The organism is Taylorella asinigenitalis MCE3 (assembly GCF_000226625.1).
Classification (GTDB): Bacteria; Pseudomonadota; Gammaproteobacteria; order Burkholderiales; family Burkholderiaceae_B; genus Taylorella; species Taylorella asinigenitalis.
Map to the genome: position 1 here is coordinate 57,672 of NC_016043.1, position 57,671 is coordinate 115,342.

At 38.7% G+C, this 57,671-nt stretch carries 48 protein-coding genes (1 of these 48 only partly in view); 37 read left to right on the forward strand and 11 right to left on the reverse strand.

From position 1 onward, the window contains the following. From TASI_RS00290 to TASI_RS00320, 7 genes are all read left to right on the forward strand, one after another. Positions 1-207, forward strand: the 3' portion of a protein-coding gene (locus TASI_RS00290) for an aminotransferase class IV (RefSeq protein WP_014110748.1). 672 nt of this gene lie to the left of the window's left edge; only the last 207 of its 879 coding nucleotides appear in the window; its start codon lies off the left edge, out of view; the stop codon is at positions 205-207. Continuing rightward, on the forward strand, positions 204-503 hold the full coding sequence (locus TASI_RS00295; protein ID WP_014110749.1) for a YbeD family protein: 300 nt from the start codon (positions 204-206) through the stop codon (positions 501-503). The genes TASI_RS00290 and TASI_RS00295 overlap by 4 nt, the downstream gene beginning before the upstream one ends. Then, a complete protein-coding gene (gene lipB / locus TASI_RS00300; RefSeq protein ID WP_014110750.1) occupies positions 503-1,156 on the forward strand; it encodes a lipoyl(octanoyl) transferase LipB in 654 nt (217 codons plus the stop codon). Before TASI_RS00295 ends, lipB begins: the two co-directional genes overlap by 1 nt. A gap of 67 nt (positions 1,157-1,223) precedes the next feature. After that, positions 1,224-1,607 carry an outer membrane protein assembly factor BamE gene (locus TASI_RS00305; protein WP_014110751.1) on the forward strand — a complete coding sequence of 128 codons (384 nt, stop codon included), beginning with the start codon at positions 1,224-1,226 and terminating at the stop codon, positions 1,605-1,607. A 47-nt stretch (positions 1,608-1,654) separates the two neighbouring features. Then, on the forward strand, positions 1,655-2,176 hold the full coding sequence (locus TASI_RS00310; RefSeq protein ID WP_044977858.1) for a hypothetical protein: 522 nt from the start codon (positions 1,655-1,657) through the stop codon (positions 2,174-2,176). Between the two features lie 212 nt (positions 2,177-2,388). Continuing rightward, positions 2,389-3,375, forward strand: a complete 987-nt coding sequence (gene lipA / locus TASI_RS00315) for a lipoyl synthase (RefSeq protein WP_014110753.1) — start codon at positions 2,389-2,391, stop codon at positions 3,373-3,375. Further along, positions 3,376-4,890, forward strand: a complete 1,515-nt coding sequence (locus TASI_RS00320; RefSeq protein WP_014110754.1) for a GDP-mannose 4,6-dehydratase — start codon at positions 3,376-3,378, stop codon at positions 4,888-4,890. Here the strand turns inward: TASI_RS00320 and TASI_RS00325 are convergent. The 4 genes from TASI_RS00325 to rpoH are packed head-to-tail and all read right to left on the reverse strand — an operon-like array spanning position 4,883 to position 9,382. Continuing rightward, positions 4,883-6,244, reverse strand: coding sequence for an MFS transporter (locus TASI_RS00325; protein ID WP_014110755.1), 1,362 nt, complete (start codon positions 6,242-6,244; stop codon positions 4,883-4,885). The two genes, TASI_RS00320 and TASI_RS00325, sit on opposite strands and share 8 nt — an antisense overlap. A 1-nt stretch (position 6,245) precedes the next feature. Further along, positions 6,246-7,628, reverse strand: coding sequence for a bifunctional UDP-N-acetylglucosamine diphosphorylase/glucosamine-1-phosphate N-acetyltransferase GlmU (gene glmU, locus TASI_RS00330; protein ID WP_014110756.1), 1,383 nt, complete (start codon positions 7,626-7,628; stop codon positions 6,246-6,248). A gap of 11 nt (positions 7,629-7,639) precedes the next feature. Continuing rightward, on the reverse strand, positions 7,640-8,470 hold the full coding sequence (locus TASI_RS00335; RefSeq protein ID WP_014110757.1) for an NUDIX hydrolase: 831 nt from the start codon (positions 8,468-8,470) through the stop codon (positions 7,640-7,642). Between the two features lie 33 nt (positions 8,471-8,503). Then, positions 8,504-9,382, reverse strand: a complete 879-nt coding sequence (gene rpoH, locus TASI_RS00340) for an RNA polymerase sigma factor RpoH (RefSeq protein ID WP_014110758.1) — start codon at positions 9,380-9,382, stop codon at positions 8,504-8,506. 151 nt (positions 9,383-9,533) lie between these two features. Here rpoH and TASI_RS00345 point away from each other — a divergent pair, with 151 nt between their 5' ends. After that, on the forward strand, positions 9,534-10,403 hold the full coding sequence (locus tag TASI_RS00345) for an LpxL/LpxP family acyltransferase (RefSeq protein ID WP_014110759.1): 870 nt from the start codon (positions 9,534-9,536) through the stop codon (positions 10,401-10,403). Here TASI_RS00345 and dbpA read toward each other — a convergent pair. After that, positions 10,366-11,739 carry an ATP-dependent RNA helicase DbpA gene (dbpA, locus tag TASI_RS00350; RefSeq protein WP_044977860.1) on the reverse strand — a complete coding sequence of 458 codons (1,374 nt, stop codon included), beginning with the start codon at positions 11,737-11,739 and terminating at the stop codon, positions 10,366-10,368. The two genes, TASI_RS00345 and dbpA, sit on opposite strands and share 38 nt — an antisense overlap. 48 nt (positions 11,740-11,787) lie before the next feature. On the opposite strand from dbpA, the gene fmt reads away from it, so the two are divergent. The 7 genes from fmt (at position 11,788) to TASI_RS00385 (ending at position 20,692) form a co-directional block, all read left to right on the forward strand. Continuing rightward, complete coding sequence (gene fmt, locus TASI_RS00355) at positions 11,788-12,750, forward strand: methionyl-tRNA formyltransferase (protein ID WP_014110761.1); 963 nt, start codon at positions 11,788-11,790, stop codon at positions 12,748-12,750. After that, positions 12,743-14,035: a 16S rRNA (cytosine(967)-C(5))-methyltransferase RsmB gene (gene rsmB / locus TASI_RS00360; RefSeq protein WP_014110762.1), complete on the forward strand. Its 1,293-nt coding sequence runs from the start codon at positions 12,743-12,745 to the stop codon at positions 14,033-14,035. The genes fmt and rsmB overlap by 8 nt, the downstream gene beginning before the upstream one ends. Further along, entirely contained in the window at positions 14,013-14,714 is a 702-nt protein-coding gene (locus tag TASI_RS00365; RefSeq protein WP_014110763.1) for a DUF4390 domain-containing protein, read from the forward strand. The genes rsmB and TASI_RS00365 overlap by 23 nt, the downstream gene beginning before the upstream one ends. Further along, positions 14,687-17,008 (forward strand): ATP-binding protein, encoded by a 2,322-nt coding sequence (locus tag TASI_RS00370; RefSeq protein WP_014110764.1) that lies wholly within the window; start codon positions 14,687-14,689, stop codon positions 17,006-17,008. Before TASI_RS00365 ends, TASI_RS00370 begins: the two co-directional genes overlap by 28 nt. A 77-nt stretch (positions 17,009-17,085) precedes the next feature. After that, on the forward strand, positions 17,086-17,826 hold the full coding sequence (locus TASI_RS00375; RefSeq protein ID WP_014110765.1) for a response regulator: 741 nt from the start codon (positions 17,086-17,088) through the stop codon (positions 17,824-17,826). Between the two features lie 8 nt (positions 17,827-17,834). Further along, positions 17,835-19,211: a Trk system potassium transporter TrkA gene (gene trkA / locus TASI_RS00380; protein ID WP_014110766.1), complete on the forward strand. Its 1,377-nt coding sequence runs from the start codon at positions 17,835-17,837 to the stop codon at positions 19,209-19,211. A gap of 8 nt (positions 19,212-19,219) precedes the next feature. Next, positions 19,220-20,692 (forward strand): TrkH family potassium uptake protein, encoded by a 1,473-nt coding sequence (locus TASI_RS00385; protein ID WP_014110767.1) that lies wholly within the window; start codon positions 19,220-19,222, stop codon positions 20,690-20,692. Positions 20,693-20,695: 3 nt separating this feature from the next. Here the strand turns inward: TASI_RS00385 and TASI_RS00390 are convergent, their stop codons facing one another. Together TASI_RS00390 and TASI_RS00395 are read right to left on the reverse strand one after the other, a co-directional pair. After that, positions 20,696-21,166 (reverse strand): tRNA (cytidine(34)-2'-O)-methyltransferase, encoded by a 471-nt coding sequence (locus TASI_RS00390; protein ID WP_014110768.1) that lies wholly within the window; start codon positions 21,164-21,166, stop codon positions 20,696-20,698. A 2-nt stretch (positions 21,167-21,168) separates the two neighbouring features. Then, complete coding sequence (locus TASI_RS00395; RefSeq protein ID WP_044977864.1) at positions 21,169-21,870, reverse strand: ComF family protein; 702 nt, start codon at positions 21,868-21,870, stop codon at positions 21,169-21,171. Positions 21,871-21,917: 47 nt separating this feature from the next. On the opposite strand from TASI_RS00395, the gene TASI_RS00400 reads away from it, so the two are divergent. Beyond that, positions 21,918-22,835 (forward strand): methyltransferase domain-containing protein, encoded by a 918-nt coding sequence (locus tag TASI_RS00400; RefSeq protein ID WP_014110770.1) that lies wholly within the window; start codon positions 21,918-21,920, stop codon positions 22,833-22,835. On the opposite strand, the gene tssG is transcribed toward TASI_RS00400, so the two are convergent. Beyond that, the gene (gene tssG, locus TASI_RS00405) at positions 22,825-24,054 is read right to left on the reverse strand and encodes a type VI secretion system baseplate subunit TssG (RefSeq protein WP_014110771.1); all 1,230 of its coding nucleotides are present in this window, start codon (positions 24,052-24,054) and stop codon (positions 22,825-22,827) included. The genes TASI_RS00400 and tssG overlap by 11 nt on opposite strands. Before the next feature lie 149 nt (positions 24,055-24,203). On the opposite strand from tssG, the gene TASI_RS00410 reads away from it, so the two are divergent. Further along, positions 24,204-27,050 carry a type VI secretion system ATPase TssH gene (locus tag TASI_RS00410; protein ID WP_014110772.1) on the forward strand — a complete coding sequence of 949 codons (2,847 nt, stop codon included), beginning with the start codon at positions 24,204-24,206 and terminating at the stop codon, positions 27,048-27,050. 48 nt (positions 27,051-27,098) lie between these two features. On the opposite strand, the gene TASI_RS00415 is transcribed toward TASI_RS00410, so the two are convergent. Both TASI_RS00415 and TASI_RS00420 read right to left on the reverse strand, forming a co-directional pair. Continuing rightward, positions 27,099-29,663 (reverse strand): hypothetical protein, encoded by a 2,565-nt coding sequence (locus tag TASI_RS00415; RefSeq protein ID WP_014110773.1) that lies wholly within the window; start codon positions 29,661-29,663, stop codon positions 27,099-27,101. Positions 29,664-29,777: 114 nt separating this feature from the next. Then, complete coding sequence (locus TASI_RS00420) at positions 29,778-30,254, reverse strand: TssQ family T6SS-associated lipoprotein (RefSeq protein WP_014110774.1); 477 nt, start codon at positions 30,252-30,254, stop codon at positions 29,778-29,780. 231 nt (positions 30,255-30,485) lie between these two features. On the opposite strand from TASI_RS00420, the gene tssJ reads away from it, so the two are divergent. The 14 genes from tssJ (at position 30,486) to TASI_RS00490 (ending at position 48,881) form a co-directional block, all read left to right on the forward strand. Next, a complete protein-coding gene (gene tssJ, locus TASI_RS00425) occupies positions 30,486-30,995 on the forward strand; it encodes a type VI secretion system lipoprotein TssJ (protein ID WP_014110775.1) in 510 nt (169 codons plus the stop codon). A 12-nt stretch (positions 30,996-31,007) separates the two neighbouring features. After that, a complete protein-coding gene (gene tssK / locus TASI_RS00430; RefSeq protein WP_014110776.1) occupies positions 31,008-32,357 on the forward strand; it encodes a type VI secretion system baseplate subunit TssK in 1,350 nt (449 codons plus the stop codon). Positions 32,358-32,367: 10 nt separating this feature from the next. Next, entirely contained in the window at positions 32,368-33,705 is a 1,338-nt protein-coding gene (locus tag TASI_RS00435; protein WP_014110777.1) for a DotU family type VI secretion system protein, read from the forward strand. 11 nt (positions 33,706-33,716) lie between these two features. Next, positions 33,717-37,343, forward strand: a complete 3,627-nt coding sequence (gene tssM, locus TASI_RS00440) for a type VI secretion system membrane subunit TssM (RefSeq protein ID WP_044977866.1) — start codon at positions 33,717-33,719, stop codon at positions 37,341-37,343. Between the two features lies 1 nt (position 37,344). Continuing rightward, a complete protein-coding gene (tagF, locus tag TASI_RS00445; RefSeq protein WP_014110779.1) occupies positions 37,345-38,067 on the forward strand; it encodes a type VI secretion system-associated protein TagF in 723 nt (240 codons plus the stop codon). A 5-nt stretch (positions 38,068-38,072) separates the two neighbouring features. Further along, positions 38,073-40,916 carry a hypothetical protein gene (locus TASI_RS00450; protein ID WP_014110780.1) on the forward strand — a complete coding sequence of 948 codons (2,844 nt, stop codon included), beginning with the start codon at positions 38,073-38,075 and terminating at the stop codon, positions 40,914-40,916. Positions 40,917-41,005: 89 nt separating this feature from the next. After that, entirely contained in the window at positions 41,006-42,073 is a 1,068-nt protein-coding gene (tssA, locus tag TASI_RS00455) for a type VI secretion system protein TssA (protein ID WP_014110781.1), read from the forward strand. Between the two features lie 37 nt (positions 42,074-42,110). Next, positions 42,111-42,644, forward strand: coding sequence for a type VI secretion system contractile sheath small subunit (gene tssB, locus TASI_RS00460; RefSeq protein ID WP_014110782.1), 534 nt, complete (start codon positions 42,111-42,113; stop codon positions 42,642-42,644). Between the two features lie 8 nt (positions 42,645-42,652). Beyond that, positions 42,653-44,146: a type VI secretion system contractile sheath large subunit gene (gene tssC, locus TASI_RS00465; RefSeq protein WP_014110783.1), complete on the forward strand. Its 1,494-nt coding sequence runs from the start codon at positions 42,653-42,655 to the stop codon at positions 44,144-44,146. A gap of 68 nt (positions 44,147-44,214) precedes the next feature. Further along, positions 44,215-44,700 (forward strand): Hcp family type VI secretion system effector, encoded by a 486-nt coding sequence (locus TASI_RS00470; protein ID WP_014110784.1) that lies wholly within the window; start codon positions 44,215-44,217, stop codon positions 44,698-44,700. 93 nt (positions 44,701-44,793) lie between these two features. Next, entirely contained in the window at positions 44,794-45,627 is an 834-nt protein-coding gene (locus TASI_RS00475) for a type VI secretion system accessory protein TagJ (RefSeq protein ID WP_014110785.1), read from the forward strand. A 9-nt stretch (positions 45,628-45,636) separates the two neighbouring features. Further along, positions 45,637-46,200 (forward strand): type VI secretion system baseplate subunit TssE, encoded by a 564-nt coding sequence (gene tssE, locus TASI_RS00480; protein WP_014110786.1) that lies wholly within the window; start codon positions 45,637-45,639, stop codon positions 46,198-46,200. Further along, positions 46,200-48,095, forward strand: coding sequence for a type VI secretion system baseplate subunit TssF (gene tssF / locus TASI_RS00485; protein ID WP_014110787.1), 1,896 nt, complete (start codon positions 46,200-46,202; stop codon positions 48,093-48,095). The genes tssE and tssF overlap by 1 nt, the downstream gene beginning before the upstream one ends. A 21-nt stretch (positions 48,096-48,116) precedes the next feature. After that, on the forward strand, positions 48,117-48,881 hold the full coding sequence (locus TASI_RS00490; RefSeq protein WP_228359744.1) for a DUF3540 domain-containing protein: 765 nt from the start codon (positions 48,117-48,119) through the stop codon (positions 48,879-48,881). Between the two features lie 58 nt (positions 48,882-48,939). Here the strand turns inward: TASI_RS00490 and TASI_RS00495 are convergent, their stop codons facing one another. Beyond that, positions 48,940-51,411, reverse strand: a complete 2,472-nt coding sequence (locus TASI_RS00495; RefSeq protein ID WP_014110789.1) for a TonB-dependent receptor — start codon at positions 51,409-51,411, stop codon at positions 48,940-48,942. A gap of 394 nt (positions 51,412-51,805) precedes the next feature. On the opposite strand from TASI_RS00495, the gene TASI_RS00500 reads away from it, so the two are divergent. The 6 genes from TASI_RS00500 (at position 51,806) to TASI_RS00530 (ending at position 57,644) form a co-directional block, all read left to right on the forward strand. Further along, complete coding sequence (locus TASI_RS00500) at positions 51,806-52,393, forward strand: hypothetical protein (RefSeq protein ID WP_014110790.1); 588 nt, start codon at positions 51,806-51,808, stop codon at positions 52,391-52,393. Between the two features lie 599 nt (positions 52,394-52,992). Beyond that, positions 52,993-53,646 (forward strand): hypothetical protein, encoded by a 654-nt coding sequence (locus TASI_RS00505; RefSeq protein ID WP_014110791.1) that lies wholly within the window; start codon positions 52,993-52,995, stop codon positions 53,644-53,646. Continuing rightward, entirely contained in the window at positions 53,643-54,263 is a 621-nt protein-coding gene (locus tag TASI_RS00510; protein ID WP_014110792.1) for a hypothetical protein, read from the forward strand. The genes TASI_RS00505 and TASI_RS00510 overlap by 4 nt, the downstream gene beginning before the upstream one ends. A gap of 48 nt (positions 54,264-54,311) precedes the next feature. Further along, complete coding sequence (locus TASI_RS00515; protein WP_014110793.1) at positions 54,312-54,932, forward strand: hypothetical protein; 621 nt, start codon at positions 54,312-54,314, stop codon at positions 54,930-54,932. Positions 54,933-56,373: 1,441 nt separating this feature from the next. Further along, positions 56,374-57,027 carry a hypothetical protein gene (locus tag TASI_RS00525; RefSeq protein WP_014110794.1) on the forward strand — a complete coding sequence of 218 codons (654 nt, stop codon included), beginning with the start codon at positions 56,374-56,376 and terminating at the stop codon, positions 57,025-57,027. Next, positions 57,024-57,644: a hypothetical protein gene (locus TASI_RS00530; protein WP_014110795.1), complete on the forward strand. Its 621-nt coding sequence runs from the start codon at positions 57,024-57,026 to the stop codon at positions 57,642-57,644. Before TASI_RS00525 ends, TASI_RS00530 begins: the two co-directional genes overlap by 4 nt. Positions 57,645-57,671 lie beyond the last annotated feature (27 nt).

Consider the following 57,671-nt stretch of genomic DNA (forward strand, 5'->3'; position numbering starts at 1 on the left):
CTTGCACAGAAAGCTGGTGTACCATTTGAACTTAAGAAAATTACTAAAGAAGAGGTCTACGAAGCTGATGAAATCATGATTTCCTCTGCTTCTAAAGAGGTTACAGCTGTTACTACATTAGATGGCAAACCAGTAGGAGACGGCAAACCTGGTCCAATCTATAAGAAAATGCGTCAAGCACACGATGAAGTTTTAGCAGCTCTATGAGTTTAGAAAATGATTTAGGTCTTCGGGAAATTCCTCCCGAAGAATCTTTGATTGAGTATCCTAGCGATTTTCCCATTAAAGTTATGGCTGAAGCGGGTGAAACTGTACTCGATGAATTATTAGAATTGGTTTTCGGTCACGATAAAACTTTTCAAAGAGAAACCGTTGAGATTAGACCAAGCTCTAAAGGGACGTATGTCGGATATACGTTTACGGTTAGGGCCGTATCAAGGGAACAACTTGATAATATTTATAGAGATTTTCACGCCCATAAAAAAGTCAAAATGGTACTTTGATGCCTAATCTTGTTGAAACAAAGCTTGTTGTTAGAGAATTTGACTCGCCTCAGGATTACCTCAAAATCTTTAATGATATGAAATCATTTACGGAATCTCGTTCTGTGGATTCTGAAGATGAAATATGGTTTGTCGAGCATAACCCAGTCTATACCCTAGGTGTTGCAGGTGAATTAAAACATGTACTAAACCCACATCAAATTCCAGTAATAAGAACTAATAGAGGCGGACAAGTAACATATCATGGACCTGGTCAATTAGTTGTATACCCCCTTATTAATCTGCACAGAAAAAATCTTTTCGTTAAAGAATATGTCTCTCTTTTAGAAGAGAGTGTAATTCAAACGCTTTCTGAAATAGGTATTACAAATGCACAGAGAAATCCTGGAGCACCTGGCGTTTATATACCATCGGAAAATTCAAGCCTCTCTAAGATTGCGTCTTTAGGTATTAAAGTCTCTAGAGGCCATACATATCATGGATTAGCCTTAAATGTTGATATGGATCTATCACCTTTTTTAGGAATAAATCCCTGTGGATTTGAAAAATTAAAGGTAGTTGATGTGAAATCAATCCTAAATGTTGGCAATATTGATAAAATTAAGCAGATTTTATTGACTAAAATGAAGTTATTGCTTAAATTTGATTGCTAAAGCCAATTGTTACAAAAAAAGTGTAATAATCGAATTTTATAATTTCCCAAATTTACTAGGACTATATATGAATAAATTAGCTTTACCTGTAATGCTTTCTCTTGGTCTAACTGCTTGCGGTACTATGACTGAAGTTTCTCAAGATGGCATGGCTAAATCTGAAATTAAATGGCCGGATGTAACTGAGTTTATTGCTGGTTCTACACCACCAAAACATGCTGTACGTGAAATCAAAACAGGTTTAAATAAACAAGATATTTATCAACTTGTAGGTGCTCCACACTTCTCTGAAGGTTTTAATGTTGCTGAATGGGATTACTTGTTCCATACAGAAGATAAAGGCGTTAAAAAGTCATGCCAATTTAAGATTCTATTTGATAGTAATAAGGTTGCTAGAAGCTTCTATTGGAGACAACCTGAGTGTGCTGGATATTTCGCACAAACTAAATAGTTTTTATTTTATACCCCGAAGGAATCGGGGTATTTTTTTGGGAGATTATGATGATTTTGGGTCTGTCTGGATTATTGGCTTTATTTTTTATTTTAGATATCTTTACTGCTTTAGTTTTAATATATGTACTTTTCAAAATTACTATACCTTTTTTAACTGGTAGTATTGGATTTCATACAACTGAAACAGTACTAATTGGGTTAGTTACTCTAATTGCTATAGTAATTGTGGGATGGATTCTTTTCAAAAGAATAACAGCTTTTGTAGCTAAAACTAGAAGCCCTAACACACCAACTATGGTAGTAAAAACTTTATGTAGTGAATGGCTTGTAATCGCTATTACTTCTATTTTCTTTTACTTTTTAATATCCTCGTTTACTCGTGGATTTGGTGTGGGGCCAAGCGGATTTCTAGTTACCCTTCTTGAATTAGCATTTACTGCAATATTAGTTGTTCTTTGGATTTATTACTTTCAAACATCACAAAATGTTTTAAAAGTATTTGGAGCAAATGCAGATCCAAGTCCTAAGAATTTGCTTAAAGTTTCTAAAGAACACATAGCTTTATAATTGCTAATCCTATATAGCCCGTATATTTTGAAAACCACTTTAAGTAATTAAACAACTCAAAGTGGTTTTATCAAAATTAAAATTTCAATCCTCTATTTCGCAGGATATGAGAGTCGACTAATAAAATAGATAAAGGCTCTCGCCAATTTACAACTTAGTTATAATTTAGAATCTATAAAATAACGCAAAGTCCTTAAGATTGGCTATAACTAATGTCTATTCAAAATTCAGCTCCTGCAGATAAAGATCATTCGTACGACGCTACAAAAAAACAAAAGTCTTTCGATAAAACATCGAGAATTCCAATTAAAGTAGTGCCTGCTGAAAAAATAAAAAAACCTGAGTGGATTCGTGTAAAAGTTGCCCCTACTAACTCAAAATTTTCAGAGATTAAGGGCATTCTTCGCGAAAATAAAATGGTTACCGTCTGCGAAGAAGCCTCTTGTCCTAATATAGGTGAATGTTTTGGACGTGGTACTGCTACATTTATGATTATGGGCGATAAGTGTACACGACGTTGCCCGTTTTGTGATGTCGGACATGGTCGTCCAGATCCCTTGGACATTAATGAACCAAAAAACCTTGCTAAATCAGTGGCTCGCATGGGTTTAAGATATGTGGTGATTACTTCTGTAGACCGTGATGATTTACGCGATGGCGGTGCTCAACATTATGTAGATTGCATAAGTGAAATCAGAGAGCAATCTCCTAAAACTCAGATAGAAGTGTTGGTTCCAGATTTCAGAGGTCGTTTAGAGAGAGCATTAGAGATATTTGCAAAAGCATTGCCAGATGTGATGAATCATAATTTAGAAACGGTGCCACGTCTTTATAAACAATCTCGCCCAGGGGCCGACTATATGCACTCTTTGAAGCTTCTAAAAGATTTTAAAGCCATGTATCCAGGCGTCCCTACGAAATCTGGATTGATGGTAGGTTTAGGCGAAACAGATGAAGAAATTCTCCAAGTTATGAGAGATATGCGTGACCACGATATTGAGATGCTTACTATTGGGCAGTATTTGCAACCCTCGGATCACCATCTTCCTGTCCTAAGATATGTGACACCTAAAACTTTTGCTATGTTTGAAGAGGAGGCTAAGGCTATGGGATTCTCACATGCGGCCGTCGGTGCTTTGGTTCGCTCTTCATATCATGCTGATCAACAGGCTCATCAGGCGGGTTTGGAGTCCGTTTAAATGCGTGTTTTAGTTACGGGTGGTTGTGGCTTTATCGGCCATCACTTCGTGAAATTCGCACTCAACCATCCATCTAAGCAATATGAGTTTATTGAAAATATAGATAATCTCTCATATTCTGCGATTAATGATCCATTAGGTGATGAGTTTTTCCAAATGGATATATGCGAGCAAAAAACCATACTCAATCATTTGAGAACAAGAAGGATTGACACGGTGGTTCATTTTGCAGCCCATACGCACGTGGATAGATCCATTCAAGATGCACACCCTTTTTTGCAAAATAATGTGTACGGAACGCATGATTTATTGGACGTATGTAAGCAGCACATAGATGAAACAGGGCATAAACTTAGGTTTGTGTATATATCGACTGATGAAGTGTATGGTTCGCTAAACCCCATGGAAAAGCCGTCTCTTGAAACCGATGCAATCAAGCCTACAAATCCGTATTCCGCTTCTAAAGCTGCTGCTGAGCATTTTGTGCAAGCGTGGACGAAAACGTATTCATTGCCAGCTATTATTACGCGCTCCTGCAATAATTATGGCTCTGGACAGCATTGCGAAAAGCTAATTCCTAAAATAATAAATAATGCTTTGAATTGGAAGCCTATCCCTATATATGGCAATGGTCTCGCATCCCGCGAATGGCTTCATGTTCAAGATCATTGCGAAGCTATCCACGCTTTGCTCACTTCAGATATTGAATTTAGCGGCCAAATCTACAATATAACGAGTTCTGAATCTTTTACAAATATAGAAGTTGCTAACTTAATTTGCGAGCACATGGACCAGCTAGTTCCTCATAAAAATGGCTCTTATAAACAGCTTATTGAATTTGTGGACGATAGGCCTGGGCACGATATGCGGTATGCCATAAATTCGAATAAATTAAAGGCACAAACTGGTTGGACGGCGAAAAAATCGTTTCAAGATTCGATAGATGAATTAATTCAAAGTGAAAGAGAAAGGGCAGAAGCATTGCCACATAAAGCTCTTCCACAAGCCCGTCGCATAGAACACAAGTCGTTTCCAGATCAGCGAGGTAGCGTTAGTCCAAGAATTTTTTCATCTTACGATAAACAAGCGGGTGCTCACTTGGTCCAAGAGAATTTAACGCATTCATTCCAGGGAGTTATCAGAGGCTTACATTTTCAACGCAATAAACCTCAGGCGAAATTGATAGAGGTGCTAGATGGAGAAATTCTAGATGTTGTATTAGACATAAGACCGCATTCTCAATCATTTGGAAAATGCGAGTATTTTAATCTAAAGCAAGGTCAATCGATAATTGTGCCTGCTGGATATGCTCATGGATACTTAACTATAAGCAGTGAGTCTTATGTTATGTATAAGCTTTCTGAATTTTGGGATCCTCTTGATCAATACACAATCTTATATAACGATAAGGATCTTGGTATAAACTGGACAAAATATATGATGCCCAATGAATTTATACTCTCCCAAAATGATATAGAGGGTTTGACTTGGTCGGAATTTCTAAAGACTATATAACTTGCGAATCTTGTTTTGTTATAAATCGGTAGAGATTGATTATTGCAGCAATTATCGCTGCCACGACACTAAGAATAATCCCATAATAAGCACCCTCTTCAGAATTTATGGAGAAGGAGGTTGCAACTAAAGCTCCGCCAACACACTGTCCGAAGATCCTTGATGTAGCTTGCATGCCGCCCGCCGCACTTGCTCGATTTTGAGGTGCCGCTAAAAGCAAAGTCTTACCATTTGGGGTTTGTAAAAAGCCAAATCCAAGCCCTGAAATAAATAGAGCTAAAGCATACATATATTTCGCACTATCAGTTGGCAATAATGCGAACATAATCAAGCCACCAGTTAAAATCAAACTTCCTATACCAGCAAGCAATGCCGCAGGAAATCTTGCGCTTAATTTAGCCGATATTGGTCCCATAATAAATCCTGCCACTGGCCATGAACTAAATATTAGCCCCACAGTCTTAGTGTTGTATCCTAAAACATGTTCAAAATAAAACGGTGTTGCAACCATGCTTGCAGTTGAAGATATAAATGCAAAAGCCGAAACTAATGCAGCATCTCTAAAGGAAACTATCTTAAGCAAATCTACAGGCACCATTGGATGCTCCTGTGCCAATGAATGCTTATAAAGCGTAATCACACTTGCGAGTGAAACTACCAACAAAATTACACCTAATAAAGTATTGCTATATATGATATCAAGACCAGCTACTAGGCTTCCAAAAGTTATGGCATTGAGTAGGGCACTTTTATAATCGATAGCTTTTTTAACCCGAGGGAGACGAGGAAGAAAACGAGACAACAACAATCCTAGAATAATGATTGGAATGGAAAATCCATAAATCCAATGCCAGTCGGATATACCGATAATAAAAGCACCTAAAGACGGAGCAATTAGTGCGCACGCACCGATAACCATGCCATTAAAGGCGATGCCCATAGCAACTCTTTCTTTAGGATATATGTTTCGCAAAAGCCCACCAGTCAAGGACATAAGTATGGCCGCCCCAAATCCTTGAATAATGCGTGTACAAATAAGCATGGTTAGAGATTGTGAAAGCAAACTTCCGAAAGCTCCAATCCCGAAAACAACAAGCCCTACACGCAAAAGTCTCTTAAACCCAAATCTATCGGCAAGCGAACTGAAAGTAAATAAAGCGGAAATTAGGACGATATTGTATGCATTAATTACCCAGATGGATTCTTGCTGAGTTACACCGAAATCGCGTTGAATTGTAGGGAGGGCAATGTTTGTGATAATGCCGTCAATTACGCAGACTGCAATTACAGAGAATAGGCAAAATACGGCCCAATAGAGTTGTGGCTTTGGAAGACCATCATGTTTAGAGTCCATTTTATACCTCTTTTTTCTTCGTCGGTCGAGACCAACCAGATATGTGTTCTTGAGATTTTTTATTTAATACCAGTTGCTCAGCAGGCACATCCTTCATGACAGTTGTACCAGCCGCTACAGTTGCCCCTCTACCAATAGTGACAGGTGCAATAAGCTGCGTATCAGATCCAATAAATGCCTCGTCTTCAATGAAAGTTTGGAATTTATTTGCGCCATCATAATTGCAAGTAATCGTGCCCGCACCTACATTTACACGTTGGCCAATTGTTGCATCACCTAAATAACTTAGATGATTGGCCTTGCTATATGCCCCTAAAGTCGTCTTTTTAAGCTCAACAAAATTGCCTACATGACTGTGCTCTTCCAGAACTGCACCAGGTCTTAATCTAGCGTATGGTCCAATTACCGCATCATTTGCGACAATAGCTCCTTCGATATGTGAGTATGGCTCAATGCGCGTATTCGCTCCAATCTTCGCATTTTTTAGGTGGCAATACGCACCTATACGCACCCCTTTCCCTAATTCCACCTCACCTTCGAATATACATCCAACATCAATAAAAACATCGCTCTCAGCCTTCACCCGCCCACGCACAATAAATCGCTCAGGGTCGGCAATGCTCACGCCTTCCTCAAGCAGTGCTATTGCTTGATTCTTCTGATACTGAGTCTCTAGCTCAGCCAATTGTACGCGGCTATTTACCCCGGCCGTTTCATATTTATGCTCTGCCTGCGTCGCTGTGATGGCAATGCTATCGCGATTCGCAAATTTGATAATATCCGTCAGATAGTACTCGCCCTGTGCATTCTCATTTTTAATCTCAGAGAGCCAATCTTTTAATAGAGCAGTGGGTGCACAAATTATTCCCGTATTCACTTCCTTGATTTTTAATTCATCAGGGGCCGCATCCTTTTGCTCAACAATCGAATCAACCAATCCCGATGAATTCCTAATAATCCGCCCATAGCCTGTCGGGTCATCCAAATATTCAGTTAAAAGGCCAACACCATTTCCCGAAATATCAATTAGCCGTGCCAGTGTATCAGCAGAAATCAAAGGCACATCACCGTACAAAATTAGCGTTTTATTATCCTCATCGCTTGATGCATTCAAAAAAGGTACAGCTTGCAAAACCGCATGACCTGTGCCTTGTGGAGGATCTTGAAGAGCAAAATTTAGCCCTTCCATTTCAGAACACGATTGTTTTACTTTTTCCGCTTCATGACCTATAACTACGGTTGTTGTATCCGCTTGCAAAGCCGATGCAGTATCTAGAACATGCATAAGCATAGGTTTGCCTGCAATGTTATGTAAAACCTTGGGTAAATCAGATTTCATTCGCTTACCCTTACCTGCGGCCAAAATTACAACATTTAGTGTCATACTTCTCTCATCTATATCTGTTTGGCAATGCGCTCGATACTATCCAGCAAAACTATGCTCGCCTCAAGTGTCACTTCTTCATTGCTAATTTTTTCTATTATTTCTTCAATTGAAAAAGCTTCGATTTTCGTAACTTCCCCATCTTGATTCTCTAAATTTGTTCCCTCTGGAATTAAATAGTCGGCATTAAATACTTCCTCTATCTGATATCCCTCATCCAAAGGTCTATACATTGTTTGTATATAACGCAGAGGGATAATTAAAGGTGGTTTCTTTAAATCCAATCCAGCCTCTTCAATAGACTCTCTCTCTAAAGCCGTCTCGAGCGATTCATTTGCTGAAACTAAGCCCCCAACAAGAGTGTCCCATTTATTTGGGTCGGTCGCTTTGTTAGGTGCTCGCAAAGAAAGATAGATTTTTTTCTCCTGAGTCCATGCATTAACATGAACGGCCTTAGTCATAATGCCAAGTTCTCGAACTACAGCCCTCTCTACATGTGCGACTTCAGTCTCCGAGTCCCAAATTGTTAATTGTTCGTTTCTCCAATGCTTAGCATGCCCTTTATTTCTTAAATATTGGGCAAGTTGATTAAAATACTGACATTTATAGGCAAAAAATAATTCTGGATCAGCAAGCCCTAATAATTCTTTTTGCATATCAATATTAAAAGTGCCTGAAGTAAACTTTACATAGGCAAAGCCAATTAGGTCGTCTCTTACATTTGGATGCACAATACCAATTTTTCGACCGTTAAAAAATAAATCGTGCGAGCCATCAACTGGTGGACGACTAGCACGATTATAAAGAGTTTCTTTTAATTCTGATAAATCGGGAAGGTGCACAGTGTGAGGATATAAGGTTACAAAACCTTAAAATTATACATAATCCTCAAGGTGGGCACGCATCTTTTTAATAGCAGCATTTTCGATTTGACGAATTCTCTCAGCTGAAACATTGTATTGAGCGGCAAGGTCATGCAAAGTGGGTTTATCTTCGCTTAACCAACGGCTCTCAATGATATGACGAGACCTATCATCAAGCTTCTCTAATGCAGCTTTAAGCCCATGATCTTCAAGCTTATCTTGTTCTTGAGCAAGAATTACATTTTCAGGTTCGTAAGCCTCATCGTCCGCTAAATATTGAATAGGGCTATAGTCGTCATCATCCTCCATAAGAGTGTCCAAAGCAATGTCATGGCCTGACATGCGCTTCTCCATTTCTACAACATCTTCTGGACGGACATTTAGTTTTTTGGCAATGCCCTCGATATCATCGTTATCCAATGATCGACCCTCAGGACGCAGACTATTCAAGTTAAAGAAAAGTTTCCTTTGAGCTTTAGTAGTTGCAATTTTTACTAGTCGCCAATTGCGGATTACGAACTCGTGGATTTCAGCTTTAATCCAATGCAATGCAAAGGTAACTAAGCGAACTCCTCTAGAAATATCAAATCTTTTTACGGCTTTCATAAGCCCGATATTTCCCTCTTGAATCAAATCTGCATGAGATAAACCATATCCTAGATATTGACGTGCAACAGACACAACTAAACGCAAGTGTGAAAGCACCAAAGCTTGAGCCGCTTTGATATCACCCTTATCTTGTAGACGCTCAGCAAACTCTTTTTCTTGCTCAGCTGTTAACATAGGAATACGGTTAACTTCTTGGATATACTGTTCAATCGTCCCCAATGCACTCGGATGGATAAGGTCCATCGATTTGTGCGGTTGTAAGGCAAATGATTGATTTGTCATATATTTTCCTAAATATTTTTACTTTCGATGGATTAATTTTAGCACTCTTGAGGTGAGAGTGCTAATTTTTAATATCCTTTTTGTGCCCATATTTTCGGAAATTGTTTCATGAGGTTTTAAAATAAGCCCACACTAGGATATTCGTAGACTTATGCACTTAAAAATCATTCAATTTTGGGGATCATTGCCACTTACCTTTTTGCAAAAAATGGGCCGATTTCTAGGCTATCTCATCTATAAGATCTCATATAAGAAATACGGGGCAAGAATAGACGACCATGCGTCTACCGCAGGATATGTAAGTAGAGAGTTTCATAATGAGGCGGCTAGGGAAATTGGTGCCATGTTTGGAGAGATACCCTATATCTGGTTTAATTTCGAGAAAGCATTCAAAAGACTCACTTTAAAAAGTCCAGATGTTCTAGAAAAACTAAAACAAAATCCTAATCAAAGTTATTTATTCATTTGCCTTCATATGGGGTGTTTTGAGGTTGTTTCTAGATTTCTTTCCTTACATTTTCCTATAGTCGTAATGTATAGGCCAGCGAAGAAGAAATTTTTCGAACCAGTATTATCTAAAGTTAGAGAAACAGAGAACACAAAAGCTGTCCCAGCAAATTTTTCAGGTGTGAGGGAATTTATCAAGGCACTGCGTAGCGGAAAATCAGTAGGATTATTGCCAGATCAAGTGCCAGCGACATCTGACGGTGTGTGGGTAAAATTTTTTGGGAGAGATGCATATACGATAACATTGCCAGGGAAACTAGTTTCTCAAACAAAGGCAATACCTATTTTGATTTATGCAATACGTAAAGACGTAGGTCAGGGGTGGGATTTATATATGAAGGAAGGGCCTAAGTTAGATGGTCTCCCCGCAGAACAACAGGCTCAATTAATAAATAATGAGTTAGAAGAGGCTATCAGAAAAGCCCCTACACAGTATTTATGGAGCTATAACAGATTCCGTGAGCCGCCCTTTGCCCCTAATCCATCAAACGCATCATCCAAGAGCGATTCTTGATCGGAATTTCACGCAGCCTTAGAAGAATATCTTCGGCCTGATCACGTCTCACAGCCACAAAACTCACAAAATCAGCGACATGAATTTTGCCTATCTCCTCAAAAGGAATCTGCAAATGTTGAGTCATGGCCCCAATAATATCTGCTTTGCGAAGCTTGTCCTTTTTCCCGCCCTTAATAGAAATAGTTCGCATGGTGGCAATAAGCTCGCATTTTCTCGTGTTTTTAGGAACATCACGCCATTCGGACTTAAGCGGTATTTGAGTATTTATGCACTCAAATCGATAAAGTTCCTCTTCTGTGACAAGATTTAATGCAAGCCCTCTCATATCGCTTCGTCCCGTGCGGCCTATCCTATGTATATGTGTCGCAACATTAGGTGTAAGTTCCACATTTAAAACAGCACTCAGACCATCGATATCAAGCCCACGAGCAGCTACGTCTGTGGCTACTAAAACAGAAATCGATTGATTGCTAAATTGAAGCAAAACGTCCTCTCGTTCACGTTTTTCCATCTCGCCATGTAAAAATTTTGCAGAAATATTTTGCTGATTTAAATATGCACAAAATCTCTCACACTCAGCCCTAGTATTGCAAAATGCCAAAGTAGATGGAGGCTGAAAATGCTTTAGTATCTGCACACAATGTGCATACCTTTCAGATGAAGTCGTCTTAAAAAAAAGATGATCTAAATTTGTGGAGACCTTCTCTTCATCTGATAATTCGATATGTACTGGATTTCGCTGAAACCCTTCGCTCATTTTCATAATATGCTCTGGCAATGTTGCCGAGAATAACAAAATTTGTTTTCTTAAGGGTGTCGCTTTTGATATCTCTCCGATATCTTCTAAAAAACCCATATCCAGCATGCGATCACATTCATCAAGTACGAATACTTTGACTTTAGATAAGTCAAGATCCCCGCGCTGAATTAAATCGAGAATTCGCCCAGGAGTCCCCACAATAATATGGGCTCCATGTTTTAGAGACTCTATTTGCGGTCTTAGGGCAGAACCGCCGCATAGAGTTAATACTTTGATATTGTTTAATGCCCTAGCAAGTTTTCGGATTTCATCTGCAACTTGATCTGCAAGTTCTCTTGTTGGTGTTAGAACTAAACCCTGGCAAGCAAAAAATGCGGGATTTATTTTTTGCATAATTCCAAGACCAAAGGCAAGCGTTTTTCCGCTTCCAGTTTTAGCTTGAACTCGCACATCTTTACCCTCCAAAATATCAGGTAGGCTTTGAGCCTGAACTGGTCGCATTTTAGAGAAACCGAGAGAATTGAGATTAGAGATTTGGCTCTCTGATAAGGGGAGTTCGGAGAAGTTTTGCATGGCATAATTATACAATAGTGACTTGTATTTTTATCTCTAAAAATCTCTATGAAAATTGTATTTGCGGGAACTCCTGATTTTGCAAGAATAGCCTATGAAGCCATTATTGATGCTGGCTATGAAATTCCTCTTGTTATGACTCAACCCGATCGCCCAGCTGGTCGAGGTATGAAATTGCAGGCTAGTCCCGTAAAAGTTTCGGCCCTGGAACATGGTGCAAAAGTTATCCAACCAGTATCTTTAAGATTAACGCTAGGTAAGCTTGGTCCAGATGCTGTTATCGAAGCAGAAAACGCTAAAGCAGAATTAGAGGCACTTAGTCCCGATATCATAGTTGTCGCAGCTTATGGGCTGATATTGCCACAGTGGGTTTTAGAATTACCAAAGTTCGGGTGCATTAATATACATGCTAGTTTATTGCCACGGTGGCGTGGAGCGGCTCCTATTCAGCGTTCTATTGAAGCGGGGGATGAGCAAACTGGTATATCGATTATGAAGATGGATGCTGGTTTAGACACTGGAGATGTATTGTTGATGAAATCAATCCCTATCGATGGAATGAATGCTTCTGAATTGCATGATAAGTTGGCGGAACTCGGAGGCATTGCCATAGTAGAGGCTTTGGCGGATATTAAAGTACTTTTAGATGGTGCTCAAAAGCAAGAAGAAGACGGCGTGACTTATGCAGAGAAGATTCAAAAATCTGAGGCTCAGTTAGACTGGAATATGGGCACTATGCAATTAGAGAGAAATATTAGGGCATTCAATCCATTCCCTGGGGTTACCTTGACATTGCCAAATATAGATGGGGTTTTGAAGGTGTGGAAAGCTGATTTTACAAATTCAAAAAGACCTAGCGATGCGGTACCTGGACAAATTCTTAGGGTTGGTTCTGATGGGATTGATGTGGCTACGGCTGATGGTGTTATTCGCTTACTGGAACTTCAGAAACCTGGAGGAAAAAAGCAGGACGTGGCATCTTTTATAAATGGATGGCATTGGAATGAGTGATAGCAATGCTAGAAAGCAGATTGCATTATCGAGGCTGCTTATAGAAAGTGCTCGCTTGATTCGTGATGTGATGGAAGGCCATTCTACAAGCGAATTAATTCCAAAGGTCAATCCTGAAGTTCGTTCGGGTGTACATGCAATCAGTTTTTATGCTTTGCGTCACTATGGGAGAGCCAGAGGCATTGCCACCCAACTATTAGCGAAAAAGGCACCAAATGCACTTTTTGAGAGTTTGTTATGTATAAGTGTGAGTCTGCTATTTGCTGAGAATTTGGAGGAGGCAGACGAAGCTCCAATTTATAAGGAATTTGTAATTCTTAATGAGGCTGTGCGGGCTTGCTCTAAAATGTCTAAGACAAGTGCTTATAAGGGTTTGCTAAATGCATGTCTAAGAAATTTTTTAAGAAATAAAGATGCTTTGCAGGCGAATCTAAGTGAGTTTGAGATTCATTCATATCCAAAGTGGTGGTATGAAAAAATCCACGATTCATATCCTGAGAAATATGAGTCAATTTTAAGGAGCGATAAGATTTCGCCACCGCTTACACTTAGGGTTAATGAAAGAAAAACAGCTCAAACAGAGTATCAGGCGATGCTTGAAGACATTGGAGTGGAGAGCGAAGTTATAGGTGATGCAGGGCTGAGAGTGGCTGGAGTCGGGGACATTGCCACCCTTCCAGGATATAGTGAAGGTCTCTTTTCTGTGCAGGATTTAGGGGCTCAATATGCGGCATTTCAATTACCTCTGCAAAATGGGAATTATGTTCTAGACGCATGTGCTGCACCAGGCGGGAAGACGGCACATTTGCTTGAGAGATTTGATTTGGAATTGCTTGCGCTTGATATTGATAGTGATAGATTAGCAAAAGTGCAGGAGAATCTTTCGAGGCTTGATTTAATGGGACCCAATGTGCGTTTGCAAAAGGCTGATGCGAGTGTGTCTGATTGGTGGGATGGACGGATGTTTGATGCGATATTGGCAGATGTGCCATGTACGGGTTCGGGAGTTGTTCGTAGGCATCCTGATATAAAGTGGTTAAGAAAATCAGAAGATATAAGCAAAACTGTGCAATTACAACGTAAAATCTTAATTAACTTGTGGAAAATGTTGAAATCGGGCGGTCATTTGCTTTATGTGACTTGCTCTGTATTTCAAGAAGAGGGTGAGTTGCAAGCGGCGTATTTCACTTCTATACTTGATGGAGCTGAGAGATTGCCTGCGTTAGGGCATTTATTGCCACCCGAACAGGATGGATTTTTTTATGCACTATTTAAGAAAAATTAATTTTTCTAGGTCTATTAGTTGCTTCGCTTTATTTGTATTGATTGCGATTAGCGGCTTTGGACTCAATCGTGCATTCGCTCAAACAACTCTCAATCAATCATCTGGCACTTCTGAAGTCAAGGGATCGATTATTAACGAAACGCCTGCTACAACCGATTCCGCAGGAAATAATACTTCCGACGACACTGAATCAAGTGCGGAATTTACCGAAATTAAGCCTGTAAAAATCGACGGCTATAGTCTATCGCTTAGTACAAAAATTGATTTAAAACTCGATAATGAACTTAAGCAGGCATTAAGCAAAGGGCTGCCACTTTACTTTACGCTTGATGCACGCATATATCAAAAAAGAAGATATTGGCTCGATAAGATAGTCTCCGAACAATCCCTTACTTGGATGATTCACTACAACGTGCTATTGCGAGAGTGGAGAATTGAGCGCGGCCAGTATTATGCAAAAGGCTTCTCCTTGGAGGATGCGTTAAGTCTTATTACTACAAACGATGAATGGCTTATCTTGCTTAATGAACCCATGGATCCTGCAAAAACATATTATGGTGAAGTACGTCTTAGACTCGATACTTCATTGCTTTCAAGACCATTCCAAATTAGTGCATTTAGCGATACTAGTGCATGGTCATTTTCGTCATCATGGAAAAAATTCGAAATTCATCACTAAATAAGACTAAGAAATTCTTGCGCTATTTGCTGCGAGCTAGTTTATTGCTTGCAGTAGTTCTCAGTGCTGTGATGCTTTTCTTATTAATTCAGTCCACTAGCAATGAATCCCGTTTCGAGAACCGATTCGATATTCTTATGCTGTTTAATGCAACTCTCGCAATTGCTTTATTCGTGTGGTTGGTATCTTTATTAATAGGCATTATTAAACAGGTTAAGAAGAAAAGGTTTGGGGCAAGACTAACTTCTAAACTTATATTTTTCTTTGCCCTAATTGCCATCGTTCCAGGTGTCATTGTTTATTTCTTATCAACTCAGTATGTCTCAAGATATATTGAGTCCTGGTTTAACAATAAGGTAGATTCAGCATTATCATCTGGTGTTTATTTAGGTCAGTCATCTTTAGATGCGATGATTATTGATCAGTTAAGTAATGCCCGTGCTCTTTCTAACCGTCTTTACAATGTGCCTGAAGAGCAGCTATCGAGTTCTTTAAACTCATTGCGTGAAAATTATTATAGTTTCGATTTACTTGTTTTCTCTGCAGGCGGTAATCGAGTAATAGCTTTTTCTAGCTCTACTTTTGGTTCACTTTTACCAAAAATGCCTCCGAGCAATGTTTTAAATCAACTTAGAATAACTAGGCAGTATGCCTCTCCTGAGGAAACAGTTGTAGAAGATGAGTCAGGTGTGAAATCCACTCAATATATTTTGCGCGTAATTGTCCCAATTTTCTATGCAGAAAATCGTTTTGATGGAAATATATCTAATCTGCGTGAACCAAATTGGTTGCAGTTAACACGTGTAGTTCCAGCTAATATGTCTGAAAATTTGAAGGCTGTACAAACTGGATATCAAAACTATCAAGAGCTTAACCTTTCTCGTCAGGGAATTTTGAAACTGTTTTCAATCACGATGATCATGGCTCTTTTGCTTACAACTTTTGCTTCACTTGCGATTGTGTTGTGGCTGGCTAGAAGATTGGTAGACCCACTTTTAACACTAGCTGAAGGTACTCAAGCTGTTGCTGCAGGTGACTATCGTTCGATCCCAGAGACAAATCAAAGTGATGAACTTGGGCAATTGAGTAGGTCATTTAATCTTATGGTTGCTCAGTTGACAGAGGCTAGGTCTCAGGTTGATAGACATCGTAAAAGCATCGAGCAGTCAAACGACTTTTTGGAGGGTGTGCTAGCAGGATTAACAAATGGTGTAATCGTGTTGGACTCTGATTTTAGGATTACTCGTGTGAATAAAGGTGCTCAAAATATTTTGCATGAAGATTTAGATTTAATGATTGGTCAACCTATGCAAGATAATCTGAGTGAATTTGGTCGATTAGTTAAGTCCGCATTCGTATCTCATGCGGCAGTAGGTTCTTTGAGATCTTATTGGCAAGAACAAATTGAGTTGGATATTAACGACGATAAAGAAGATAAAAAAATCACTCTTTTACTTCGCGGTACTAAGTTGATGACCCCCAATGGTATGAATTATCTACTTGTATTTGACGATATTAGTGAAGTTATTTCTCTAAACCGTTCTGTGGCTTGGGGTGAAGTTGCTAGAAGACTTGCACACGAAATAAAAAATCCGCTTACTCCCATTTCTCTTTCAGCTGAGAGAATTAAATTCAAACTGATTGATAAACTTGATGAGGATGATGCGAAATTTTTGGATAGATTAACTACTACTATTGTCAATCAAGTTGTGTCATTAAAAACAATGGTTGATGATTTTCGTGAATATGCACGTACACCTCCAGCACAATTTGAAAAGGTAAATGTTGAGGATTTATTAGTTGATATAGCTCATTTATATGGGTGGTCAGCTGAAGGGTATTTATCGGATATTGATAATCCTGAGATAGGTGCAGTCGATATTTCAAGACAAATTAAACTTGAAATCGAACCTAACTTGCCATTGGTTCTAGCAGATGCAACGCAGCTTAGACAAGTGTTCAATAATCTATTATCCAATTCTCGGGATGCGATGGAGAATATGGAATTAAGTGGTACAGAACCAGGAGTCAGTATTAAAGCTTGCAGTGTTCAACTTGAAGACGGTGAGATTGGAGTAAAAGTTGAATTCCTTGATAGAGGTCCTGGATTCCCTGCTCAAATTCTTCAAAAAGCTTTTGAACCATATGTAACTACTAAAGCTCATGGTACTGGTTTAGGTCTGGCGATTGTTCGTAAAATAGTAGATGAGCATCAAGGTAAGATTGATATCGTGAACCGTCCTGAAGGCGGGGCTAAGATTTCAATACTACTAACGAGAATTGTCAAAAATTAATTTCACCTTGTTATAATCTTTTCGAATATTAAGAGTCTATTTCTACTTAAAAATATTTATCTAATGAGCAAGTAATTATGGCCAAAATCCTAGTTGTCGACGACGAGATCGGTATTCGCGAGCTACTACAAGAAATCCTTTATGAACAAGGTCACAGTGTAGATTTAGCCTCTAATGTTGCGGAAGCCCGAGAAGCTCGTTTAAAAGAACGTCCTGATTTAGTGCTACTTGATATTTGGATGCCTGATGCAGACGGAGTGAGTTTGCTCAAAGAGTGGAGTTCTCAGGGACTTCTTGATATGCCAGTTATTATGATGAGTGGTCATGCAACTTTAGATACAGCTATTGAAGCTACTCGTATTGGTGCGGCTGATTTTTTAGAAAAACCTATCACTCTAAACAAACTGATGACTACAGTTCGTCAAGTTCTTCAAAGACCAATTATTAGACCTGGTTCAGTTCCAGTTCGCAGAATGCAGTATGAGACTATTCCTCCTCAGGCTCAAGTCCATCAGCAAGCAACGCCTTATCATCCAGATGTTATTCAATCTGTGACTACAGCTCAGATGAATCACTCACAAATGCTTTCAACCCAAGCAGAAGACCCTACTAAGACAGGATATTTAGGACCATTGTCATTGAATAAACCTTTGCGAACAGTTAGAGATGAATTCGAGAGAATTTACTTTGAGTATCATCTAGAGCAAGAAAATCATAGTATGACTAGGGTTTCGGAACGCACTGGTTTGGAGCGTACGCACCTGTACAGAAAACTACGTCAGCTTGGCGTTGATTCTCGTAAGAATCGTAATAGCTAGATTTTTTCATGAAAATTTTAATAGTCGGTGCAGGCCGCGTCGGATCGAGCGTAGCACAGAATCTCGTATCCGAAAATAACGACATAACTGTTATAGACACAGATGCTAAACAATTAAGTTATCTTCAAGAAAGATACGATTTAAGAAGCGTTTTAGGTGATGCGTCAATTCCTGAAGTCCTAGAAAAAGCTAATATCACTGATACAGATTTAGTCGTGGCTTGTGCGGCTTCGGACCCAGTGAACCTTGTTGTATGTAAGCTTGCACGCGATATGTTTAATGTACCTCGGTGCATATCAAGAATTAGGGCTCCATACTACGATACTCATCGTGATGTGTTACGAGACCATTTTGGTATTGACACCATAATTAGCCCAGAAGCCAGTGTGACTCAGTTTCTCAAGGGATTGGTAGTATTTCCTGATGCGCTGCAAGTAGTAAATTTTGCACAAGATGACGTAAGCATTGCCATCATAAAATTAGGAAAAAGAAGCTCACTACTTGATTATCAAATCGATAAAAATCATTTGAATTTACCAAATGGACAGGGACGAATTCTCGAACTTATTCGCGATGGAGAGTCGCTTCCATTGGACCGATTATTTACTCTTAAAGCGGGTGATGAGCTTGCAGTTGCAGTGGATACTTCAGAATCAAGTACCATTATCAATACATTATCAAGAGATAGAAAATTTTCTCAATCTGTGATGATTGCAGGCGGTGGGAAAATTGGCTCTCGATTAGCTGAATCATTAGCTCTTCTTGGATTCAATGTTCGTGTTATCGAAAAAAATAGACAACGATGTGAGGAGTTGGCGGCGTCATTGCCAGAAGAGATTTTAGTTCTTAACGGAAATGCGACGGACGAGGCCTTGCTCGTATCTGAAAACATAAGCGAGATGGGTACATGGATTGCGATTACTGACGATGACGAGGAAAATATTATGTCATCTCTTCTCGCCAAACGTTTGGGTGCTCAAAAAGTTATCGCAATTATTACGCGTCAGATGTACGGAGAATTGATGGAGGGCAGTATGATTGATGTCGCTGTATCTCCTTCAGAGGCTATTATCGGGGCTCTTATGCACGAGGTGCGATTGGGTGCCATTGTTCGCGGCCATAGATTGCGTCGTGGTGAGGCAGAGGCAATCGAATTTAAGGTCATGGGCTCGAAAGAAACCTCATCGATTATCGGAAAACGTATGGATCAAATTCATATACCGAACTCAGTTAAGGTCGCTGCAATTATTCGAGAAGGTGAAGTCATAATCCCCAAAAATGACACAACAATCGAGTCAGGGGATCATGCGATTATTTATTCGAATAATCGGAAAGCAATGAAGCGAATCGAGAAAATATTCCAAGCTCCGCTTCTTTATGTTTAGGTCTTTAAGTGAAACGATTTTTATATATATCTCACGCACTTGGACTTACGATAATTTGTTGGTCTTTGACATTTATCATTCCTTATTTAGCATCTCTATATTTTGAAGATGGGTGGGATCGAAATTTCCTTTACGCCCTTCTAATATCCCTTGCTCTAGGGGGTGTGCTATTTGGTATAGGGTACCCATTTAAGCGTGAATTGCAGCTGCGAGACGGTTTGCTATTGGTGGTGCTGGTGTGGTTTGCATTTCCAGCTATAGGTACATTGCCATTTTTGATGCCGTTTCATGCGGAATCTGAATTTTCCCTAGATTTTACTAAGGCATATTTTGAAATTGTCTCAGCTATCACCACAACTGGCGGCACTGTTATAAGTGATGTAGGATCACTTCCTAAATCCATTAATCTTTGGCGGCATACCATTATGTGGTTTGGTGGTATGGGAATTCTCCTTTTAGCCGTAGCTATACTCCCGCTTTTAGGTGTAAGTGGCCATCAGGTTATGCGTACTGAGGCCTCAGGGCCTATGAAGGAAGAAAAACTAACTCCTCGCATCGCAGGTACAGCAAAAGTTTTATACGCAATCTATATAACGGCCTCAATGATTTGCTTTTTGCTTTATCGATTAAGTGGGTTGTCATGGTTTGATGCCTGGTGCCATGCAGGCTCAACCATGAGCTTAGGTGGATTTTCAACTCATACTGGTGGATTTGCTGAGATGGATAATCCTTATGCAGAGGCTGTTGCGTGTGTATTTATGTTATTTGCTGGCATTAACTTTGCTACGCATTATTCTGCAATTAGAACTCGAAATTTCAAAGCCTATGTGAATTGTCCTGAAGCGATACCATTTCTTGTAGTGACTCTTTTTAGTGCCGTGGTTATTAGTATATTTTTATATTTAGCTGCGTTTTATTTAGATATTGGTACTACTATAAGAAAAGGTTTTTTTAATACGATTTCTTTAGCTACAACTACTGGCTATGCAAACGCCGATTATTCATTGTGGCCCTTGGGTCTTTCCCTATGGATGCTCGTCTTAGGCACCTTTGCCTCATCTGCAGGTTCAACTGGCGGCGGTATGAAGATGATTCGTATGGTCATTTTTATAAAGCAATTTAAAAATGAAATCAGAAAAATTTTGCATCCTCACGGCGTGTTTCCAATCAGTATTCGAGGAAATAAAATTTCTAATCAAATCGTAATTTCGATTCTGCTCTTTTTTATTATTTATGGAATTTTGCTAGTCCTTTGCTCATCTTTGTTAGTAATAAGTGGATTAGACTTTAATACAGCATTTTCCTCATCCATAGCTACCTTAAGTAATATCGGTCCTGCACTAGGTCAATCTGGACCAATGGGTGATTACAGTGGATTTTCTAGTTTCGGTATATGGGTGGGTTCAATAGCTATGCTTGTGGGCAGGCTTGATATTTTTACTGTGATTCTCTTGACATCGCCTCATTTCTGGAAAAAATAGTTCCTACACACTATTTTTAAATCCTAATTGTCTCCATGCTTCGTAAACGGTTACAGATACCGCATTTGCTATATTTAAACTTCTTGAATTAGCTTGCATTGGAATTCGCACGGCTTGTTCTAAACCAATTAGGTCCCATTCACGCTCCTTAAGACCTGCACTTTCTCGGCCAAAAATAAAAATATCACATTCGCGGAATTCTATATCGGTTAAATATTTTTTTCCTTTGGTGGAAATGGCAAAGCGTCTATCCTCTTTAACTCCAATCGCCTCAAATGCATCTTCAAGGGTGTCATGAATCTTTATATTTGCGTATTCGTGATAATCCAAACCTGCACGTTTGAGATGCTTATCGTCTAAATGAAATAGAAAAGGTCGGATAATGTGTAGGTTGCAACCAGTATTTGCACATAATCGGATAATATTGCCAACATTTGCTGGCATTTCAGGAGAAACTAAAACAATATTAAACATAATTAAAATAAACCTGGAATAGCGGCCCTTGCGATAACAACAGCCTGAACATTTTCAACACCCGCAGCTAGCAATGCTCGGGAAGCTGCGTGAATAGTACTGCCAGTAGTGAGCACATCATCTACAATAATTGCTTTTTTAAACTTAGCTCTATAGGCACAAAAATATTGTTGACTGCTAGATGCAAAGCGTTGTGCTTGGTCCAAGGCCTTTAAAACTTTGTTATCGTGATATCGGCAACGCATAATCGAAGCATCAATTTTACATAAATACTTTTTGCGAAGTGCTTGTGCAAATAGAGTCGCAGGATTATATCCGCGTTTACAAAGAGAGGGATTGCGGCTTGGGATAGGAATAAACACTGTATCTAAATCAGGTTTGAAATTAGGATTCATCTCAAAAAATAAACGAGCAAAATAATCCGCTAAATAATTTTCGCCATTATTTTTGAATCTTAAAATTAAGCTTTCATTTGGTGGAAAATAGTCAAAAATCGTCCATATAGCCTCAATATCTACATAATAATCTGAGCAGTTTGGACAATCCCCTTCCTGTGGCAATGCCAACAAACAATGCTCGCATCTATATGGATGGTTCCGCATACTGTAGACAATATCATCCTTACACCCTCTGCAAAAACTCTTGAATTTTGAGGGTTCTCCGCACATAGGGCAAACCGATGGTATCAATGAAAATAAGTTCATAACGAACTGTATAATTAATTTTTTCTTACTTCAATGCGAGGATAAAATTGTCCACCCCATCAAATGACCCATCGATCATAATTATTGATAGAGTGATTAAGCAGTTTGATAGGAGGGCCAATTCAAAGGACGCATTGTTCTTATACGACGAAGTATTCTCACGTATGTTTGAGAAATTCGACTACATTAAATCAGATCCTAAAACAATAATAGATTTAGGCTGTGCAGACGGTAGGCACTATATAAACTTTCGCCAAAGATTTAAGAATGCACAGTATATTGGAGTAGATGCATCCCCTCAACGCATCGCTCGTTGCCACGAGTTTTTAAGCTCACATCCATCACAGAAAAAACGTTTGTTTGGGTCGAAACCTGTAAGTGCAGAGTGCATGCTTGCCGATATGGCATTCACTGGATTAATGCCAGAGAGTGCTGATCTTATATTTTCGAATCTCACATTGCATTGCCACCCAAATCCGATGGCTGTTTTTAATGAGTGCAGGCGGCTTTTGCGAGTGGATGGCTTGCTATTGTTTTCTGTTTTTGGGCCGTCCACATTCAAGCAACTTAGAGATGCTATTAAGCTAGCAGGTCTAAAAAATGTACGCACGCATCCTTATATTGATATGCATGATTACGGCGATATGCTTATGGAATGCGGATTTGCAGACCCCGTGATGGATCAGGAGATACTGACCTTGACCTACAAAAGTAGCAAAAAATTATTAGATGATATCTATGCTTTTGGTGGCAATGCATGTGCATTGCCACAATCTGAAATCGCAACAAAATCGGGATATTTCAAATTGTGTGAGGCACTAGAACAGGCAAGGAATGCTGTGGGTCAGATTGAGCTCACAATCGAAATCGCATATGGTCATGCGTGGAAATTAGCTAGCTACAAAAAGGGGCAAGAGACTAGGGTTTCGCTTGAGAGTCTTCGTTCTTCTCTGATTAGGAAGTAGAATCGCCATTGCCTTTGGAATCGGGGTCAGAGGCGGATTTGGTTTCGCCTTTGCCTTCGAGGTCGGATTTGCCTTCGGAGCCGGATTCGTTCTTAGGCTTAGACTCAGACTTAGGATTTGAAGCACCTATCCCTTCGCCCTCGCCCTCATCCTCGGAATCAGACTGAAAAAGCGTGCTAATAATTGCATCCTGGTGTCGCTTGTTTCTGTCACGGGCTTCATAATCGATAAACAGCTCATCAAAGTCATCAGTTTTTCGTTCATTTTTACCCGAAAAGCTTGAAAGCCCAAGCAAAGCATTTTTGCCTAAGCGGGTCTGTCCACGGTATTTATCAAGCAATATCAGCTGCACATCCCAAGCTAATTCATATCCAATATAAAGCCTAACCCATTCTATAAGTTGCTTAGCGTTTTTTGTGCCTGGGAAAAAAGATTCAAATTTTTTGCGATCAATTGGCCCGATTTGGATACGGAACTTATGCTGCACATCTTTTACTTGAGCACCGATAATACAATTTTCCCCCAACGCGACTGTACCATTCAATGTTGAACGTTCACTTTTATCAATAAAGATCCATTGAGGGATATATTCCTTAATTCGAACAGGCACATCAAAATAGCGACGTAGAATTTGTATAAGCCCCTCTGGATTGCGAGTCTGTCTAAGTAAATGGCCTGCAAAATATAGCTTCGCACTATCAGGAATCGAGTCGTTAAGAATGGCTTTACGGTTTCCTAAACCAATAAAACTACCGACATATTTTTTGAAAGGCGAATTTGGTAGGTCCATGCCTACAGTGTTTTGAGCATCCGCCCAAGCTCTATAAAAAAGAGTGATTAAGCGATGATGGAAAATATCAGAGAATGCAGATAATGTCTTATCGCGATGATGGTAAATCCGCTCTTTTGCATATTCAGTGAGATGAAGCGGGAGAGGACCGTTTGGACCCCATAAACCAAAGCCTAAAATCGAAATGGTAGGAGGACGGCCGTTATCGTGAATATCCACTCGAGTTAAATTCGAAGGTGCAAATATCATCGACGGTTCCTGCCTCATGCGGAACGGCTCATGTGTAGGAGAAATATTTCTGCCGATTGGTTTGCGCAGCTGCAATTTCGCATCTAAATAGCGCATGACTTGGTAAAAGCTGTGATCATAAGGATACTCAGCTAAATTTAACCAATAGTCAGGTGGAAGTTTTGATACTCTCTTATTCATACTCTTGCTCGATAATTGGGCAATGATATCAGACTTTTGCTACAGTTTTTCGTCACACTCATATGCCAATTGTTACATTGTAATAAAACAATAAAGTTCGCATGTTAAATTTTCTTGAAATTTTTTCTCTAGTTCTATTTTAATTTCCTATGTCAGATATCAATCGTACCGACCTCTTCGGCAAGCTAAACACCTTGTTATATCGCTCGCTCGAAGGAGCTACTTCTTTTTGTAAACTCCGTGGCAATGCTTTTGTTGAGCTCGTCCACTGGCTTCATCAAATACTCCATGAGCATGACAGCGATTTACAGAAAATCATTCGTCATTTCGATTTAAGAGTCGAAACCGTAGAACGCGATGTCGTTGCCTCCCTAGATGAATTGCCTCGCGGAGCTAGCTCTGTTTCAGATCTCTCAGAGCATATCGATAGTGCAACTGAGCGTGCTTGGGTTTACGGTTCTCTTAAATATGGTGATGCACGTATTCGAAGCGGTTATTTGATTTTAGGTATTCTTAAAACTAATTCTTTGCGCTCTGTTCTTTATGGCATTAGTGCGGAATTCAAAAAAATAATTCCTGATGTTCTTGCAGAGAAACTTATCGATATCGTTAAAAATTCTGCTGAAGAGAAAGATTCAGTAGGTCTTGGTCAAACTTCTTCAGGAGCTCCAGCTTCGGCTTCACCCCAAAATAGCGGAAAATCCGCACTTGCTCAGTATGCAGTTGATTTAACAGCTAAAGCACGCAATAAAGAGATCGATCCAGTGTCAGGTCGTGATGAAGAGATTCGTCAAATTGTTGATATTCTTATGAGACGTCGCCAAAATAATCCACTTTTAACTGGTGAAGCGGGTGTAGGTAAAACGGCTGTTGTTGAGGGTTTTGCTCTTCGCTTGGCTAAAGGTGATGTTCCTGAAACTTTACGTGATGTAACTTTATATTTGCTTGATATTGGCTTATTGCAAGCTGGTGCAAGTATGAAAGGGGAGTTTGAATCACGTTTAAGATCAGTTATTGATGAGGTTCAATCAAGCGAAAAACCGATTGTTCTATTCATAGATGAAATTCACACATTAGTCGGTGCAGGCGGTGCTCAAGGAACTGGAGATGCAGCAAACTTGCTAAAACCTGCTCTTGCACGTGGTCAATTAAGAACTATCGGTGCGACTACTTGGGCTGAATATAAAAAATATATCGAAAAAGACCCTGCATTAACTCGTCGTTTCCAAACAGTTCAGGTTCATGAGCCATCTGAAGAGAAAGCACTTATCATGCTTCGTGGTATTTCTGAGCCATTAGAAAATCACCATAAAGTACTACTTTTGGATGAAGCTATTGAGGCGGCTGTAAGACTATCACATAGATATATTCCAGCAAGACAATTGCCAGATAAAGCTATTGCCCTACTTGATACTGCATGTGCACGCGTAGCAGTTAGTCAATATGCTGAACCAGCGGCTCTAGAAGATACAAGACGTACGATTGAGTATTTATCAACTGAACGTGAAATTGCACTACGTGAACAAAAATTAGGTCACGATAAGGCCGAACGTTTAGAAGAAATCGATAAAGAGCTAGATGTTCTTGAAGAGCGTCAAAAAGAACTTGATGCAAAATGGACTGAAGAAAAAGAATTGATTAAGAAAATTTTTGATCTTCGTAAAATTATTCAAGAAAACACTGACTTATCTCGCAAAAAAGCTAAAAGCATTCCAACAGAACCTGCTACTAAGCCTGAATCATCTGAAGATGCAGCTAAGACTCAAGGTGCTGAAGGTGCTGAGCCTTCGGACGATGCTAAAGATAAATCTGATGAAGCTAATCAGCAAACAGAGCAAATGGAAACACAAGCTTCAGAAGCACCAAAAGGCAAAAAACTATCAGAAAAAGAGCTTGATGAAGTACGTAAAGAACTTCGTGACGTACAACATCAACTTTTAGAAAAACAAGGCGAATATCCACTTATATTCCCATCAGTAGATGCAAATGCTGTTGCTTCTGTTGTTGCTGATTGGACAGGTATTCCTGTAGGCCGTATGGTTAAAAACGAAGCTAATTCTATCCTTACATTAGCCGATACACTTGAAAAACGCGTAATTGGCCAACGTCATGGTCTTGAGGCTATCGTTAAACGCATTCAAACATCTCGTGCCAAACTTACTGACCCTAATAAACCAGTTGGTGTATTCCTACTAACTGGTCCTTCTGGTGTAGGTAAAACTGAAACAGCTCTTGCACTTGCTGAATCTTTATATGGTGGTGAGCAAAACCTAATCATTATCAATATGTCAGAGTTCCAAGAAGCACATACAGTTTCAACTCTTAAAGGTGCTCCTCCAGGATATGTTGGTTATGGTGAGGGTGGTGTACTTACTGAAGCTGTACGTCGACGCCCTTACAGTGTTGTGCTTTTAGATGAAGTAGAGAAAGCCCATCCAGATGTTCATGAAATTTTCTTCCAAGTATTCGATAAAGGATTCATGGAAGACGGAGAAGGTCGTTATATCGACTTCAAAAATACAGTTATTATCCTAACCTCAAATGTTGGTACAGATAAAATTATGGATCTTTGCAAAGACCCTGATTTAATGCCTGATGTAGAGGGTTTAAATAACGCTTTGCGTGAGCCTTTGCTTAAAACATTCCCTGCAGCATTGTTAGGACGTTTAGTGGTCGTTCCATATTTCCCACTTTCAGATGAAATGTTAGGAAATATCGTTAAATTACAACTGCGTCGTATCGAGAAACGCCTTAAAGAAAATCACAATATTGATTTCAAGGTTACCGAGGATGCTATTAAGCAAATCGTTGCCCGTTGCACTCAAGTGGAATCGGGTGGTCGTATGGTGGATGCAATCTTAACTAATACAGTATTGCCAAACGTATCACACAAAATTCTTGAAGGAACAACTCAAGGCAAAACAATCACAACTCTTTCACTAGATGCGAAAGATGGTGAGTTTGTATATGACTACACAGAAGTTCCAAACAAATAATTCAGGGAATTTTGTTTAAAAAAACCGGTGTTTAAAGCACCGGTTTTTTTATTCCTTATTTAAACTATCTAAAAGAGCGAACAACTCTTCATCCTCGGAAATTGTAGGTTTCGCAGGGTTCTGCGATTCGTTAAGTGTGGACGGAGTGTCGTTTGAGAAAATATGATGCGTATATTGCTCCGTGCCATCAGAACGAACTTCACGCAATGGATCAAGCTCCATTTCAATAACTGATGAAGCCGAAATCCCTTCCATAGGGTCATGGGATTTATTATCCCCTTGCGTATGATAGGCAAAAGGGTGTTGCGTGTCATCATATTGATACTGTTGAGAATCCTCTTCATCTCTAAACAAATCGTTTAGATATCTACTATCAACTTGTTGCTGGCCCATATGCCCAAGATTTGGAGCACCACCGCCCATCCTAGGGTCATAATTTTGATCAGGCATAATCCCAGTCCTACCAGAACCACCTTGCTGTTGATAATACCCACCTTGTTGCGAATAATTTTGGTTCTGCCCATAAGCCCCCATACCCTGATTCGCCCTATTTTGATTTTGAGCTGGCTGCTTGAACATACTAAACGGATCGTCGCTTGTATCGCCGTCATCAAATAAATCATCAAGGCTCAAATCATCAAGCGATAGACTGTCCAAATTTCTAGATGCCGAATCAAAATCCTTCATTAATTCCTTAGGATCGATTTTCGCAGGTTCAGGAATTGGCTGTCCCGTATTTACAATCATATTTTGCGGTTGTTGCCCTTGAGCCATTGCAAAATTTGGGTCCATATATGTTTGATCTACTACAGGTGGTGGCATTTCAGCTTGCACTGGTGCTTGTGGCACTTGATTTTGTGGCAATGCCGCCGTCTCCACCCCACTCGGTATCAAATCATCCAATCCCAAAGGATCATCCGCATTCATCTCAGCCGCAACGACAGGTTCATTGATTTCTAATGGCTGAGCTTGCGGAGTTATAGGGGATTCTACAGTCGGTGCAACTTGAGTAGCTGCAACAACACTTATATCAGTTTCAGGCGGCATACCCGTAGAAACAACAGAATCCGTAGATTGCACTTGAGTTTCTGGCAACGCTTGTGCCTCCTGCACAGCATCAACTATCTCGACTTTATTTACAGGTTCTGCAGTTTCCTCACCTTTATCTGAAGCCGCCTCTATTGGTGCGTTTGGCTCAGGTGCTTGAACACTAACCTCTGGATTAGGAACTTCAACTCCTTCAGCAGGAATCAAACTGGTTTCTTCAACAGGGCTTGTAATAGGGGCACCTTGTTCCACTTGTGCAAGCACAGGAGGAGATTGTTCTACGTTTATATTTATGGGTTCTGGAGACTGGACCACAGGCTGAACTGGAACTTGTACAAATTCTTGAGGAGCTTGCACAGGTGTCTCATAAGCTTGAGCTTGAGCAACAAATTCCTGTTGTTGATAAGGATAAATAGGCACTTGTGGAGCACCGAATGATTGATTTTGGTACTGAGGTGCTTGAGGAGTTTGAGTGTTTAATTTAACTTGAGGAGGAACACCAGGTTTAGCCCCCATAGGCAATACTGTAGGCCCCGACTCTCTTCCTGAAGATATCCTTTCTCTTCTTCTGTTGCTTCCTCTAGATGGTGCATCAATGCCTACTTGCCCTGCACGGGCTCCCATAGGTAATACAGTAGGACCACTCATTCCAGAAGGTGCTCTTTCGCGCCTTCTACCACCAGATGATCTACCAGTTTCTTGAGTACCAGTCAACCCTCCTTGAAACTGTGGATTATTTGTATCTCCTAACCCTCCATAAGGAGACATCTGTGGTCTTAGCTGATTAGGAATATTCTGATTAAATTGATTAGGGTTTAAATTTTGTCCAGGCCCTGGGTAATTTTGCTGTTGAGGAAAACTCGGTTGCGGATATCTACCCTGTGTATTTTGACCTCTACCCATGGATGGCATCCCAGATGGCATATTTGGATAAGGCATACCTTGATTATTGGGATTAAATTGATGTTGAGGGTAGGGATTATTTACTTGAGATTGGCCAAACATAGGATTGTTGTGACCATAGCCCATATTATTTGGTGTTTGCTGTGGAAATGTTCCAGGATAGTAAGCACCACCCATGCCGCCCATCTGATTTTGATTTATAGGAGGGGTTTGTCTCGGATGAGAAATTCCTGTCCCACCCATAGGCATAACGGTTGAACCTCCAGTACCTTGAGTAACTCTTTCTCTTCTACGGTAATGACTATCCTGTTTTAAGTGAGGATTAGATGCAGGATAGGTAGTTTGAGGCTTCTTAATATTTCTATTATTTGACTCGGAACAGACACAGTTGTAATCAGCAATTTGAATTTGATCACCGCCGTGAAGCGAAACTTCCTGTCCTTTTACAACTGGAAGAAAATTTACTTCAATTTCTAAATCACCAATATTTTTTAGAGTAATTCCTTGTGGCATTACTCTAATAGCTACTTGTACAAGAGCAATAGAGTCAGTATCATCTTGTAAAATCACTGCATTATGTGGAGCTGTGCCTAAAGTGATACCTGGTGGAACTATATCAACTTCGGCGTAATTGTTACCCTGAAAGTTAATAGATAGTTTCATAGCCAAAATATAACCTCACTAATAAATTAAAAATCCTCAAATGTGACTAAGTATTTCCTAGTAACAGATGAGGATAATTGATTAATGTTAAAGAATTATTTTTTGTTTCTAGAATTATTTTAATTTGATTTCTTTGCCGGTTTTAGGATCAACAACGCGCAAGCTACCTTTAGGTTTTCCATCTGGTGTTGTGGCAATGTTTGCGTTTGCTTTCTCTTTAGCGAAAACAGGACCCCATGAAGGGTGACCAGCTTCTGCTGGCTCAAGTTCAAATTTAGGATCAATCTCTAAAATTCTATCGAATGTCTTAGTACAATCTCTAACTTTTTTAGATACACACTGAGAGAATGCTAAAAGTTTCATAGATTGAGTACGAAAAGGTACGCCCCCAGTTTGATATTCAGGTTTTTTAGTAACGTCTTCAATGATGGCGTCATAAGAGCCAGCCGTGAATTTTTTTCTTAGTTCATCAAGAAGAACTTGTTCAGAATCACTGTAAGGTGAAGGTGGTTCTTTAGGTTCGTTTGAAGCACATGCTGCCAATACTGTAGTTAAAAGAAGGCAATTCAAAAAGTATATATTTTTTTTCATATTTGACCCTAAAAGTTATTACCGTAACGATAATATAACAATCCTTGTTAATAATAATCAGTCATACATGGATTAATTAATCTTGCAAAACTGAGTAAATCTAGCATTAAATCAATGACTTACCCATCGATAAATGCATAAAATGATATTTTATATCGTTTTGTTTACCGTTATTTTACGTCAAGTTTTGTTACATGTTATTTTCAAAAATACAACATTTAGGAGTTTACGATGAAAAATTTGTTACGGATATTCTTAGTTTCTTTATTTGCCACTTTTGTTGTGGCATGTGCATCTACAGAGAAAAAACTAGCTGTGCCTTATGTTGTTGAATTATCTGCTGCAACTGATTCTAATCCTAGCAACGGAAGACCATCTCCTATCAAAATCGCTGTATACGAACTATCTAGTTCAGATGCATTTAATCAAGCCGACTTTTTTACTCTTCAACAAGATTATAGAAAAGTTTTAGGAGATCAAGTTTTAGGTGTTAAATCTGAAATTCTTTCTCCAGGTCAAACTAAAGAACTTAAATTTTCTGGAAATTTAAATAGTAAACATATTGGTGTGATTGGCTATTACAAAGATTTCAACTCAGCAAAATGGAAATTATTAGTTGATCTACCAGAAGCTAAAACTACAAATATTTATAAAGTATGGCAGCGTTCTCCAAAAAGTGCTCGCATTAGAATCGAAGCGGGTGCAAAAGAATTACGTGTATTGCCACCTGTAAAAAAATAATAGGCTTAACACATGAGCATAAGTAATAAAGTTATTTGGTCTGAGGGCATGTTTCTGCGCCCTCAGCATTTTCAACAACAAGATAGATACCTAGACTCTAAGCAAAGAGTTCTTCTTGAAGCTTCCCCAACCTACTATTGGGGCTTTTATCAATTAGAGATTGATCAAAATGCACTTAAAGAAAACAAGTTAGCTATTACTAAAGCTGCAGGTATTTTTAAAGACGGAACTCCATTCTCTTTAAACGGAAATGATGTTCCGATGCTTCCATTAGATTCTTTTGCACGTGAAGAGATGATTTATTTGGTTCTTCCATCTAAAGAGGCTTCTCGTCAAGAAGTTTCATATGAAGAAGGAAGTGATTTGCTCGCTAGATTTAGTGTTGTTGAAACTACTTTAAGTGACGTATCTGATATTACTTTAGGTGAGGCACCAGTTCAAATTGGTAAGCCTCAGTTTAAATTTATGCCTGATTCAGAAATTGACGGAAATTGGGTAAAACTTCCTGTAGTGCATTTTAAAGGTAAAAATAAACTTAATATTGTTGAAGTTGATACTGGGTTTATCCAACCGACAATAAATTGTGCTTTCGTAAATAATCCAATTACCGATCATTTATCAAGAGTTGTGGATTTACTAAACCTAAGATCTACAGAACTTTCAAAACGGTTTAACCCTAATAATAGAACTTCAGCTAGTACAACTTATGAGACTATTATTTTAGGTATTGTAAATAGAAACCTAATTCTATTTAAACATCTATATACACTTGAATATCTGCATCCAGAAGTATTTTTTAGATATTTATCTATGCTTGTGGCTGAGCTTGCTATGTTCCATCCAGATAGCATCTCTATCAATAAAATTCCTTCATATGACCATGATGCTTTAAAAGTGCCTCTAGAAAATTTGATGAGCCAAATCGGCGATGCACTTAATATCGTATTCGAAGATGCTTACGTTACTATCCCACTCGAAGACAAAGGTCATGGACTTAGTGTCGGGAAAGTTCCAGATAAAAATCTATTCGCAAAATCACAATTTGTACTTGCGGTCAAAGCCGATTTGCCAGGGGAGTCTGTACGCAAAACATTCCCTCAACAGGCGAAATTGGGACCTACAAACCGTATGCGAGATCTTGTACATCTACAACTACCTGGCATTACGCTTGAGCATATGGATCAAGTTCCGGCAGCATTGCCATATCATGCAGGATATATCTACTTTAATTTAGTTAAAGAAGGCGATATGTGGAATCAATTTGAAAAATCATCAACACTAGCCCTTCATCTAGCAGGAGATTATCCAGGCCTTGATATGCAATTCTGGGCTGTAAAAAACACTGATAAACGTAATTCTTAGTGAGTAATTAATGTCTTCTAGAGATTATGTTGATTCTAAGATGGGGCCGTGGGGTCAAATCCACCAGCAACGTTATGATGAATCAAACAAAATAAGACCCGATAATTTTGTAATTAGCGGTTCAAATCCACTTGTAGCAGCGGCTAATCCGCTGCTCACCCTATTGCCACAAATCCGCTTCTCTCAACATCACGATAACGTTGATATGTTGCGTGAGTTGCTCGTTGAGGAGGTTCGTCAATTTGAGGTTCGAGCTCAAGAAAAGGGTATTAGTAAAGAAACAATTCTTGGAGCTAGATATTGTCTATGTACAGCTATAGACGAGGCTTGTGCAATGGCTCCTTGGGGGCAGCAAGGCTTATGGTCTGGTAAAAGTTTGCTTGTCACCTACCATAATGAAACATGGGGTGGAGAAAAATTCTTCCAGCTTTTAAGAAAACTCTCTCAGAACCCAGAAAATCATATTGATCTTCTTGAACTTATGTATTTTTGTTTGATGTTAGGTTTTGAGGGGCGTTTCAGAGTTATTGAAAATGGCCGCTCTCAACTTGAGACCTTAAAACAAAGGCTTCTTCTTATTATTAAAAAAGTAAGGGGTTCATATCCAATTACTCTCTCTCCTAATTGGAAGGGTGACGAGATTATCAATAAGATTAAACGTTTACCAATTCCATTGTGGGTGGTTGCTATTTTTGGGTTTGCTCTTGCAGTATTATCGTACATTTTATTCTCTTGGTTGCTTGGCGGAAAATCAGATGAAGTTGCCTACGATATCGTTAAAATTAAACCACCAGCTATGCAAATTGCGGTTCCAGTTAGGGTTGTTCGTCAAGAAGCACCGAAGCGTTTAGCTCAGTTCCTAGAAGCTGAAATCCGCGAGAATTTAATGACTGTACGAGATGAATCAGACAGAAGTGTAGTTGAATTACGCGGTGACGAATTATTTGAATCTGGTTCAGCAGAAATTAAGAAAAAATTTGAAACTGTCGTTAACCGACTTGGTGATGCTTTAGACGAGACGGAAGGAAATATTCTGATTACGGGTCACACGGATAATAGACCTATCAAGACTATTAGATTCCCATCAAACTGGGACTTATCACAAGCTAGGGCAGACGCAGTTGCAAAAATTATTGAGTCTCGTTTGACCCAGAAAAATCGTATAAGAGCTGAAGGTAAGGCTGACACTATGCCAGTTAAACCGAATGATACAGCCGAAAATAGGGCTAGAAATCGTCGTGTTGAAATTACATTGTTAATTCCAGCTCAGACTAAGAAAGCTCGTCCAACAACCCCTTATATAGTCCCAACACCAGATGGTACTAAGACTATTAATCCTGATCAGTAAAAAGGGATAGTATGTTCAGCCTTATTAATTTATTTATAACTAGAGTTTTCAGTTTTCTATTCAGTAGAGCATTATGGTCATTCCTAGGGCTGGTTATTCTTTCTGCATTAATCTGGTTTTTGGGACCAGCTTTACGCGTAGGAGAGTTTGCACCGTTAGAGTCCCGAGATGTGAGGATGTACTTAATCATTGCCATCTTTGCGTTGTATTTTCTTAGATTATTCTGGAGAAAATATCGTGAGGGGCGTTTGAATGCAAAACTTTTGGGACAGCTCAAAAGCAATAAGCCTAAAGATACCGAAAAACTTACCGAAAAAGAACGCGAAGAAGTACGTGTTTTATCTGAACGGTTTAACGAAGCAATTACATTACTAAAACAATCACGATTTGAAAAAGGGAAGGACAAATCGTTTTCAGCTAGATTTTCTAAGCAATATTTATATCAATTGCCTTGGTATGTTTTTATTGGAGCACCAGGTTCAGGGAAAACTACTGCATTAGTAAATTCAGGTTTAAATTTCCCATTGGCTGAAAAATTCGGTCGTATGGCGCTCAAAGGTGTGGGTGGTACGAGAAACTGTGATTGGTGGTTTACTGATGAAGCGGTTCTACTTGATACTGCTGGAAGATACACAACTCAGGATAGTAATGCTGCTACTGATGAAGACGAGTGGAAGGGATTCTTAAAACTTCTTACTAAATATAGAGCTAGGCAGCCTATCAATGGCGTGATGCTTACTGTCAGTGTGTATGATTTGCTTGCATCAACTCAAGAAGAGCGTGCTAAACATGCTGTAGCCCTTAAAAAACGTTTGCAGGAACTAAGAGATGAATTGGGGACAGAGTTCCCTGTTTATATTTTGGTTACTAAGATGGACCAATTACACGGGTTTGAAGATTATTTCGATAATTTAAGTGTAGAAGAACATCAACAAGTTTGGGGATTTACATTTCCATACGAAGAGTCTCAAAAGGATGGTTTCGATTTTTATGAAGAATACGAGAAAGAATTCCAGGTTCTTCAAGAGCGTTTATTTGATGGGCTTCCAGACTTATTAATGAAAAATCGAAATCTGGAAAGTAGTTCCTTGGCGTATTTATTGCCACAGCAATTTGCAAACTTAAGAATTGTTTTAGGTACTTTCTTAACGGATGTATTTTCTTTTAGTCGCCTTGAATCGAAAATTGTCCCTCGTGGCGTTTATTTCACAAGCGGAACGCAAGGTGGTGTAAGTTTCGATAAGGTTAGTGAAGAACTTAAAGACTACCTTCAAATCGATGGTATTTCTCAACATAATAAAGCACCGATGTTAGAAGGCGGAAAGAGCTACTTCTTAACTGATCTACTTCAAAATTTGATTTTCAAGGAATCAGGTCTTGCGGGCGTAAACCTTAAATGGGAAAAACGCTATCGCCAGATTCAGTGGATTGGGTATGGCTTAGTTGGGTTACTACTTTTAGGTGCGTTAACTCTTTGGTTTAATAGCTATCGAAATAACTCACGATATCTTGATTTTGTAGAAGAGAAGCTGCCAGTTGTTCAAAATCATAGTAACAATATTAAGATCTCTGAAAGCGGCGATGTGTTTAGCATATTGCCATATTTGAGTCTTGTGAAAAAACTGCCTAACGGAGAGAATTTCTTAGTTGATGATGCTCCGTTCTCATATGGTTTTGGTCTATATCAAGGCGGAAAAGTTAAGTCTGCTTCTCGTTCTATATACGACGATGCTATTCATCAAGTATTTGCTCCACAAATTGCAAAACGCATAGAGAAACGATTAGCAACCATGAGCGATGCAAATATCGTTATTTATTATGAGGCGTTGCGTGCATATTTAATGATGTATGAACCTGAACATTACGATAAAGATTACTTTACTCAATGGGTTCTGCATGATGTTGTAGCTGATAAATCGGCTCAATTTAATAATGAGCAATTCCAGCTTTTAAGAGAACATATGGATTACCTCTTTGGTCAGGGTGCATTTGTATCACCATTTCCACTTAATGAAGAGTTAGTTCAAGAAGCACGAAATCGTATCGATTCACATGATTTGGCTCAACGTGCGTATCTTCGTGCTCGTGAAATCCTAAAACAAGATCCTAAAAACGATGTAACTTTGATGACTCTTGCGGGTAATCAAGCATCCACAGTATTTAGACGCAAAAGCGGTGATGCTTTAAATCGTGGCGTTAATAGAATCTTCTCATACGAAGGATATTGGAATATTTTTAATAAAAATATTGAAAAAATATCCATCCAATTAAGAGAAGATGACGAGTGGATATTGGGTATAGATAACACCACATTTGCCGATGGTAGTGCAAACAAACTTCTTAATGAGGTTAAAAAACTCTACTTTGTAGATTACATTCGTGAGTGGGATGCGTTTTTGGCTGACATCGAAGTTATTCCTCCTAAAAACTTAAGTCATGCAATTGAATTGTCCCGTAGTATGTCTTCTACCAACTCGCCTCTTACTAAATTCGTTAAAGGGGTAGCGGGTGATACAACCCTTTTGCGTGAAGACGTTAATTTCCAAAGAACTCTTGTAGATAGAGCTACTGAAAGTGCTTCAAGTATGGCTTCTTCATTGACATCTTTGATGGGTCCACTTGATACTGGTGATCTCATTAAAGGGAAAGAGGAACCTACCAAATTAGAGTCTATGGTGGATAATCACTTTATTGGTTATCACGAATTGGCTGTCAGTGCGGGAAATAACACACCTGCTCCAATCGAGGGGACGATTGATCTAATTGAAGAGTTATATAACTTTTTGACGGCGTCAGAAACAGCTTTGCGGACTAAGGTAACATTGCCATCGCAAGAAGTAATTTCAAAACTTCAAGCAGAGTCTGGACGTCTACCACCAGTTGTGGGCAGTATGCTTACATCAATCACAACAGAAGCTTCTAAAGCTATTAACTCTGGAGCTCAAGCGAATATCGGTGCGGATATTAATGCACAGATTGGTATGTCTTGCAGAAACTCTATCACTAACAGATATCCATTTAGATCTACCACTCGCGATGTTGCACCTAATGATTTTGCAAGGTTTTTCGCTCCAAATGGCTTAATGGATCAATTCTTTAATAAGAATTTAATCAATATGGTGGATATGTCTAAGCGTCCATGGCGATTTAAACCAGGGGTAGATGGCTCGAAAGGGAACATTGCCAAATACTTATCTTCTTTTGAGAAAGCTTCTGTAATTCGTGATGTTTATTTCGCAGGCGGCAAACCTGAACCTTCGTTTAAAGTTTCAATACGTCCTGTAGAGATGGATGCAAACATTACGCAAATGGTACTTAATATTGATGGTCAGACATTGACTTATGAGCATGGTCCTCAAGTAGGCAAATCTTTTGATTGGCCTGGTCAGGGAAGCAATCAAGTTTCAATTACTTTAAGCCCTCATGATGGAACTTCATCTCTTACAACTAACGGGCCGTGGGCTCTTAATCGACTGATAGATAATGCGAAGATTTCGCGTGGTCGTTCCCCTGAGGTTATTTTTGCTACATTCAACATAGGTGGTAGATCTGTGAAATTAGAAATCACTGCTAACTCCGCAAAAAGCCCATTTAGATTGGGCGAGATGCGAAGCTTCGTTTGCCCAGGAGTGAACTAGAATGGTGACCTCTGAAAATTTATCTCAAGTTTTGGGATGGTATGGAAAGATGCCAGCAAGTGGGGATTTCCTTTATCGAAAATTACCTACAGATATTATGGACTGGTGGCATAAATGGCTTGAGCAGGGTTTAATCTATAGTAAAACTAGGTTTGGAGCAGAAGAGTCGTATTTCCATGCTCCAATTTGGAATTTTGCTATTCCTGCATCTAATGGTTCAAAATACTTTCAATTAGGGGCCATTGCTCCTTCGAGAGATAGAGTGGGCCGTATTTTCCCTCTTTTAATATCTCTGTATCTTCCAGCAGATTTTTACAATGCTCAGTTACTTGATGGGGCTTCATCTTTTTATTGCAAAATAGGCGAAGCTTTAAGACAAGCTGTTTCATACGGTTGCCCAGCTAGTGATTTTGAACATATATTATCTTCCGCAGTGGGTACATTTTCTAGTATGCTTAGTAATTCAAAACAAGTAGCTGCTCCTAAGGTAAATTCTGAAGATATACTTTCTATATTGAATGATGGACATTCAGAGGATACCTTTGTGGATGATTATTCTGATGACAGTTATAATGTTTGGGATGGGCTAAGTGAATTTTTTAACCCAGAAGGTCTGAATAGCTATTGGTGGACTAGTAATATTACTGGTGCTCCATATAAAACTTATATTCATGGCGGTGTTCCAAATAACACTTTATTCAATGTATTATTTCTTCAGGCATAATAACCATGTACTTAAATATACAATTAACAAACGCTCTAAGATCTATTGGTGCAGATTGGGTTCCACTTAGTCAAACTGATTTATGGCATGGTCATATCCAAGCTGAGGATGCTCAGGATTTAGTTGAAGATTTGGCACATGAACTAAAGCCGCTGCATGAACAAAACCGATTTTATGGTGTCTGGACTTTAGATACAATTTTTGAGGATAGTAACGGGCATTTCCACATACTTCCAAACTTTAGTCTAGATATAGTTAAGTCACCAAGCTTACAACAATTGATTTCTCCGTTTTCGGCTTACGAATTAGTAACCGATAACTTCTTGTGGCCTCTTGGACCTCATACAGATGTTTACGGACTTGGTCAGGTAATCAGAACCTTGCTTATGAAGGTACTTCCATCACCTGCTATTAATCGTACTATGCAGGATCAGGAGCCTTTAAGTAACTATCAAGTTCAATATTTTACTCAATCACAATTGCAGGCTATCGACAAAGCTGGAGCTCTTGAAATTCCTGCTAGGTTTGCAAATTTAGATGAGTTTAGCTTAGCTATTGGTACTTCTGGTCAGAATTATTCAAATCAAGTAGAAGGAGTTGATCTTGGTTTGACTGACGAAACTAAGACAGATTCGGAATCAAATAAAGAGGGTGAGGCGGCGTTTACATTGCCAGCAGAATTTGATTTTGAAGATGATTCATCTAAAGAGGCTGATTCAGATGAGTTTAAGGCAGTCGAAGCTAAGGAAGACTTAGATCTTGATAGCGATAAATCATTGATAGATTCCGATAAGTCATCTAGCTCGTCTAAAAACGATTCTGTAAAAGGCTTTATTGGCGGATTGTTTAAGGGTAAGTCAGATAAACACAAAGATACATCAACTGAAGATGAACAAAATCGTTTAAAAGAAGAGCAAGAACGCAAAGAGCACGAGGAACGTGAAGCACGTGAGGCTGAAGAAAGACGCAAACGTGAAGCCGAAGAGCAAGAACGCAAAGAACGAGAAGAGCGTGAAGCCCGTGAAGCACGTGAGGCGGAAGAAAAACGTAAACGCGAAGAAGAGGAAGAGCGCAAAGCACGTGAGGCTCGATTGGCTCAGGAAGCTGAAGAACGCCGTTTGCGTGAAGATGAGGAGCGTAAGGCACGCGAACTACGCGAAGCTGAAGAAAAACGCAAACGTGAGGAAGAAGAGCGAAAAGCACGCGAGGCACGATTGGCTAAGGAGGCTGAAGAGCGTCGTTTGCGTGAAGCCGAGGAGCGTAAAGCACGCGAATTACGTGAAGCTGAAGAAAAACGCAAGCGTGAGGATGAAGAGCGAAAAGCTCGCGAGGCACGATTGGCTAAGGAGGCTGAAGAGCGTCGCTTGCGTGAAGCCGAGGAGCGTAAAGCACGCGAATTACGTGAAGCTGAAGAAAAACGCAAGCGAGATGAGGAACGTAAAGTTTCCTCAACAGCTGCAGGGGCTGCTCTTGGAGCAGCTGCGGGGTCTTCACTTGCTGCTGGATCTAAAGATGATGATCTTGATTCATTCCTTTCTGGGTTTGATAATCAAAATGCTAGACCACTAGAACCTATCAAATCCGTGCCAACTCCGAAAGAAACAACAGTACCAACTAAACCTGAAAAAGAGGATACGCCTGCTTCTTCAAAAGTAGGTGCGACAACTAAAGGAGCAACAGAATCTAAAGAAAAAGCTAAGGATAAAAAAGAAAGCAAATCCAAAGCTACTGCTGTTGCTGCGGCTAGTGCAAAAGATTCAAAAGCAAATCCTCCTGCTCCAGAAGAGCCTTTTGATAGCCTTGCATTTCAATCTGCAAATTCCAAAAAGAAAAAAGGGTCAATATTGCCACTTATTATTATTGCTGCCTTAATTCTTTTAGGTGTTGGGGGCTATATTTTATTCGGCATGGGAGATAAGGAAACTAAATCCCCTGAAGAGAAACCAACAATATCTCAGGTTCAAAAAGAAGAACCTAAGCCTGTAGTTACAGAAAGCAAGCAGGATGATCAACCTACAAGTGGTTCTGAATCTACATCTACTACAGAAGCCACAGAAGCCTCTGGTAATCAAGGCAATACATCAACTGAAGAAACTCCAGAGGATGCATTATCGGCTTTGTTTGCAGACACTGAACCTAGTAATACAACTAGTAATGAAACAGGTGCAACACCTACTAGCGATACAATAGATGCTACTCAAAGCGGTTCTGAGAGCACAGAGGGATCTACGGATACTACAAATACTGCATCAACTCCTGCAGCCCCAGAAACTACAGCTCCTGCTAGTGGTACAACTGAACCTACGACAAATGCTGATTCTGGTACTCAAGCAAGCACCGCAGATACCAATGTAGCGAATCAAACAACTGAGCCTGCAACGCAGCCTTCAGAGACTACGACGCCTACTGGTTCTCAACAAGATGTGACAGGCGATATGTCTAATCTTGTGGCTAATCCAGATCGTCAATCTGAAAGCGAAATTGCTGCACAGCAACTTGCTGAGGAAGAAAAACGTTTGGCGGAGGAGCAAGCTAGATTGAAAGCTCAGGAAGAGGAAGAAAAACGTAAGCAGGCTGAGGAAGCACAAAGACTTCGTGAGCAAGAGAAACGTGTTCAAGAAGCTACACGTCAAAAAATGGCTAAACGCGGTACGCTTTTATTCTCTATTACCCCTTGGGGCAATGTTTCCGTGAACGGCAAAAAATATGGTGCAAGCCCTCCTTTTAAATCGCTTAACGTATCGCCAGGAAAATATAAAATCACTATTACAAACGGTGATCTACCTCCTGCAGTGTTTAATGTTGATGTTCAAGAAGGTAAGACAACAACAATCCAACATGGATTCTAAAACAACAAGCCCTCTATTTTGTTACAAAATTAGAGGGCTTACATTTATTTGTAATTAATCTTTAATCTTTCATTGGTATTATTTCCCACATGATGAATTTTGATGAGTTATTTCCCTCATTCGATAACGATGATTGTGGGTTAAATCTTGAGTATGATTCAGATTTTTTGAATCTAGTTCAAGCCTCACAAGCTAAGCCTGAACAACAGTTCGGAGATGCCGTAATCGAAGCTCAACCCCCTGATTGGGCCAAAGTTGAAAAAATGGCATTGGAATTATGCAAGCGTTCATGTGATGTTCGTGTGTTGCAGGTTCTTACATATGCTTGGACTTTTCAACTTGGTCTAGTTGGTTATGCTCAGGGAGTTAACTTAGTTCATCAAGCTTTGGAGAAGTGTTGGGATGCCGTTAATCCTCCTCTTGTTGAAGAAGATGGTTATGAAGATCCAATGCCTCGCGTTAATGCAATCTCTGCATTAGGTGATGTATCTACTGTTGGTAGGGATATTCGTAATTCTAAGCTTCTTACCGAGAATTACGGGAATCTAACAGTTCGTGAAGCTGAAGCTATATTGGAAGGGAATACTGAAGGATTCCCAGGCGGTAAAAACAGATTATCTGAGATGTTGTCTCAAGCTAATCAAGCTGAAAATCCTATTGTACAGGCCATTCCAGTAGCTTTTAATGCCATGAAAGGCATTGAGGATTTAGTAGTTGAAAAGTTGGGCCATGAGTGGCGTCCAGATTTTCAAACTATTAAGTCTTTATTTGGTTCGTTTGTTCAACTAATTAATTCTGACATTAGTTCAAGCGATTCTGATTTAGATTCAGGCGATAGTTCATCTGAATCTTCTCGTGAATCGGATTCTTTAGTTGACTCGGGTTCTGATTCTACAGCTAAGTTTGCCTCTTGGCGTGAAGTTCAGATTAAAACTAGGGCGGATGCGATATTGGCGCTCGAAAAGGCTTGTGCTTATTTTGAAGTTCATGAGCCTAGTCATCCAGCGCCATTTATTATTCGTAGATTACAACAAGCGATACCTCTTAATTTCTTTGATATGCTTAAAAACCTTGCACCGTCAGGTTCTGAGCAGTTTGAACAAACCTGGATACCTCGCACTGAAGAGGAAACAAGTGGTTCATCGGATGAATATTAATCATCATTAAATTATTTAGCTTATTTTCGGAGATACTATGGGCTCAAGAAGCAAAAGTGGTCAAAAATTTATTGCACGCAACCGTGCACCACGCGTACAAATCGAGTATGACGTAGAGATTTACGGTGCTGAGCGTAAAATCCAACTTCCATTTGTTATGGCAGTTATGTCTGATTTGACTGGTAAATCAACTGTTGAGCAAGCCGATATTAATGAGCGTAAATTTAGTGAAATCGATGTAGATAATTTTGATGATCGCATGAAAGCTATCGCTCCTCGCGTTGATATTTCTGTTCCTAATACTCTTACAGGTGAAGGCAGAATGTATGTTGACTTAACTTTCAACAGTATGGACGACTTTAACCCAGCAAATATTGCAAGAAACGTTGAGCCATTAGCAAAATTATTAGAAGCTAGAACTGAGCTTTCTAATCTATTAACTTATATGGACGGTAAGTCTGGTGCAGAACAATTAATTAATAAAGTTCTTGAAAATCCAGCTTTACTTAAATCATTAGCAGCTGCGCCAAACAAATCTTCATCTGATGAAGCGCAACAAGATCAAGAGTAGGGGAACTTATGGCTACTGAAGCTTTAAAACAAGGTCAAGAGAAAGGTACTCTAGAGGTTGAAGGTTTATCTTCACTTCTTAAAAAAGAATTTAAACCTAAGACTGAAGAAGCACAAAGTGCAGTTGAAAGTGCCGTTAAAACTCTTGCAGAGCAAGCACTTTCTTCAGCTGTTACCATCTCTTCAGATTCATATATCACTATTCAAAATATTATTGCTGAGATTGATCGTAAATTATCTCAACAGATTAACGTTATTCTTCATAATGAAGAGTTCCAAAAATTAGAAGGTGCGTGGCGTGGTCTTCACTACTTAGTGTCTAACACAGAAACAGATGAATTATTAAAAATCCGTTTCATGCCAATCACTAAAAAAGAGCTTGGCCGTACACTTAAACGTCATAAAGGTACAGCTTGGGATCAAAGCCCTATTTTCAAACGTATTTATGAAGAAGAGTACGGTCAATTCGGTGGTGAACCAATAGGTTGTATCGTAGGTGACTATCATTTTGATCATAGTCCTCCTGATGTTGAATTGCTTGGTGAGATGGCTAAGATTGCTGCCGCTGCTCACTGCCCATTTATCTCTGGTGCAGACCCATCATTAATGCAGATGGATTCTTGGCAGGAACTTTCTAACCCACGTGATCTAAGCAAAATCTTTACAAATACTGAGTATGCTGCTTGGAGAAGTTTGCGTGAAACTGATGACGCACGTTACTTAGGTTTAACTTTACCTCGTTTCCTAGCTCGTCTGCCATACGGTGCTCGTACAAATCCAGTAGATGAGTTCGATTTTGAAGAAGATACTGAGGGAGCTAACCACAACAATTACACTTGGGCTAACTCTGCATATGCAATGGCTACAAATATTAACCGTTCATTCAAAGAGTATGGTTGGTGTACATCTATCCGTGGTGTAGAGTCAGGAGGTGCTGTAGAAGGCTTGCCTACTCATACTTTCCCAACAGATGATGGTGGCGTTGATATGAAATGCCCTACTGAAATTGCTATCAGTGACCGTCGTGAAGCCGAACTAGCTAAAAATGGATTTATGCCACTAGTTCACCGTAAGAATTCAGACTTTGCTGCATTTATTGGAGCTCAGTCATTACAAAAGCCTGCTGAATATGATGACCCAGATGCTACAGCAAATGCTCGTCTAGCAGCTCGTTTACCTTATTTATTTGCATGCTGCCGTTTCGCTCACTACTTAAAATGTATTGTCCGCGATAAAGTGGGTTCATTTACATCACGTAATGAGATGGAAGATTGGTTAAATACTTGGATTATGAATTATGTTGATGGAGATCCAGCTAACTCATCTCAAGAAACTAAAGCACGTAAACCACTTGCAGCTGCTGAAGTGCAAGTTGCGGAAATCGAAGATAATCCTGGCTATTATGCAGCTAAATTCTTCTTGCGTCCGCATTACCAGTTAGAGGGTTTAACCGTTTCATTAAGGTTAGTCTCTAAATTGCCATCTCTTAAAAAGGGTGGCTAATCCGTAGCTATAAGCAATTCTGTTTATAGTATTTTTTAACAATTGACCATTTATATAGGAGAGAAAAAATGGCTGTTGATATGTTTTTGAAAATTTCTAGCGTAGAAGGTGAATCTAAAGATTCTAAACATGCAAAATGGACTGACATCGAATCATTCGCTTGGGGTGCTACTCAACCTGGTTCTATGGCTACTGGCGGTGGCGGCGGTACTGGTAAAGCTAGCTTCAACGACCTTCATGTTATTTGCCGCATCGACCGTGCTGCACCTACAGTAATGAAACATTGTGCTACTGGTAAACACTTAGACAAAGTTGAAGTTTCTGTAAACAAAGCAGGTGGCGAACAAGTTGAATACTCTAAAATCACTTTAGAAGACGTTCTTGTTACTTCAGTTCAATACACTGGCGAAAAAGATGGCGACGCTATGATGGTTAGCTACTCTTTCCAAGGTGCTAAAGTTAAACAACAATACTGGGAGCAATCAGAAAAAGGTACTAAAGGTGCTGAATCTGTTGTTGGTTACGACATCAAACAAAATAAAGCTACTGCTTAATTTTTGTAAATCTATTTTAGATTTATCGCATGTCATGTGGGCTAATTCAGCGCAGGTTGGGTTAGCCCCTTTTAATACTCAAGGATCTTAATTATGAACACTGCTGGAATTTTTAAAACTAATTCAATTCAAGACATTATTGAACAAACTAAAGACAAAGTTCGTAAGAATCCTGGGAGTGCTGATTTGCGTGCAAATTTATTTCAGCTCTTATCCTTAAAGGGAGACTGGACTAAGGCTGTAGATAGCCTAAAACTAAGTGCTGAGATGAATTCGCAAGCTCAACCAGTAGCTATGTTATATGTAGCTGCGGTAAATGCTGAGGTTGATCGTCAGAATGTTTTTAAAGGAAATGGTAGACCATCAATTTTCGGTGACGCTGATGAGTGGATGGGTTATTTAATAACTTCTATTGAAGAGCAGGACCCTGCAAAATCTGAGGAATTGCTTGATCAGGCTATGGAATTAGCTCCTGAAGTATCAGGAACTATCACCACAAGAAATGGTGAAGAAATCAAGTTTGAGTGGCTTGCTGACGGTGATAGTAGATTAGGTCCAATGCTTGAATTTTTAAATAACGGTCAGTACGGATGGGTACCGTTTAACGAAATTCAATCCTTAAGAATAATTGAACCTTCTGGTATTTCGGATCTTATCTGGTCTCAAGCAGAACTTGTTTTAAGCAATGGTCGTTCTATTGTTGGAATGGTACCGAATCGCTATCCAGGCGATTATGCAAATCTTGAAGATTCTTTTAATTTAGGGCATAGAACCGAGTGGCAGCCTCTGTATGAAAATTCTGAATCAGAATTTTATAAAGGTGTCGGTCAAAAAACATATATGTCAGATGTTGGTGATCACCCAATTCTAGAAATTGAATCTATTAAATTTAATCCAGTTCAAGTTCAGGATTCAGAAGAAGCCTAATAACAAAATATGGTTACAGCTCATCAAAAAAGAAAAATAGAGGGCTTATCTAAAAGAAGTCATCAAGACTATAAAGATAAACTTCAGCCCGTTTTGCTTGATAAGCTTACAGACGAGCATCCAGAACGTAGAAAAGAACTTCGTGAAACTGCTACGGTTATTAATTACGAGCAGTTAAAAAAATCGGTTCTTAGAGATTTGAGTTGGCTGCTTAATACAGTTAATCTTGAGTCTATTGAGTCTCTTGATGGTTATGATCATGTTAAAAGCTCGACCATTAACTTTGGTGTGTTTCCTGTAGCTGGTCAAAAGATGTCTGAAATTAACCAGTTTGAGATTCAACAGCAAGTTAAGGCAGCCATTATTTATTTTGAGCCTAGAATACTTCCTAATGACCTTGATGTTATCTGCGAACTGGAAGAGTCTGACCTTGAACACTACAATGTATTGTCACTTATAATCAAAGGTAGACTTTGGTGTAACCCTCATCCTATGGAATTTTTCTTACGTACATCCGTAGATTTAGAGTCTGGACATATGGAAATAAAGGATGAAGGTAGGGGATCTGTATAATGGAAAACGATTTTATCGAGTACTATAATCGCGAACTAGCTTACATACGTGAGATGGGGCGTGAGTTCGCAGAACAGTACCCTAAAGTTGCTAGCCGTTTGGGTATGGAAGGTATACAAGTTGCCGATCCATATGTTGAACGCCTTATGGAAGGCTTTAGCTTTCTTACAGCTCGTATTCATAAAAAAATGGATGCTGAGTTTCCTCAGTTTACGCAAAATCTACTAGAAGTTTTATATCCACACTATATTTCGCCAACACCTGCTATAGGTATTATCGACTTTGATATAAATTCTAAGAAAGGTGATTTGGTTAAGGGATATACACTACCTAAAGGTACAGTTTTTAGAGCCCGTACTGGTGGCAAAGAATGTCGGTTCTCCACTGGACACGAGATAACCTTTCACCCTGTTGAAATTGAAGAGGCAGAGATTTCATCATCTATGAGCGATTTGCCTCCAAAATTGCTTAAGAATTTTAGAGGAAGTAAGCAGATTCGCTCTGCCCTTAGAATTCAGATTAAAGTAGTTGGTGGAAGTACGATTTCGGACCTTAAGAATTTCGATAAACTCACATTCTTTTTAAATGGTGAGGAAATCTATACCCACAAACTCCTTGAGATGCTCATGGCACATACTATTGGTATAGTTGCACATGACCATGAAAGACCTATTAGATGGACTAAATTTATCGATGTAAAAAATTTAAAACATGAAGGATTTGAAGCAAATCAGTCATTATTGCCATCAGACAGTAGGGTATTCCAAGGATATAGACAGTTACATGAATATTTTGCGTTTCCACAAAGGTATTTGTTTACAAGTTTAACTGGAGTGGAGAAAGCGATAGCATTGCCAGAGGAACTTAAGAAACAAAAAATTAAGGCATTTGAACTTACGTTTTTATTCGATAAAGCTGCTCATGAACTCGAGGGTGTGATTACTGCCGAGAATTTGCGTTTGCATAGTGTGCCTGTAATCAATCTATTTCCTATGCAAGCAAATAGAATTAATGTGACTCCAAATGCTCATGAGTTTCACGTTGTAGTAGACCGTGCGAAACCTCTGGACTACGAAATTTATTCTATAGACAAGGTTACCGTAAATGCTCCAGGCCAAAAAGAAGTTCAAGAATTTAGGCCCTTTTTTGATATCTATGGGGCAAATGGAGATTCTATAAATCAGTTTTATTCTTTGCGACGCGAAGTTAGGAAGCCTTCTTTAAATCAAAGTCAGGTAGCTAAGAGAACTGGCTATCGAGGAAGTGAAGTATTTATCTCAATCGTAGATGTAGGTAATCCTCCGTATAATGAGCAAGAGGTGTTTGGATTAAATATAGAGACTACATGTACAAATAGAGATTTGCCACATATATTCAGTAGTGGTGGGGATGTTGATTTTAGGTTCAATGTGTCGGTCCCTGTAGATAAAGTTCACTTTATTAAGAACCCATCTCGACCACGTGCACCGCTTGGACGTGAGGCCTATTCGTGGCGTCTGATTAATCATTTAAACCTTAACTACTTAAATCTACTGGACTCGGATGAGGAATCAGGTGCAGAAGCTGTTCGTGAGCTTTTGCATATTTATTCTGATCTTGGGGATCCTTTATTGGCTAGGCAGATACAGGGTATTCGTAGCATTAAACTTGAGCCTATTTATAGACGTATGCCAGTGAAAGGTGCTATTGTTTTCGGTAGAGGCGTTAGTATTAAAGTGCTTCTAGACGAAAATGAATTTGCAGGGATTAGTCCATATTTGTTTGGAGCAGTGCTAGAGCAGTTTTTCGCAAGGCACGTATCAATTAATATGCTTACAGAGTTAGAGCTATCAACCTTGCAATCCGGAATCATTGCCACATGGAAACCTAGACTAGGTGGACGGCCCACAGTCTAACTTATTGATTTAATATTAAATTTGTCCAATTGTCATATTTCTTGTACAATTAGCGAACAATCAAATATTTTATCGATTCAAGTGCCACAATCTTTAGATCAGAAAAAAGAAGTTTTCATCGATACATTGCTTCAAAAAAGCGATGAGCTTAATGCATTGCTTTCACGCGAGTCTCGTGGGCTCGATGGAGCATCGGGTGGATTTGGTCGCGGAACTATCTCTAAGTTTTTAGGCGGCGGTGTCTGTGAGGTGCAGCTTACCAGCGGTGACGTAGTTCAGGCTCAAAAAGCGGCGTTCTGTCATCATACATTAGCTATCGGGGATAAGGTTTTATTGGACCTTAATCTTGAAGATGGGCATTTTATTCTAGGTGTTTTGAAAGCTGTTCACGATCGCAAACTTACACTTGATTTTACGAATGTAGATACCATTAAATCTCATGAGTTGCAGTTTACTGGTCAGAGATTGCGTATTGAAGCTCATGATATGTGGCTTGCAGCTAACAATCATATTAATTTAAATACGAATAATGTTGAGATTGTTTCTGTGACATATGATTTGAAAGCTTCTGATGTGCGCAGTACTTCTAAGAATTTCGATATTAAGGCTCAGTCTACAAAACAAAGCTTCCAACAGTCGCGTAAAGTGGTGCAGGGTACTGATCGTGTTGACGCTCGCAGCATTCAATACACAGCAGATATTTCCGCTAATCTCAATAGTAAGAAGAATGTGACCTTGGGCACAGGCACGATTACGCTTGACGGTAAATTGACTGTTGTAAGTTAATGTTGAGGGGCGCATATGGTGCTGCCGCATATGTTGCTCGGCCCAAACGACCCAATCCCTAAAATGATACCTTTAAACCAGCCCTTACAGATCTCCCTGGCAATGGTGCTATAAATCTCAATATTGAGTTATGCGGCCTAGCTTCAGTGTTCGTCAAATTTCGCACATCAACAAACCACTCCGCTTCAAAATCCTTAGCAATATTATGAGAATAGCTCGCATATGCATCCACCATCGTATAGCCGCCTAATGACACTTCATTGCCAATAGTATTTCGGCCAAGTCGCTTCTGCTCTTTGTATCGAGTAATGCTTGTCGAAAGTTGCCAACCATCCTTTTTCCAATTCAAACTCGCACCATATCGAGAAGTTGGAAGATTGGGCATGACATTGCCATCTCTAGTGCTGCGTAAATATTCTTGTCTCTGCTTTGGAGTCAGTTTGCTGATATCCTTCACAGACCCCACCGCATATTGAGCCACAGGATGATTCTTCACAATGTCCGCAAACAGCCTCGTCTCAAGCTCCCCCGCATCTCCAAGGTCCCACAAATTCGTCCACTCGAGCTCAAGCCCCGAAATCTTCGTATCGCCCTGATGCCACTCACGCTTAGCCATATCACCGTCCTGATTTCCACCAGTGAACCCTGCGTAAATATAATCCCTAAAATAAGTTTTATAAGCCGTCGCCTTCAAGGAGCCGCCCAGCACATTAAGCTCCGCCCCCGCTTCCCAAGTCTCCGCCGTCTCTTTATTCAGCCTCGTATCGCCGCTCTCATTCACAAGATTCGCAAAATTTCGATTGTGTGCAAAAAGCTCGTTGACCTCAGGAGCCCTCTGCGAGCGGCTATATTGCACACGCAGACGCAATCTATTAATCGGCTTCATTGTCAATGCCGCCGTCGTGCTATGCAAATTAAACGTACGCGATCCATTTTTGCGAATATCATATGCGGTCGCGCTGTCCGTTTTCCCAATGGTCGCTGGATTGGCCGTATGATGCACACGCCCGTGACGATACCCTAGCTCCGCCTCCACCTTTTCGAATTGCAGTTTTTCGACTAAAAATACACCGAAGTTGCTCGTCTCTGTATCGGGCAAAAATTTATCGTCACCCCTCGCAGAGATATTGCGTTTTCGCATGTCCACGCCAAACGAGCCCTGCGACCACTCGCTTAAAGAATGATTGAGTTCTACGCGCATTTGGCGAGAATAGCTGTTGAGGCTGCTTGCGAAGACATTGCCAAGGTAAGAATTGTTGTGCGCATCAGTGAACGCTGCTTGCAATTTTATGTTGCTCAAATGCTTGGAGTGCGGCCTGTATAGCCCCTCGAACTGCCATCGATCTTGCTTCGATACAATATTAACTGGCAATGCCTCCGCCCCCTCCACCCGAGACACTAGAGTCGCAAATCCTGGCACGCCATACGCATTTTGATATCGGCTGTACGCAAGCCCAACATAGCCATCACGCCCGATATAGCTTGCTCCCACGGATATATTTTGATTTTCAAGATGGCTATTCGAAAGCACCCCTTTTTGCGTACGAACCTTATCGACAACATCGACCAATTTCTTACCCTTAGCCCCTGGTGGCAATTTTGCGTCGTAATCTGGATTTTTAGTGAAATAATATTTGTTGTAGTTATTGAGCTCAGTTTTGTACAAATCTCCAAGCCCAACCTCAAATCTATCAATATACTCTTTAGCCGCTTCAGGCCCTTGTTTCAACGCATTCAAATAATACCGATTTATATACTCAAACGACTTCGGCTCAAAATATTCCTCAACCATCAAACGCGTCTGACAGCGCCTTAAAATCTCATCCTCACGCCCGCCATTTTTATCGAGCAAGAAATCGCCGTCATAACAAATCGCTGCCTTAGAATTACCTGGAATCTTGTATTCATCAATATGATTATTCATTCCGTCAATATGCCACGCAATATTGCCAGCACGCCCATTTAGGGCAAAAGCCTGTAATCGCGTAGCATTGGGTCCGCCGCTAAATTCCGCCTTCCCTTGAATAGCTTTTTGTGGCAATGCATTCGGAATCAACGATGTATTTACATCTACGGCGCCACCGATAGCATTGCCACCGAAGAGGACGGAAGCGGAAGATTTGCGTACGGTAATCGCCTCCGCAAGAAACGGATTCACTGCCAATGGCATGGTCCCCGCAAACCCCGCCACATCAGAAACGCCCAGTCCATTTTCCGTAACGAACACGCGAGAACCAGTCAAGCTGCGAATCTGCGGCTGCCCATTGTTCGGTCCCATGCTGTTGTTTTGCACGCCGCTCACCTTTTCGATAGTCTGCCCAATCGAGACAGCACGCGAGCGTTTGATCTGGTCGGCCCCCACATCGTCGCCGTTAAGGAGAAATTCGCTATTACCAATTAGCTTTTCTGAGCTTGAGTCTGGCAATGACTCTTCGACTAAAACTGACTGTAACTGTGCTTCCTGAGCGGTTGTGCAAAGTGGCAATGCAAACGCAATACAGGACGCAAGGAGGGAGAACTTATGATTCATATTATTTCAGATAGTAAAAATGCTGTAAGAAAAATTTTCGAAAATTATAGTTTCTCTCCGTTACACAGTAAATAACAAACATGTAACAATTGGGGTGATTGTAGGGGCGAGGCTTGTTACATATTACTGAGTAGTTACAGGTGGGTGGGGTAGTGTATTTGGAAGGTGTTGCAGATTATGCTACTTAACATGCTTAAAATGCGGCAAGGCTCGACCTTTCAAATATTTAATTTGAGAATGAGTAAAAATAGTAGATGTAGATCTTTCCAGTAACATTTACCTTTCTGTGATTAGGGATTGTAAAGTGAAATGGAACTGACTTTGGATCAAAAAAATTGATGCATGCTAAAGTAACTCCAGATCAAACAAAATTTATAGTTAGATAGGGGTATGAGTGGATTTCTTATTAGAAACGGTTTATGCGGGATTTTATTTTTTTGTAGTCTATGATTGGATCTACTTCTTAACAGGTTACTTGTTTTTTCTTGTTATATTTTGGCGACCTATTATTTATTCCTTCAATAATAAAAAGAAACTTGAAGAGGAATTAGAATTTTCACGTGTTAGCGAGAATATTGAGTTCCCTAGTAAACCAACGAACAAAACTGATGAAGATATCACTGTACGTTCGATTTTTAAATTCTTTTTTCAACCTGAACCTGGTTCTAACCTATTAAATTTAAGTAATATTTTGTTGGTAACTGGAATAATTTTTGTAATACGTTTTCCGCTACAAATTCTATTGTCGGAAGTTAATCCCTATGTATTAAGTAAATTAGGGGTAGAGACTAATGCTCGATTGTTGGCAATAGAAGATAGTGGAACAATAGTAAATGAAAAAAGGTTAAAAGAATACACAATTCAGTTTGTGACAAAAGAAAATAAGATTGTGACCGTCAAACGTCTTGAGGCTTACTTGAATTCAGGAAGTACTATTTACTATCTTGAACATTATCCTAGAGTGGTAGCTGAGAAAAAATAATATTTGCATCGTATTTAGTTTAAGACAATTTCCCGTATTAGCAACGACAATTGTATAGTGCTCCTTCTATTAAATTAGAATAGTTTTTTCAGCTTATCGTTCATGCTTGATTAGGATAAGAAAATTCAACAATTTTCACAAATCGTGTTTTTGAGATTGCTCATAACATTTATCAGAACATAATAATGCTACATGACCAAAAAGAAAGCAAAAAGTATTCTTAGAAATAGATAAAAAACATAAAGGCATTATTTGTTATTCGCTCAAATCTTTTAATGAGGTCCCAACGACGACGACAGGAGTTGTGAGAGAACCTAACTATGAGAACAGAAAATTAGTAAATATAATTTTGAGTGTAAAAAAATTTTTCAACTATAGACTGCCCCATCTAATTTGGCGATCCTCTTCAATAGTTATTTGAATTCAAAATGACTGATAAAACAGACTTTAATTGAATCCTCATATTCTGCAATGATTCTATGTTAAGGGTATGAACCACAAAATAGTAAGTACTACAACCTTATTTTTGTTCAAGTAACTATAAGTTCATAATATTTATTTATATTTATAAAGTTATAAGAATTTTTCTACTATAAAGTATGGTATATAAAGGTCTAGATTGTTTTAAGCACTCTGATGATGGATTCTGGAGGGTTAAACTGAATAGTAATCTGGAAGTTTCTGTTCCTTCTTATACAAGGGTTATTCTTGGTGAGATTAAGAATGAGAGGCGATTTTTTTCATTTTACGAAGGGTTATATAAGAATCAGGAAGCTTCAATAAGTTTAAAAAATGGTGACCCTTTCATGGGAAGGATGCTTAATTATAGAGAGAATGTTAATTTGGTTTTAAATCTTAATGTTAGTGCTAGTAGCAAAGAAGAGAAACAAATTCATGGAATCCTTGTTACCCCAATAGGTAACTTGCATTGTAAATCTTGGGGTAAAGATAAAAGGAATAGTAGAGAAATTGTTCTTGAATCAATGTATAAGATAAAGTTTCCAGATTATCCTCATAAAAGTTTTGCTCCATATAATACTGAAACACATTTATATAAAGTATGGTTTGGTCTTGAATTACTAATAGGTAGTGAAAACATAACAGACCGCTATCTTCATTTTGGACAAACCTCTCATGGTTGTGTGTCATGTTCGGGTGGTGAATTATGGACAAGTTTATGTGAGCATCTTTTATTAAGCAGAGTTAGAAATAATTTTGATACTGTAGGATTTTTAAAGGTTAATTATAGATGAACTTAAAAAATAGCTTTATTTATATTTTATTTTGTGTGCTGATTACTATAAATCCATCTTTAGCTAACAATGATAGTAATAAAGTTAAAGATGAATTCATTAAAAGTGTCCTGAAGACTAGAGAAGCCTTTCCAAAAGATAAGATTAATAAATTATTTGAAGAAGGTAAAAAAAAGAAATGGGATTCAAGGGATGAGTTAGTGTATCGTCCAAGCCCACAAGGAAAAATTTTCTGTAGTGCTGTTCTTTTTTATCCAACTGCAGAATCTGCTTATGAGTGTGCATTCAGTGATTTTATTCCTTATTTGGCGTATAGATCCGAATCAAGTCCAGAATCTAATGCAATGATGCATTTGTGGATAAGTATCCACTTAGAACTAGCTAGAATATTGTTAGAGAAATATGACCATCACTATGCTTATTATTATTCCAAATACGATAATAAGGAATTTTGGCAAAATAAAGTAAATCATCTGCAGGATTGTTTAGATAAATACGCAGAAAATCTTTCAACTAAAGATATAGATATGTCATGCATAACACCTACAAGATCTCCTTATTTAGATAAACCTAGGAGATTGCAAAAAGAGGTGTTAAAGAAAATTTTAGAGAATTAATTTTTTGTAAGTCTGTAACTTTTTTTTGAGAGAAAAACTAAATTATATATGAACTTAAAAAATAGCCTTATTTATATTTTTGTGAGTGTACTGATTACTATAAATCCATCTTTAGCTAACAATGATAGAAATAAAATTAAAGATGAATTTATTAAAAGTGTTTTGGAAACAAGAGAAAGCTATCCAAATGATAAGATTAATAAATTATTTGAAGAAGGTAAAAAAAAGAAATGGGATTCAAGGGATGAGTTAGTATATCGTCCAAGTCCACAAGGAAAAATTTTCTGTAGTGACCTTCTTTTTTACCCAACTGTAGAATCTGCCTATGAGTGTGCATTCAGTGATTTTATTCCTTATTTGGCGTATAGATCCGAATCGAGTCCAGAATCTAATGCAATGTTGCATTTGTGGATAAGTATCTACTTAGAACTAGCTAGAATATTGTTAGAGAAATACGACCATCACTATGCTTATTATTATTCCAAATACGATAATAAGGAATTTTGGCAAAATAAAGTAAATCAACTGCAGAATTGTTTAGATAAATACACAGAAAATTTTTCAACTAAAGATATAGATATGTCATGCATAACACCTATAAGATCTCCTTATTTAGATAAACCTAGGAGATTGCAAAAAGAGGTATTAAAGAAAATTTTTGAGAATTAATTTTTTGTAAGTCTGTAACTTTTTTTGAGAGAAATACTAATCACCTTTTAAATCCTACCCTAATATTAATTTAGGCAGACATGGATTTTTTATGTAGTTGACGGCAATCAATATTGATACCTCTTAAATTTTATTTATAAATATACCCTAGAATATTTTCAATTAACAAACTCTAAATTACCGTAGGAATCTTATTTTTTGTTAATTAAAAGTTGAAAATTTAAAGTTATCAGATGATGGATTTTGGAGTGTCAAATAGACAATTAGAAAGGTGAGTCCTTTCTTTTTTTATTAGATTGCTACTCGAAGATGTAAAAGTTAGATAGTTTTAGTTTTTATATTGGATCTGTATAAAACTTAGTCAGCTTCAACTTCTTTGAGTGTATTCTATGTATCAATTATTAGGTTTATTTTTCCTATAATTTTTATCGAGCTATTCTAGTAATGTTTTATCTTCTCCTTAACTCAATACTCATTTTATTGTTTTAGATATTCTTCAAGAAAGAATTGTTATTTCAGATATAGATAAAATTCAATTTATCAAAACTATGCAGCGAAATATAACCAGGGAACATTATTACGATCCAGATAGTCTTTTTAAATATTACTGCGTACCTATTTAACCAACTTTGTAGACTTTGTTTGAGTGTCTACAAGCAATTTGTATTAATGCCTTGACAAAGTTTAAAGATATAAATATAAACCTAACAGTTCTCAATGATATTGAATCGGGATTATTAGCGGTTAAGATATTAGCTAGGATAACTTCCAAGGATAAAATATTCACGCACCCAGGGGGAAACGAAAAAAAATATTGGGTAACAAGAGCTGACAAACTATTAAAGTGTGTAGATTTATTTAGGATACTGGGTAAACCTGTCACTACTGTCGAATGCTTAAAAGTGATTCCTTCGGCACTCACAGGAAAGCCATGGAGGCTGCACTAGAGTTTAAAAAGACTTTAGACAAGGTGCCATTAGCTGAGCATATATTTCTTAGATAGCAGTAAGTAAGTTTTCAACTTCAAGTTGAAATTTTTCGTTTATACACATCGAATATTTAATATTCCAGTGCAAACATAAGTGAAAATCTTGTGCATTAATTAGTGTTTCAAAGGTAATCTCTTAATTGTGGAAAGTTGTATCACAAAATTTACAAAAATAAGAAATAATTATTATTTAATCCTAAATGAACAATTTCTCAAATATTGGTTGTAGGGTTAATGCCAAAAGGTAAATATAGGAATGGGGTAATACCTAGTATATTTGTTTAAATTTTGAGAAAATTGAGTCAATTTTGGATTGCCGAGAGGTGGTCATTTTCGCTAGACGATTAAACCACAAAATAGTAAGTACTATAACCTTATTATTGTTTAAGTAACTATAAGTTCATAATATTTATTTATATTTATAAAGTTATAAGAATTTTTCTACTATTAAGTATGGTATATAAAGGTCTAGATTGTTTTAAGCACTCTGATGATGGATTCTGGAGGGTTAAACTGAATAGTAATCTGGAAGTTTCTGTTCCTTCTTATACAAGGGTTATTCTTGGTGAGATTAAGAATGAGAGGCGATTTTTTTCATTTTACGAAGGGTTATATAAGAATCAGGAAGCTTCAATAAGTTTAAAAAATGGTGACCCTTTCATGGGAAGGATGCTTAATTATAGAGAGAATGTTAATTTGGTTTTAAATCTTAATGTTAGTGCTAGTGGCAACAAACAGGAACAAATTGATGGAATCCTTGTTACCCCAATAGGTAACTTGCATTGTAAATCATGGGGTAGACCCTATCACCCAGGGTTTCAAATAATTTTAGACTCTATTTATAGAATTAAGTTTCCTGATTATCCTCATATAAGTTCTACTAGATATAATTCTAAAACACATTTATATAAAGTATGGTTTGGTCTTGAATTACTAATAGGTAGTGAAAACATAACAGACCGCTATCTTCATTTTGGACAAACCTCTCATGGATGTGTGTCATGTTCGGGTGGTGAATTATGGACAAGTTTATGTGAGTACCTATTAACAAGCAGAGTTAGAAATAATTTTGATACTGTAGGGTTTTTAAAGGTTAATTATAGATGAACTTAAGAAATAGCCTTATTTATATTTTTTTGTGTGTACTGATTACTATAAATCCATCTTTAGCTAACAATGATAGAAATAAAACTAAAGATGAATTCATTAAAAGTGTCCTGAAGACTAGAGAAGCCTTTCCAAAAGATGAGATTGATAAATTATTTAAAGAAGGTAAAAAAAAGAAATGGGATTCAAGGAGTCAAATAGTTTATCGTTCAAGTCCACAAGGAAAAATTTTCTGTAGCGATGTTCTTTTTTACCCAACTGCAGAATCTGCTTATGAGTGTGCATTCAATTATTTTATTCCTTATATGGCATATAGATCCGAAGTAAGTCCAGAATCTAATGCAATGATGCATTTGTTGATAAGTAAATACTTAGAACTAGCTAGAATATTGTTAGAGAAATACGACCATCACTATGCTTATTATTATTCCAAATACGATAATAAGGACTTTTGGCAAAATAAAGTAAATCATCTGCAGGATTGTTTAGATAAATACGCAGAAAATCTTTCAACTAAAGATATAGATATGTCATGCATAACACCTACAAGATCTCCTTATTTAGATAAACCTAGGAGATTGCAAAAAGAGGTGTTAAAAAAAATTTTAGGGAATTAATATCTTGGAAGTCTGCAACTCTTTTTT

Coding starts and splice junctions, on each gene's coding strand:
- TASI_RS00295 (WP_014110749.1), top strand. CDS start 204: ATGAGTTTAGAAAATGATTTAGGTCTTCGGGAAATTCCTCCCGAAGAA.
- lipB (WP_014110750.1), top strand. CDS start 503: ATGCCTAATCTTGTTGAAACAAAGCTTGTTGTTAGAGAATTTGACTCG.
- TASI_RS00305 (WP_014110751.1), top strand. CDS start 1,224: ATGAATAAATTAGCTTTACCTGTAATGCTTTCTCTTGGTCTAACTGCT.
- TASI_RS00310 (WP_044977858.1), top strand. CDS start 1,655: ATGATGATTTTGGGTCTGTCTGGATTATTGGCTTTATTTTTTATTTTA.
- lipA (WP_014110753.1), top strand. CDS start 2,389: ATGTCTATTCAAAATTCAGCTCCTGCAGATAAAGATCATTCGTACGAC.
- TASI_RS00320 (WP_014110754.1), top strand. CDS start 3,376: ATGCGTGTTTTAGTTACGGGTGGTTGTGGCTTTATCGGCCATCACTTC.
- TASI_RS00325 (WP_014110755.1), bottom strand. CDS start 6,244: ATGGACTCTAAACATGATGGTCTTCCAAAGCCACAACTCTATTGGGCC.
- glmU (WP_014110756.1), bottom strand. CDS start 7,628: ATGACACTAAATGTTGTAATTTTGGCCGCAGGTAAGGGTAAGCGAATG.
- rpoH (WP_014110758.1), bottom strand. CDS start 9,382: ATGACAAATCAATCATTTGCCTTACAACCGCACAAATCGATGGACCTT.
- TASI_RS00345 (WP_014110759.1), top strand. CDS start 9,534: ATGCACTTAAAAATCATTCAATTTTGGGGATCATTGCCACTTACCTTT.
- dbpA (WP_044977860.1), bottom strand. CDS start 11,739: ATGCAAAACTTCTCCGAACTCCCCTTATCAGAGAGCCAAATCTCTAAT.
- fmt (WP_014110761.1), top strand. CDS start 11,788: ATGAAAATTGTATTTGCGGGAACTCCTGATTTTGCAAGAATAGCCTAT.
- rsmB (WP_014110762.1), top strand. CDS start 12,743: ATGAGTGATAGCAATGCTAGAAAGCAGATTGCATTATCGAGGCTGCTT.
- TASI_RS00365 (WP_014110763.1), top strand. CDS start 14,013: ATGCACTATTTAAGAAAAATTAATTTTTCTAGGTCTATTAGTTGCTTC.
- TASI_RS00370 (WP_014110764.1), top strand. CDS start 14,687: ATGGAAAAAATTCGAAATTCATCACTAAATAAGACTAAGAAATTCTTG.
- TASI_RS00375 (WP_014110765.1), top strand. CDS start 17,086: ATGGCCAAAATCCTAGTTGTCGACGACGAGATCGGTATTCGCGAGCTA.
- trkA (WP_014110766.1), top strand. CDS start 17,835: ATGAAAATTTTAATAGTCGGTGCAGGCCGCGTCGGATCGAGCGTAGCA.
- TASI_RS00390 (WP_014110768.1), bottom strand. CDS start 21,166: ATGTTTAATATTGTTTTAGTTTCTCCTGAAATGCCAGCAAATGTTGGC.
- TASI_RS00395 (WP_044977864.1), bottom strand. CDS start 21,870: ATGAACTTATTTTCATTGATACCATCGGTTTGCCCTATGTGCGGAGAA.
- tssG (WP_014110771.1), bottom strand. CDS start 24,054: ATGAATAAGAGAGTATCAAAACTTCCACCTGACTATTGGTTAAATTTA.
- TASI_RS00410 (WP_014110772.1), top strand. CDS start 24,204: ATGTCAGATATCAATCGTACCGACCTCTTCGGCAAGCTAAACACCTTG.
- TASI_RS00415 (WP_014110773.1), bottom strand. CDS start 29,663: ATGAAACTATCTATTAACTTTCAGGGTAACAATTACGCCGAAGTTGAT.
- TASI_RS00420 (WP_014110774.1), bottom strand. CDS start 30,254: ATGAAAAAAAATATATACTTTTTGAATTGCCTTCTTTTAACTACAGTA.
- tssJ (WP_014110775.1), top strand. CDS start 30,486: ATGAAAAATTTGTTACGGATATTCTTAGTTTCTTTATTTGCCACTTTT.
- tssK (WP_014110776.1), top strand. CDS start 31,008: ATGAGCATAAGTAATAAAGTTATTTGGTCTGAGGGCATGTTTCTGCGC.
- TASI_RS00435 (WP_014110777.1), top strand. CDS start 32,368: ATGTCTTCTAGAGATTATGTTGATTCTAAGATGGGGCCGTGGGGTCAA.
- tssM (WP_044977866.1), top strand. CDS start 33,717: ATGTTCAGCCTTATTAATTTATTTATAACTAGAGTTTTCAGTTTTCTA.
- tagF (WP_014110779.1), top strand. CDS start 37,345: ATGGTGACCTCTGAAAATTTATCTCAAGTTTTGGGATGGTATGGAAAG.
- TASI_RS00450 (WP_014110780.1), top strand. CDS start 38,073: ATGTACTTAAATATACAATTAACAAACGCTCTAAGATCTATTGGTGCA.
- tssA (WP_014110781.1), top strand. CDS start 41,006: ATGATGAATTTTGATGAGTTATTTCCCTCATTCGATAACGATGATTGT.
- tssB (WP_014110782.1), top strand. CDS start 42,111: ATGGGCTCAAGAAGCAAAAGTGGTCAAAAATTTATTGCACGCAACCGT.
- tssC (WP_014110783.1), top strand. CDS start 42,653: ATGGCTACTGAAGCTTTAAAACAAGGTCAAGAGAAAGGTACTCTAGAG.
- TASI_RS00470 (WP_014110784.1), top strand. CDS start 44,215: ATGGCTGTTGATATGTTTTTGAAAATTTCTAGCGTAGAAGGTGAATCT.
- TASI_RS00475 (WP_014110785.1), top strand. CDS start 44,794: ATGAACACTGCTGGAATTTTTAAAACTAATTCAATTCAAGACATTATT.
- tssE (WP_014110786.1), top strand. CDS start 45,637: ATGGTTACAGCTCATCAAAAAAGAAAAATAGAGGGCTTATCTAAAAGA.
- tssF (WP_014110787.1), top strand. CDS start 46,200: ATGGAAAACGATTTTATCGAGTACTATAATCGCGAACTAGCTTACATA.
- TASI_RS00495 (WP_014110789.1), bottom strand. CDS start 51,411: ATGAATCATAAGTTCTCCCTCCTTGCGTCCTGTATTGCGTTTGCATTG.
- TASI_RS00505 (WP_014110791.1), top strand. CDS start 52,993: ATGGTATATAAAGGTCTAGATTGTTTTAAGCACTCTGATGATGGATTC.
- TASI_RS00510 (WP_014110792.1), top strand. CDS start 53,643: ATGAACTTAAAAAATAGCTTTATTTATATTTTATTTTGTGTGCTGATT.
- TASI_RS00515 (WP_014110793.1), top strand. CDS start 54,312: ATGAACTTAAAAAATAGCCTTATTTATATTTTTGTGAGTGTACTGATT.
- TASI_RS00525 (WP_014110794.1), top strand. CDS start 56,374: ATGGTATATAAAGGTCTAGATTGTTTTAAGCACTCTGATGATGGATTC.
- TASI_RS00530 (WP_014110795.1), top strand. CDS start 57,024: ATGAACTTAAGAAATAGCCTTATTTATATTTTTTTGTGTGTACTGATT.